General features: G+C 39.0%; 53 protein-coding genes and 1 tRNA gene (2 of these 54 running past the window's edge). 12 read left to right on the forward strand and 42 right to left on the reverse strand.

Annotation, left to right across the window (positions count from 1 at the left end; translation table 11 throughout):
• The 6 genes from yidC to RM539_RS05605 form a co-directional block, all read right to left on the reverse strand.
• On the reverse strand, positions 1 to 1,251 hold the 5' portion of the coding sequence (gene yidC, locus RM539_RS05580) for a membrane protein insertase YidC (protein WP_311502443.1). 609 nt of this gene lie to the left of the window's left edge; only the first 1,251 of its 1,860 coding nucleotides appear in the window; it begins with the start codon at positions 1,249 to 1,251; its stop codon lies off the left edge, out of view.
• 42 nt (positions 1,252 to 1,293) lie between these two features.
• The gene (gene pyrG / locus RM539_RS05585; protein WP_311502444.1) at positions 1,294 to 2,934 is read right to left on the reverse strand and encodes a CTP synthase; all 1,641 of its coding nucleotides are present in this window, start codon (positions 2,932 to 2,934) and stop codon (positions 1,294 to 1,296) included.
• Positions 2,935 to 3,059: 125 nt separating this feature from the next.
• On the reverse strand, positions 3,060 to 3,293 hold the full coding sequence (locus RM539_RS05590) for a DUF3820 family protein (protein WP_311502445.1): 234 nt from the start codon (positions 3,291 to 3,293) through the stop codon (positions 3,060 to 3,062).
• A 13-nt stretch (positions 3,294 to 3,306) separates the two neighbouring features.
• Entirely contained in the window at positions 3,307 to 3,684 is a 378-nt protein-coding gene (locus RM539_RS05595) for a response regulator (protein ID WP_311502446.1), read from the reverse strand.
• Positions 3,681 to 4,550 (reverse strand): phytochrome family protein, encoded by an 870-nt coding sequence (locus tag RM539_RS05600; protein WP_311502447.1) that lies wholly within the window; start codon positions 4,548 to 4,550, stop codon positions 3,681 to 3,683. Before RM539_RS05600 ends, RM539_RS05595 begins: the two co-directional genes overlap by 4 nt.
• A gap of 16 nt (positions 4,551 to 4,566) precedes the next feature.
• Positions 4,567 to 5,154: a carboxymuconolactone decarboxylase family protein gene (locus RM539_RS05605; RefSeq protein ID WP_311502448.1), complete on the reverse strand. Its 588-nt coding sequence runs from the start codon at positions 5,152 to 5,154 to the stop codon at positions 4,567 to 4,569.
• Positions 5,155 to 5,424: 270 nt separating this feature from the next.
• On the opposite strand from RM539_RS05605, the gene RM539_RS05610 reads away from it, so the two are divergent.
• Positions 5,425 to 6,954, forward strand: coding sequence for a GH3 family acyl-acid amido synthetase (locus RM539_RS05610; RefSeq protein ID WP_311502449.1), 1,530 nt, complete (start codon positions 5,425 to 5,427; stop codon positions 6,952 to 6,954).
• Here the strand turns inward: RM539_RS05610 and RM539_RS05615 are convergent.
• From RM539_RS05615 to RM539_RS05675, 13 genes are all read right to left on the reverse strand, one after another.
• Positions 6,951 to 7,526: a hypothetical protein gene (locus RM539_RS05615; protein WP_311502450.1), complete on the reverse strand. Its 576-nt coding sequence runs from the start codon at positions 7,524 to 7,526 to the stop codon at positions 6,951 to 6,953. The genes RM539_RS05610 and RM539_RS05615 overlap by 4 nt on opposite strands.
• A gap of 269 nt (positions 7,527 to 7,795) precedes the next feature.
• Positions 7,796 to 8,248, reverse strand: a complete 453-nt coding sequence (locus RM539_RS05620; protein ID WP_311502451.1) for a DUF4168 domain-containing protein — start codon at positions 8,246 to 8,248, stop codon at positions 7,796 to 7,798.
• 209 nt (positions 8,249 to 8,457) lie between these two features.
• Positions 8,458 to 8,817 carry a cupin domain-containing protein gene (locus RM539_RS05625; protein ID WP_311502452.1) on the reverse strand — a complete coding sequence of 120 codons (360 nt, stop codon included), beginning with the start codon at positions 8,815 to 8,817 and terminating at the stop codon, positions 8,458 to 8,460.
• 44 nt (positions 8,818 to 8,861) lie between these two features.
• Positions 8,862 to 9,212 (reverse strand): hypothetical protein, encoded by a 351-nt coding sequence (locus RM539_RS05630; RefSeq protein WP_311502453.1) that lies wholly within the window; start codon positions 9,210 to 9,212, stop codon positions 8,862 to 8,864.
• A 363-nt stretch (positions 9,213 to 9,575) separates the two neighbouring features.
• The gene (locus tag RM539_RS05635; RefSeq protein WP_311502454.1) at positions 9,576 to 10,466 is read right to left on the reverse strand and encodes a cation diffusion facilitator family transporter; all 891 of its coding nucleotides are present in this window, start codon (positions 10,464 to 10,466) and stop codon (positions 9,576 to 9,578) included.
• Positions 10,467 to 10,548: 82 nt separating this feature from the next.
• Positions 10,549 to 11,625 carry an AI-2E family transporter gene (locus RM539_RS05640; RefSeq protein ID WP_311502455.1) on the reverse strand — a complete coding sequence of 359 codons (1,077 nt, stop codon included), beginning with the start codon at positions 11,623 to 11,625 and terminating at the stop codon, positions 10,549 to 10,551.
• A 97-nt stretch (positions 11,626 to 11,722) separates the two neighbouring features.
• Positions 11,723 to 12,307 carry a GDP-mannose pyrophosphatase NudK gene (gene nudK / locus RM539_RS05645; protein WP_311502456.1) on the reverse strand — a complete coding sequence of 195 codons (585 nt, stop codon included), beginning with the start codon at positions 12,305 to 12,307 and terminating at the stop codon, positions 11,723 to 11,725.
• Between the two features lie 115 nt (positions 12,308 to 12,422).
• Complete coding sequence (locus tag RM539_RS05650) at positions 12,423 to 12,992, reverse strand: pentapeptide repeat-containing protein (RefSeq protein ID WP_311502457.1); 570 nt, start codon at positions 12,990 to 12,992, stop codon at positions 12,423 to 12,425.
• Positions 12,993 to 13,013: 21 nt separating this feature from the next.
• Entirely contained in the window at positions 13,014 to 13,802 is a 789-nt protein-coding gene (locus tag RM539_RS05655) for an NIPSNAP family protein (protein ID WP_311502458.1), read from the reverse strand.
• Positions 13,803 to 13,859: 57 nt separating this feature from the next.
• Complete coding sequence (locus RM539_RS05660) at positions 13,860 to 14,432, reverse strand: 2'-5' RNA ligase family protein (RefSeq protein ID WP_311502459.1); 573 nt, start codon at positions 14,430 to 14,432, stop codon at positions 13,860 to 13,862.
• Between the two features lie 18 nt (positions 14,433 to 14,450).
• Complete coding sequence (locus tag RM539_RS05665) at positions 14,451 to 15,347, reverse strand: CHAD domain-containing protein (protein WP_311502460.1); 897 nt, start codon at positions 15,345 to 15,347, stop codon at positions 14,451 to 14,453.
• A gap of 185 nt (positions 15,348 to 15,532) precedes the next feature.
• Positions 15,533 to 16,750, reverse strand: coding sequence for a diaminopimelate decarboxylase (gene lysA / locus RM539_RS05670; RefSeq protein ID WP_311502461.1), 1,218 nt, complete (start codon positions 16,748 to 16,750; stop codon positions 15,533 to 15,535).
• 99 nt (positions 16,751 to 16,849) lie between these two features.
• Positions 16,850 to 18,034, reverse strand: a complete 1,185-nt coding sequence (locus RM539_RS05675; protein WP_311502462.1) for an MFS transporter — start codon at positions 18,032 to 18,034, stop codon at positions 16,850 to 16,852.
• Between the two features lie 241 nt (positions 18,035 to 18,275).
• On the opposite strand from RM539_RS05675, the gene sucC reads away from it, so the two are divergent.
• Positions 18,276 to 19,469 carry an ADP-forming succinate--CoA ligase subunit beta gene (sucC, locus tag RM539_RS05680; protein WP_311502463.1) on the forward strand — a complete coding sequence of 398 codons (1,194 nt, stop codon included), beginning with the start codon at positions 18,276 to 18,278 and terminating at the stop codon, positions 19,467 to 19,469.
• Positions 19,470 to 19,546: 77 nt separating this feature from the next.
• Here the strand turns inward: sucC and RM539_RS05685 are convergent, their stop codons facing one another.
• Positions 19,547 to 20,362, reverse strand: coding sequence for an MBL fold metallo-hydrolase (locus RM539_RS05685; protein WP_311502464.1), 816 nt, complete (start codon positions 20,360 to 20,362; stop codon positions 19,547 to 19,549).
• A 135-nt stretch (positions 20,363 to 20,497) separates the two neighbouring features.
• Entirely contained in the window at positions 20,498 to 20,956 is a 459-nt protein-coding gene (locus tag RM539_RS05690) for a GNAT family N-acetyltransferase (protein ID WP_311502465.1), read from the reverse strand.
• A 112-nt stretch (positions 20,957 to 21,068) separates the two neighbouring features.
• Here RM539_RS05690 and treA point away from each other — a divergent pair, with 112 nt between their 5' ends.
• The gene (gene treA, locus RM539_RS05695) at positions 21,069 to 22,679 is read left to right on the forward strand and encodes an alpha,alpha-trehalase TreA (protein WP_311502466.1); all 1,611 of its coding nucleotides are present in this window, start codon (positions 21,069 to 21,071) and stop codon (positions 22,677 to 22,679) included.
• A 49-nt stretch (positions 22,680 to 22,728) separates the two neighbouring features.
• A complete protein-coding gene (locus RM539_RS05700; protein WP_311502467.1) occupies positions 22,729 to 23,097 on the forward strand; it encodes a DUF1622 domain-containing protein in 369 nt (122 codons plus the stop codon).
• A 143-nt stretch (positions 23,098 to 23,240) separates the two neighbouring features.
• Here RM539_RS05700 and RM539_RS05705 read toward each other — a convergent pair whose 3' ends face one another.
• The 3 genes from RM539_RS05705 to RM539_RS05715 form a co-directional block, all read right to left on the reverse strand.
• On the reverse strand, positions 23,241 to 24,248 hold the full coding sequence (locus tag RM539_RS05705; RefSeq protein WP_311502468.1) for a formimidoylglutamase: 1,008 nt from the start codon (positions 24,246 to 24,248) through the stop codon (positions 23,241 to 23,243).
• Positions 24,248 to 25,486 carry an imidazolonepropionase gene (gene hutI / locus RM539_RS05710; protein ID WP_311502469.1) on the reverse strand — a complete coding sequence of 413 codons (1,239 nt, stop codon included), beginning with the start codon at positions 25,484 to 25,486 and terminating at the stop codon, positions 24,248 to 24,250. Before hutI ends, RM539_RS05705 begins: the two co-directional genes overlap by 1 nt.
• Before the next feature lie 148 nt (positions 25,487 to 25,634).
• A complete protein-coding gene (locus RM539_RS05715) occupies positions 25,635 to 26,012 on the reverse strand; it encodes a PH domain-containing protein (protein WP_311502470.1) in 378 nt (125 codons plus the stop codon).
• A 167-nt stretch (positions 26,013 to 26,179) separates the two neighbouring features.
• On the opposite strand from RM539_RS05715, the gene RM539_RS05720 reads away from it, so the two are divergent.
• The 5 genes from RM539_RS05720 to mazG all read left to right on the forward strand — a co-directional run bounded on the left by RM539_RS05720 (position 26,180) and on the right by mazG (position 29,644).
• Entirely contained in the window at positions 26,180 to 27,331 is a 1,152-nt protein-coding gene (locus RM539_RS05720; protein ID WP_311502471.1) for a trans-sulfuration enzyme family protein, read from the forward strand.
• Positions 27,332 to 27,334: 3 nt separating this feature from the next.
• The gene (gene bshB1 / locus RM539_RS05725; protein ID WP_311502472.1) at positions 27,335 to 28,051 is read left to right on the forward strand and encodes a bacillithiol biosynthesis deacetylase BshB1; all 717 of its coding nucleotides are present in this window, start codon (positions 27,335 to 27,337) and stop codon (positions 28,049 to 28,051) included.
• A 61-nt stretch (positions 28,052 to 28,112) separates the two neighbouring features.
• Positions 28,113 to 28,188: transfer RNA gene (locus RM539_RS05730), tRNA-His, on the forward strand.
• A 208-nt stretch (positions 28,189 to 28,396) separates the two neighbouring features.
• The gene (locus RM539_RS05735) at positions 28,397 to 28,795 is read left to right on the forward strand and encodes a lipocalin-like domain-containing protein (protein WP_311502473.1); all 399 of its coding nucleotides are present in this window, start codon (positions 28,397 to 28,399) and stop codon (positions 28,793 to 28,795) included.
• Positions 28,796 to 28,870: 75 nt separating this feature from the next.
• Positions 28,871 to 29,644 (forward strand): nucleoside triphosphate pyrophosphohydrolase, encoded by a 774-nt coding sequence (mazG, locus tag RM539_RS05740; protein ID WP_311502474.1) that lies wholly within the window; start codon positions 28,871 to 28,873, stop codon positions 29,642 to 29,644.
• Positions 29,645 to 29,684: 40 nt separating this feature from the next.
• Here mazG and RM539_RS05745 read toward each other — a convergent pair whose 3' ends face one another.
• The 8 genes from RM539_RS05745 to RM539_RS05780 form a co-directional block, all read right to left on the reverse strand.
• The gene (locus RM539_RS05745) at positions 29,685 to 30,311 is read right to left on the reverse strand and encodes a class I SAM-dependent methyltransferase (RefSeq protein ID WP_311502475.1); all 627 of its coding nucleotides are present in this window, start codon (positions 30,309 to 30,311) and stop codon (positions 29,685 to 29,687) included.
• Between the two features lie 7 nt (positions 30,312 to 30,318).
• On the reverse strand, positions 30,319 to 32,754 hold the full coding sequence (locus RM539_RS05750; RefSeq protein ID WP_311502476.1) for a DUF349 domain-containing protein: 2,436 nt from the start codon (positions 32,752 to 32,754) through the stop codon (positions 30,319 to 30,321).
• Positions 32,755 to 32,864: 110 nt separating this feature from the next.
• Positions 32,865 to 33,596: a shikimate dehydrogenase family protein gene (locus RM539_RS05755; RefSeq protein ID WP_311502477.1), complete on the reverse strand. Its 732-nt coding sequence runs from the start codon at positions 33,594 to 33,596 to the stop codon at positions 32,865 to 32,867.
• On the reverse strand, positions 33,593 to 34,603 hold the full coding sequence (locus RM539_RS05760; RefSeq protein ID WP_311502478.1) for a DUF368 domain-containing protein: 1,011 nt from the start codon (positions 34,601 to 34,603) through the stop codon (positions 33,593 to 33,595). The genes RM539_RS05755 and RM539_RS05760 overlap by 4 nt, the downstream gene beginning before the upstream one ends.
• Positions 34,603 to 35,529 (reverse strand): DUF368 domain-containing protein, encoded by a 927-nt coding sequence (locus RM539_RS05765; protein ID WP_311502479.1) that lies wholly within the window; start codon positions 35,527 to 35,529, stop codon positions 34,603 to 34,605. Before RM539_RS05765 ends, RM539_RS05760 begins: the two co-directional genes overlap by 1 nt.
• Positions 35,530 to 35,911: 382 nt before the next feature.
• Positions 35,912 to 37,309, reverse strand: coding sequence for a tetratricopeptide repeat protein (locus RM539_RS05770; protein WP_311502480.1), 1,398 nt, complete (start codon positions 37,307 to 37,309; stop codon positions 35,912 to 35,914).
• Between the two features lie 103 nt (positions 37,310 to 37,412).
• Positions 37,413 to 38,594 (reverse strand): aspartate aminotransferase family protein, encoded by a 1,182-nt coding sequence (locus RM539_RS05775; protein WP_311502481.1) that lies wholly within the window; start codon positions 38,592 to 38,594, stop codon positions 37,413 to 37,415.
• Between the two features lie 8 nt (positions 38,595 to 38,602).
• Complete coding sequence (locus tag RM539_RS05780; protein ID WP_311502670.1) at positions 38,603 to 40,414, reverse strand: OstA-like protein; 1,812 nt, start codon at positions 40,412 to 40,414, stop codon at positions 38,603 to 38,605.
• Positions 40,415 to 40,720: 306 nt separating this feature from the next.
• Between RM539_RS05780 and RM539_RS05785 the strand changes: the two genes are divergently transcribed.
• Together RM539_RS05785 and RM539_RS05790 are read left to right on the forward strand one after the other, a co-directional pair.
• Positions 40,721 to 41,530 (forward strand): ferritin-like domain-containing protein, encoded by an 810-nt coding sequence (locus tag RM539_RS05785; protein ID WP_311502482.1) that lies wholly within the window; start codon positions 40,721 to 40,723, stop codon positions 41,528 to 41,530.
• A 26-nt stretch (positions 41,531 to 41,556) separates the two neighbouring features.
• Positions 41,557 to 42,456, forward strand: a complete 900-nt coding sequence (locus RM539_RS05790) for a ferritin-like domain-containing protein (RefSeq protein ID WP_311502483.1) — start codon at positions 41,557 to 41,559, stop codon at positions 42,454 to 42,456.
• Positions 42,457 to 42,544: 88 nt separating this feature from the next.
• On the opposite strand, the gene RM539_RS05795 is transcribed toward RM539_RS05790, so the two are convergent.
• From RM539_RS05795 to RM539_RS05830, 8 genes are all read right to left on the reverse strand, one after another.
• Positions 42,545 to 43,816, reverse strand: coding sequence for an adenylosuccinate synthase (locus tag RM539_RS05795; RefSeq protein ID WP_311502484.1), 1,272 nt, complete (start codon positions 43,814 to 43,816; stop codon positions 42,545 to 42,547).
• Between the two features lie 10 nt (positions 43,817 to 43,826).
• Positions 43,827 to 44,282, reverse strand: a complete 456-nt coding sequence (locus tag RM539_RS05800) for a Fur family transcriptional regulator (protein WP_311502485.1) — start codon at positions 44,280 to 44,282, stop codon at positions 43,827 to 43,829.
• Positions 44,283 to 44,312: 30 nt separating this feature from the next.
• Positions 44,313 to 46,523, reverse strand: a complete 2,211-nt coding sequence (locus RM539_RS05805) for a RelA/SpoT family protein (protein ID WP_311502671.1) — start codon at positions 46,521 to 46,523, stop codon at positions 44,313 to 44,315.
• Positions 46,524 to 46,560: 37 nt separating this feature from the next.
• On the reverse strand, positions 46,561 to 47,799 hold the full coding sequence (locus tag RM539_RS05810; protein WP_311502486.1) for a M48 family metallopeptidase: 1,239 nt from the start codon (positions 47,797 to 47,799) through the stop codon (positions 46,561 to 46,563).
• Positions 47,800 to 48,046: 247 nt separating this feature from the next.
• On the reverse strand, positions 48,047 to 48,856 hold the full coding sequence (locus tag RM539_RS05815) for a TrmH family RNA methyltransferase (protein ID WP_311502487.1): 810 nt from the start codon (positions 48,854 to 48,856) through the stop codon (positions 48,047 to 48,049).
• An 82-nt stretch (positions 48,857 to 48,938) separates the two neighbouring features.
• Positions 48,939 to 50,249 carry an amidohydrolase family protein gene (locus RM539_RS05820; RefSeq protein ID WP_311502488.1) on the reverse strand — a complete coding sequence of 437 codons (1,311 nt, stop codon included), beginning with the start codon at positions 50,247 to 50,249 and terminating at the stop codon, positions 48,939 to 48,941.
• Positions 50,250 to 50,259: 10 nt separating this feature from the next.
• Positions 50,260 to 53,235: an amidohydrolase family protein gene (locus tag RM539_RS05825; RefSeq protein ID WP_311502489.1), complete on the reverse strand. Its 2,976-nt coding sequence runs from the start codon at positions 53,233 to 53,235 to the stop codon at positions 50,260 to 50,262.
• A 68-nt stretch (positions 53,236 to 53,303) separates the two neighbouring features.
• Positions 53,304 to 54,383, reverse strand: a complete 1,080-nt coding sequence (locus RM539_RS05830) for a DUF3810 domain-containing protein (RefSeq protein ID WP_311502490.1) — start codon at positions 54,381 to 54,383, stop codon at positions 53,304 to 53,306.
• 88 nt (positions 54,384 to 54,471) lie between these two features.
• Between RM539_RS05830 and RM539_RS05835 the strand changes: the two genes are divergently transcribed.
• Entirely contained in the window at positions 54,472 to 55,932 is a 1,461-nt protein-coding gene (locus RM539_RS05835; RefSeq protein WP_311502491.1) for an aminoacyl-histidine dipeptidase, read from the forward strand.
• 79 nt (positions 55,933 to 56,011) lie between these two features.
• Here the strand turns inward: RM539_RS05835 and RM539_RS05840 are convergent, their stop codons facing one another.
• Both RM539_RS05840 and gldI read right to left on the reverse strand, forming a co-directional pair.
• Positions 56,012 to 57,139, reverse strand: coding sequence for a peptidylprolyl isomerase (locus RM539_RS05840; RefSeq protein ID WP_311502492.1), 1,128 nt, complete (start codon positions 57,137 to 57,139; stop codon positions 56,012 to 56,014).
• Between the two features lie 3 nt (positions 57,140 to 57,142).
• Positions 57,143 to 57,671, reverse strand: partial view of a gliding motility-associated peptidyl-prolyl isomerase GldI gene (gene gldI, locus RM539_RS05845; RefSeq protein WP_311502493.1) — the 3' portion only. It continues 32 nt past the right edge of the window; only the last 529 of its 561 coding nucleotides appear in the window; its start codon lies beyond the right edge, outside the window; its stop codon occupies positions 57,143 to 57,145.

A 57,671-nucleotide genomic window follows, 5' to 3' on the forward strand; every position in this document is an offset into this window, starting at 1 on the left:
CTTCTCATTGATCTCATTTATCTCCGGGCGCAGGATTCTCATTTTGGCCTGGGATAAATAGGATTTATAAGTTACCGGAGATAATACAATTCTTACCACAATGGTCATTACAATAATTGCAATCCCATAGCTTGGCAGGAAGCTGCTTAGAAAGGCAAAAAACGGTATAAAGATATACTTATTAATCCAGCCAAAAATACCCCATCCAAGAGGAACAATTTCATCCAGGTTACGATCGTAATCATCAAGAATCTTATAATCTGTAGGGCCATAATACCAGTCCATATTGTAGGTAAGTTCGCCTCCCTGAAGTTCCAGCGGAACACTGGTTGCAAATGCTTTGGTGTAAACCGTGTCTACCTCTTCATCTTCCACAAGATTTTCTGAACGGAACTGTGCCCGTTCAAATGGCGTATCGGTTAGAAGAATAGAGGAAAAGAAGTGTTGTTTATAGGCTATCCAGGCAATATCTTCTTCCTCGTCCTCATCAAGTTCTCCCTGCCCCAAATCATCATCTTCATCTCCGCCGTAACCATAGTTGAGCGTGGTGTACCTGTTTTCGTAGGAAATACTTTTAGAATGGCGATAGCCTTTTAATTTCCAATCCATGTTGATGGACTGGTTACTGTCAAAAACATCATTAAGGCCCTGTGAGCGTATGCTGAAGCCCATCATATACTCATTAGGTCTCAGCACGTAACGGTACTCCAGAAATTCATTTTCGGAAACCTTCAGTTTCATTGAAAGAACATGGTTCTCCCCACTTTGAGAAAGCTCGGGTTCAAAGTAAAGATTTTCCGTGTTCAGGCTGCGGCCATCAGTGGTTGAGAAATTAAGGTTAAATGATGCATTACCGTCTTTAATAAGATAAACCGGAATGGAATCAAAAGTTTTAAAATTTTTCAACCTGGCTTCAGAAATATATCCACCTTTGTTTTCAACAGTAATCTCCAAAACATCATTGGAAACTGTTGTAGTATTTTCAGAAGCTGACTCAAGTGTAGTGGAATATCCAAAAGCTCCCAACCGTTGTTGTGCCGCAGCAAGAGCAGTAGAATCCCGATCTGCGTAAGAGGCTTCTGCTTCAGGGGTAGGCGTGTTTTCGGCTTCTTCTATTTTAACCTGTTCAGATTCCTGTTGTTCCTGTAGCTGGGCTTTTTCTGTAGAATTGTTGTACAACATCCACAAGAGAATTCCACCAATAAGTAAAAATCCAATGATGGATTGAATATCTATTTTCTTTTCTTCCATTCTAAATTGCTATAGCTTGGCTTTAGTCAAAAAAATGACCAATTATGATTTGTGTGCCAACTTGGCACTTTTAATTTTGGAATGTTCGTGTGCGGCCTTAACGAATGCAACAAATAAAGGATGCGGACTGGCAACTGTACTTTTATATTCAGGATGGTACTGAACACCTACAAACCAGGGGTGCTCCTTAAGTTCAATCACCTCCACAAGGCCTGTTTCAGGATTAACACCCGTTGAAGCCATGCCGGCTTTTTCCAGTTGTTCCCTGTATTTATTATTGTATTCGTACCGGTGACGGTGCCTTTCCTTTATTTCATCCTTTTTATAGGCATCTTTTATAATAGAACCTTCAGCAAGTTTACAATCCCATGCACCCAAACGCATGGTGCCACCCATATGTGTGATGTTTTTTTGCTCTTCCATAATATCAATAACAGGATGTTTGGTATGGGCATCCATTTCGGTAGAACTGGCATTTTTTAGCTGCATTACATTTCTGGCAAATTCTATAACCGCCATTTGCATCCCAAGACAAATCCCCAGGAATGGAAGTTTGTTTTCCCGCGCAAAACGTACCGCATCTATTTTACCTTCAACCCCACGTTCTCCAAATCCGGGTGCAACCAGTATGCCATCCAGGTGTGCTATTTTATGCTGAATGGTGTTCTCATTAATAAATTCTGAATGAATACTTTCCACATTCACGAACACCTCATTCTCTGCACCCGCATGAATAAAAGATTCCAGTATAGATTTATATGAATCCTGAAGTTCTACATATTTACCTATTAACCCTATTCTTACTTCAGCTTTCGGGTTTTTATGCCTTTCCAGAAAATTGTTCCAATGTTTCAAATTAGGAGTGGAGTCATCGGGTAAATTCAGCTTTTTGAGCGTTACTGAATCCAGCCCCTCCTTCAGCATCATATTGGGAACATCATATATAGTATCGGCATCTATGGACTGGATAACAGCTTCCTGCCTTACGTTACAGAAAATTGCCAGTTTTCGACGTATATCATCTGAAAGTTCATGCTCGGTTCGGCATACAAGAATATCGGCTTTTATCCCACTTTCCATCAGGGTTTTAACGCTATGCTGGGTGGGTTTGGTCTTAAGTTCCCCTGCAGCTGAAAGAAACGGAACCAATGTAAGGTGAATTACCAGTGCATTGTCATCTCCTAATTCCCATTTTAACTGCCTCACCGCTTCTATATATGGCAAAGATTCAATATCGCCCACTGTACCGCCAATTTCGGTGATTACAATATCATAATGTCCTTTATTACCCAGAATTTGTATACGTTCCTTTATTTCATTGGTGATATGCGGAACCACCTGTACGGTTTTTCCAAGAAATTCACCCCTGCGTTCCTTTTCAATTACACTCTGGTAAATTCTGCCGGTAGTTACATTATTTGCCTGGGAGGTATTAACATTTAAAAATCGTTCATAATGCCCAAGGTCGAGATCTGTTTCGGCGCCATCTTCGGTCACATAACATTCCCCGTGTTCATAAGGGTTTAATGTTCCCGGATCTACATTAATATAAGGGTCTAGTTTCTGAATAGTGGTTTTGAAGCCACGCGCCTGTAAAAGTTTTGCCAAGGAAGCTGCAATTATCCCCTTTCCTAAAGAAGAAGATACGCCGCCGGTAACAAAAATATACTTGGTTTCGGCCATTTTGGAAGTATTTGTTGCGTTCTTTTTATTCAGGGCGCTAAATTACGAATAAGAAAAGGAAAAGAGGACAAGTTATGTAGGTAATATTTTGGGCTTTTTAAGAAGAAATTCTGCCTTACTAGAGGTTAGCGGGGATAATTTATTCTTAGTTTTTTAAGAATTCCTTCCATTCCGTTCAACTTCAGTTCATAAACCTGTTGCATCTGGTTCCCAAGCTTACCAGCAGGAAAACCTTTTTGTTTATACCACACCAAATAATATTCAGGAATATCAGATAAATAGTAATCTTTATATTTTCCATAGTACATTTTAGCATGTGCCAATTCAAGTAGTTCCTTATGATCGGGTTTTATTTCCACAGCTTCACCAGATTTAAAGTTGTTTTTGTTGTAGATTATTGGCCAGACTTGTAAATTTTTGCTTGTTTAAAGGCTTTACCACGTATTCTATTACCCAGGGATAATTTTCTGCTTTTTCATGATCCAGCTCACTGGTGCTTGAGGTAAGAATTACGGTGCGGTGAAAGATTCCGCGGCTTTTCATTTTTTCCAAAAATTCCCAGCCGCTCATTTCGGGCATATTAAGATCCAGAAAAATAAGAGCATCATCCTGTTCATTTTCTACTATTTCAAATGCTTCCAGCGGATTGGTGAAATCTTTTATGTTTTGAGTATAGCCTTCAATTTCCAGTAATTTCCTGGTAATAAAGTTAGCAATAGGCTGGTCATCTATCAAATAAATTGGATTCATACTTTTTCGGCTTTAAGCTTCACCAGTTCATGGGAAGCCATTTCAATTACTTCTTTTAATACCACATCCATTTCTTCTACAGAGGAATAAAGTTTTGGAAACAATTCTTCGCGACAGGTTTTATCATCAAATACCTCAAGCAGTTGCGTTATTCCCTGGATTCTGGATAATGGTTCTCTCACATTATGGGCGTTTAGGGCTGAAATGTGGAGTAATTTTTCATTCTTTTTAACAATCTCCCTGGTACGTTCTTCAATTATTTCTTTCTGGTTTTCTACAATCTCCCTGATTTTTCCATTTTGATCTTTAATAGTCTGATAAGCCCGGGCGAGGGAGGTGCTTCTCTCAGCCAGCTTGTTCTTTAGGAATATTTCCTGGAATTTAGCTTCCAGACAGTCTGTTACGAGCTTTAATATTTCCACATCTCCATAAGCAAAGGGTGTAAGTTCATCGGCAACAAGGGATACCAAAACTTTGCGTTCATTCTTCTGAAAAGACCAGGCCCATAACTCGGCATTTTGCAACTGCGAAGGCTTTATTTTATGTTTCAATATTTCCTGCGGTATCTCAAAGGTTTTTATGGGAACACCATTTTTCAATAATTCCTGCTCATAGAGCAGAAGGGATTGTTCTTCAATCATGCTATAGGAAACATTATCTCTAAAAATGGAAAGGAATAAAAACTGATCTTCCTGCTGAAACAACATTTTAATAACATGAAAGTTAAGAAGGTACTTTAAATGCAGTTTCAGCCCTTCAATTACTTCAGGTATTGTACCACAACGATTTATACCATTGGCAAATTTTGAATATGCCTCATAGGTAATCCTATAGTGCTGGGCAATATTATTCTTTATAGAAGACATTTATTCCTGATAGAAATTATTCAATAGTTTCCAGGAGCTCGTTGTCAATTTTTATACCCGAAACATCTGCAATGGTATTCAGCATGTTTACAAGGTCTGCCTGCGCCATTAGTTCCTGGATTTCTCTTCTTGAAAATCCGGTATCCTGAAGTTCTTTAAAGTCTTCATTAGAAATATCCTTATGATTAAGTGCCGCTTTGGTTACCACATTTACAGCTATACGATAGCTAACCGGCATAGTTGGCGAATCGATATTTTCAGTAGCTTTAAAACCCTCTTCGTCAGAAATCATTGAACTCATACTATCGGCAAAAATCCCATGGGCGTGGGAGCAATATTCACAACCTCTTTTACGGGAAACATTGTAAATAATAAGTTGTTTAAGAACATTAGGTACTTCACCTTCCATCAAGGTATTTTTAAGTTTGCTCCAGTTGCCTTTAAGCAGTATAGCATTGTCTCCCTGGCATTTAAACCAGTTTAAAACAAATGGAAGTTGGAGGGTTTTTTTGGTGTCGTCGTAGATAGCTTTCACCTCAGGTGAAGCTTCATTATAAGGTACCATTTTAAACCTGCCCGGATGAGCAGCGGGTTCCTGTATCATAGTGGTTAATTTTAATTGATAGATTGGGTTATCCTGAAGGTCTTATCCTTCAACAGCAAAATAATGATAAAAAGTTTAAATATTAAAATTGTGTGAAAATTTTATGGTTTGTTTAATAGAAAACTGGAGAGAGTAGGAGAAATACTTGGCTTAAGATGAATCTAATAATCGAATAGTTAAAAGTTTTATAATTGGATATTATTGTGATGATGCTTTATATGGTTTTAAATATTTTCGGAATTAAATATTAACGTAAATAATAAGAGGTATATGGCCATAATGGGTTCTATAATAAAAAGCCTGATAGATCTCAGGGACAATTTGGTTTCTGAGGCTGATGCTGAAAAAGCACAACGTGAAGAGCTTAAAAAGATGCTGGAAAAGGCTAAAGATACAGCATTTGGTAAGTTCTATAACTTTGCCGGTATTTTGGAAGCTGAAGACATAGAAGCTGCTTTTGCAGAAAAAGTTCCCTATTTCGATTATAACAAATTAAATGAGGAGTGGTGGAGCAGATTGCATGAAGGACAGGAAGACGTTACCTGGCCCGGTAAACCACCATATTTTGCGATAAGTTCCGGTACTACCGGTAAATCCAGTAAGAAGATTCCAGTAACTCAGGATATGGTTGAATCTATTAGAAAAGCCGGAATCAAGCAGGTTAGTGCTCTTAGCAATTTTGACCTGCCGCCTGATTTTTTTGAAAAGGAGATTATGATGTTGGGTAGTTCTACAGATCTGCACCAGGAGGGAGATCATCAGGAGGGAGAAATTAGTGGAATAAGTGCCAGCAATATACCTTTTTGGTTTCGTGGCTATTATAAGCCGGGTCTGGAAATTGCCAGTATCGAAGAGTGGGACGAGCGGGTCCAGAAAATAGCGGAAACTGCTAAAGATTGGGATATTGGCGCCATTAGTGGTATCCCTTCATGGACAGAGCTTATGATTAAAAAGGTTATTGAATACCACGGCCTCAATAATATACATGAAATCTGGCCAAACTTTAGGGTGTATGCATCCGGAGGGGTAGCTTTTGAGCCTTATGAGAAAAGTTTTAATGCCTTATTAGAGCATCCCGTACAGGTGGTTGACACCTACCTTGCTTCAGAAGGTTTTCTTGCGCTTCAGGACAGGCCAGATACGCATTCTATGAAATTAATCCTGGATAATGGTATTTATTTTGAATTTGTTCCTTTCAAACCAGAATATATAAATCAGGATGGATCAATAAAGAATGAAGCTCGGGTTCTTTCCCTTTCTGAAGTTAACGGAGAGGAAGATTATGTCTTGTTAATTAGTACAGTCTCCGGCGCATGGCGTTATCTAATAGGAGACACCATAAAGTTTACTGATGTTGAGAAACATGAAATACGAATTACCGGAAGAACAAAGTTCTTTCTTAATGTAGTAGGATCTCAACTCTCGGTCAATAAAATGAATGATGCGGTAAAGGAACTGGAAGAGAAATTCGACATTAAGATTCCGGAATTCACGCTTGCAGCAGTACGTATAAATGGCGAATTCAATCATTCATGGTACCTGGGGACCGATGCTGATATTGAGGATAGCAAATTAGCAGATGCCCTTGACGAAGCTCTTAAAGATGCTAATAAAAATTATAAAGTAGCACGATCTAAAGCCCTTAAGGGTGTAAAAGTTACCAAAGTACCTCCGGAATTATTTCCGGAATGGAGCGGGGCCAATAAGAAAAAAGGTGGTCAGGTGAAAATGGAAAAGGTAATGGATGAAGAGAAATTTGCGGAATGGGAGAAGTTTGTTAAAAAGCAATTAAGCTCCTAATCCTCATCTTTTAGTTCCTCAACCAGGTCTATAATTTCTTCCTGAGAAAGATAAAGGGTCTTAATACGGTTTTTGTACTTCTCTGAAAGATCGGCGTGGTTGAGGATAAAATCTTTAGTAGCAATAATATATTCCCCCAATCCGTGATTTACTGCATAAGTATCTGCGGCCCTCTCTGCTTCTTTCAAATACCTGCGGGAGGTAATATATCTTAACCCAAACCAGGCCATAGCTAAGGCACTGCGATCCCTGTAATCCATAATATGTCCAAGTTCATGTCCTATCCATCCAATTAGTACATCAGAGGCGACATTGGTGAGATCAAACTCCTTTCCTTCAATACTAAAGCGTTCGCTCATGTTTACAAAATAAGAACGTTTGCCTTTAGCTTTTAAAAAATCGCCCACTTTAGGCTGAGCCTGCATAAAGGATTTTTTAATATTTTTTTTAAACCTAAATTCTATAGGAACATTCTTTAATTCCGGATAGTGCGATAACGCAATATAGGCTTCTCTCCAAATCACATCCGGTACTGTTTTATTATTGAATTCAAGGCTGTCTTTTTGATTCATAGGCTGCGAAAATGCTTGGATGGAAAAGAGAAAGGGTAAAAAATGGAAAAAAAAGTACGTTTTGCGAGTCAGATCCAATTTTTAAATTTAATAGATTAACTGATATTTTCCGGATAAAGTTAAGTATAATGCCGAACCTGAAGAAGGTAGCAGAGTTAAAATCGGTATAAAACCTTACACCTTTATAAACCTTAATATTCAGAGGAAATTCATGAACAAAAAAAGCAACCTTTCGGTTGCTCTTTTCATAATTTATTTCATGGAAATTTTTACTGTTGACCACCGCCACCTAACATTTCCTGTAGCCTTTGCTGCATTTCCTGATCAGTTTGCAAAGCCATTGCCAGCTTTTCATATCTCTCTACTGTAAAACCTTTGTCTGAGATAGCATTTTCCATTTCAGTCTGAAATTCACTTTGCATACCTTCAATAGCTTGTACCGCAGAATCATATTTTTCCTGTTGCTCGGCAGTAGCCTGCATCTCTTTATTAGGGTTCATAGATGCCTGGTACATTTTATTGAACTGCTGAATTTCAAGTCCTTCATTTTCTACTACACCCACCATTTTTTGCTGAGCCTGCTGATTGATCATTCTGATTTCCTGATAAGCCTCTGCAAATTTTGCAAGTTCGTCATCATTAACATCTACTTCAACTTTTTGTTGCGGCATTGGCTGCGTTTGTGCAAAAGCACCAACAGAAAGAAGTAAACTTAAAATCATCAGAAGATTTCTAATTTTCATGGATCTTAACATATCTGTATTTTTATTTTTTACTATTTGCTCAAACATAATAAACTCCTCAGAGGAGGAAAAATTTTTCCCGGAAGGATTGCTTATTTTATTCTGCAATTAACTGATTAGGGTCAAATTGTTAATTATTTTAGCTTACTTTAATTGATTTAGTTGTTTAATAGTGGCAGGAAGAAAAATTAAATAAATTCCTGATCATCCTGCGACAGTTCACTTTTTTGATTACCTGTGTGGAGAGTGGATGCGGGTTCAAATAGCATTACCTGTACTTCCTCCTCTGCAATTGGGCGGTGTTCTGTTCCTCTGGGAACAACAAGAAATTCATTTTCTTTAACTTCCACCGTTTTGTCCCTGAATTCCATTTTAAATTTTCCTTTTACAACATAAAACATTTCATCTTCCTCGTCATGTTTGTGCCAGATGAACTCTCCTTTAAATTTTGCTAATTTTACCTGTTGCCCGTTAAGTTCACCAACTATCCTGGGATGCCAGTGATCCTGAAACCTGGAAAATTTGTCTGCAAGATTAACTTTATTCATGTTTTTGATTTACGATTCTTTAGAATTATTTTTAGCAGGAAAAATTATCTCTCAATTAAAATACTTTGTTGTTCTGCATTGTCATTTTCGAAAGGAATTTCTATTAAGAAATTTTCTACGGGTTCACCACTATTCACTGCCCGGATTTCATAGGTTACATTGGCCTCAAGATCGTTGATAAGCATCTCACCGCCTGCAGCTATACTGCCATTATTTACAAATCCGCGGGTGTCGGATACAGTGTTTAAGAAAATATCAATATCATCTGAAGTTTCATTGTTAATCATTAGGTCATAATATATTTTTTCTTCCTCTATATTATCGTCATTATTGCTACAGCTAAGAATACTGAGCGGTAGTAATATTAGAAGAATAATTTTAATTGGTTTTTTCATAATAAACATTTTTAAGGATTGTTTTTCTTTAGAAGTAAAACTCCAGATTGATTGTAACAGCATAATTTATCGAAGATTCTTAAATATTGCTCTTAATGTGGTTGTAAAATTGTCTAGCCATTTTAAGACAAATGCTGTTAGAAGGTAAAAATAGGGTAGAAGTTATTCTTTTACTTTAAAAAGGTCATTATACTTCTATTGCAATAACCATTAACCTATGGATATCATTAGAATATTCAACAACTGTATTTATAGCAGAATGGCAAAAAGGTCCCGACTGTGTACTGATTAAAGGTATATTTTAATTGTAATTAATAAGTTGATTAGTTTTAAGATTAATTGCATTTAACTAATTGACCTCAATTAAGTTATTTTCCTGAAATCATCATTGGGTTCTACATGAATGAGAACATCAACTATTTCAGGAAAATTCTCCTGTAACTGTTCTTTAAGGTCATGAGCAATACTATGGCCTTTGGTAACACTAATTTCCCCGTTTACGATAAGATGTAAGTCCACATGAAAAAATAATCCTGCTTTCCTTACAAAGCATTTTTCAATATTTATTGCTCCCGGGACTTCGTTAGCAATTTTCCTGATGTCATCAGTAAAATCATCGTACACATGTTCATCCATTATTTCGCCAAGTGCCGGCCTGAAAATAAGATACGCATTATATACAATAAATCCAGAAGCCAGCAAAGCTGCCCAGTCATCGGCCGTTTCGTAGCCTTTGCCCATAAAAATTGCTATTGAAATTCCCAGGAAAGCCATTAGGGAAGTTATGGCATCGCTCCTGTGGTGCCAGGCATCGGCTTTTAAGGAAGTGCTCTTGGTTTCATCTCCTTTCTTCGATACAAAACGGTAAAATAATTCTTTGGTAATAACAATAATCCCAAGTACAATAAGAGTGTATTTCTCGGGGATTTTGTGCGGCGTCTGTATATTTACAATGCTCTCGTAAGCAATAATGGTAGCAGAAATCAATAAAAAACCTACTACTGCAAAAGTAATAAGCGGCTCTGCTTTCCCATGCCCGTAAGGATGATTTTCATCCGCAGGTTTGGTTGAATATCTTATACCCAGTAACACCAATGCCGAAGAAAAAACATCAGTGGTGGATTCTATGGCATCAGCAATAAGGGCATAAGAATTACCGAACACACCGGTTATTCCTTTAATAATGGCCAGTGCTGCATTCCCTATTATGCTAAAATAGGTAGCTTTTATAGCCTCCTGTTTTTTACTGTTCATCCTTTTTCTGCTGAAGTCCTAACCGGGGTGCAAGTTACGTAAATGAAGAAAAAGTGTGGTAAGGCTTAAAGTATTTCTTGATTCATTCTTCTGGAAATTCCTTTTTGCTCAGAAGAATGCCGTATGGTTTTAAAGCTTCAATATGCAACATGATTACACTAAGAATTCCCACAAGGGGTATAGCCAGGATCATACCTATAACTCCCCATACCAGATTGCCAATTACCACGGCAATAATCACAATAAATGGGTGCAGGTTTACGCGATCCCCTACCACGTATGGTTCCAGCACATAACTTTCAAGAAACTGAGCTATAGAGAAGGTTATAATTACCCCTATTAAAACTCCAGTTTCACCTGAGGTAAGGTAACCAAAAGCCATCGCCATGGCTAAACCAATGATGTTCCCCAGGTAAGGGATTAAGCTAAGGATAGATGCTATTATACTCACTAAAATAAAATTGTCTACTCCAGAAATTCCCAATCCTATGGCATAAAGAACAGCCAAAAATGCGATAAGCAGAAGCCGGCCCACTAAATATTTTGGTGCTACTTTAGCTGATTCTGTTATGACAGATTTTACTTTTTGCCGTTTATTATCAGGAAATATGTGCAGGAGAAAATTTTTAAACTTTCGCCTGTAATTCAGCAGAAAAAAAACATAGATAAAGGTTAGTAAAAAATTACCGATTGCCCCGGAAATAGTGGACAATAGGGAAGCAGCCTTTTCCTGCGGTGCCTGTCCCGAACTGCCTGCGGAGCTAGGCAGTCCTGAAGCTTTTTTTGAATCGGAGAGTTGTAAATCTTCTTCATTGAGCGGAGTATTATCAACAGTAAATTGTTTCACCTGCTCAATTTTGGGCTTCATAGTTTCCTTAATTTTTGGCCATTTTTCTACAAAACTTTCTAATTGATACGAGACAAGGCCTAAAAAAACCAGAGATATCAGGAAAAGAAGAATAGCATTAATAAGGGAAGCTCCACTTCTGCTAATCTTGTGCTCCATCCAACCCGACAATGGTAATACCAGTAGTGAAAGAATTATGGCTGTGAAGAAAGGGCCTAAAAATCCCTGGGCCTTGGTTAGGCCTAAAAATAGGAAATAGGTCCCCAGGATTACAAGTGTTATGTAAAGAAGAAGATTTTTAGCTTTTGCCATATTCTCAGTTTTTGATGAAGGTACAAAAGTTGTCCCCCGGTTTACTTTAAGATTTCGTTAAAGGATTTTGCGAAGCTGTTCTAATGACTATTTGTTACTATTTGTTGATGAGATCATTAATTTTCATATACTGGAGTAAAATAATTGTTTTACCATCTTTAATTTCACCATTTGCTATTTTATTATAGGCTTCTTCAAAATCCATTTCCAGTACTTCAATATCCTCCTGTTCCTCTGCCAGGCCACCTCCCTCGCTAACCTTCATTTCTTCGGAATATTCCCCAACAAAAAAATGGATGAGCTCTGTAACCGAACCAGGTGACATATAAGATTCAAAAATTTTTCTGGCTTTGGGAATACGGTAACCGGTTTCCTCCTCGGTTTCTTTTATAATACAGGCTTCAGGGTAATCTTTATCCAAAAGGCCTGCACAGGCTTCAATCATCATCCCTCCGGGATTGTTGTTGAGATAGGTGGGCAGGCGAAACTGTCTTGTAAGAATTACCTTTTTTGTAGTCCTGTTGTATAAGAGGATACAAGCTCCGTCCCCACGGTCATAAGCCTCGCGATTTTGTGTTTGCCATTCTCCACGGCGGGTCTGGTATTCGTAGGTTATTTCGTTTAAAAGAGCCCAACGATTGGAGAGGACTTCGGTTTTCTTAAGTTTTATTTTGCGACTCACTTTTTTTAAAATTTGTTGCTCAGCACACTGCGGAAAGAATATGGGCAACAATGTTAATCATGTTATGTTAGATTTTCTAACGCAAAGCATAAAATTAAGGAGACAAATACTAGCATCAATATACTTTAAGTTTATATTTAGTTAATAATCCCAAAATATTCTCCTGTGAAAATTTTGCATTTGCTAAGCTATTTTGTTCAGGATCTATAGAAAAATGGTGGGCGCTCCTAAAGTCTGCCTTTTCTAAATTGGTATGCCCAAAGCTGGCGTTAGTAAAATCCACTTCAGTAAAATTTGCACCTGAACAATCTGCTCCTGAAAATTCCACCTGTTGCATTTTACAGTTTTTGAAAACAGTTTTCGGGATTTTGAGCTGAAAGAAAGAAGAGAAGCTAAGATCGCAATTTTCAAAGCTGAAGGAAAGCAGAAAATCATCACATTCCTCAAACCGCAATCCCAGCATCTTGCAGCTGGAAAATTTACAATCCCTTAAAGCAGCATTATTTAAATTCGCCGTGCTAAAATCGCATTCCTGAAAAGTACATTCTGAAAAAATGATACCGGCTAACTTAACATCAGAAAAATTACAGGTTTTAAAATGGCAGTTCTCATATTCATTTTTTAAAGGGGAGTTTTTAAAATCCAGTTGTTCAAACTCCTGATCCCAGGCTATGTTTTCTTCCATTTGTGTATAATTGTCTTTCAACTAGTATGCTGAATACTCTGTTGGATATAAAAAAGTAATATCAATATGCGAGACATTATCTGCATATTCCTTTTTTGCACTCAGTTCTTTCCATTCGGGAGCATCAGAAAAATTTTGCCAGTGCTGTTCACGACTATCGCTGTTGGAGAATGTAGTCATATACATTAGATTTGGCATTGCCGGGCCGGAGATCACTTCTCCGTAGAACACCGCATTAAAGCCAAGTTTATCAAATAATTTCACCTCTCCGCCTTTATTGAACATTTCTAATTTATTTCTGAAATACTTTCCGGTAGGGGACTGGTAACTCCTTAATTCGTACACCCGTTCTTTCCGTGGAGATTCAAATGACGGGGTTTGTACAACAGGATGATCTTTAAAAGCTTTCAAAATAATGGACTGGAATCGTAAATAGGGCCTGTTGTTATGGGAAGATTCTAAATATTCACGGCCATTTTGCCTGTAATTCTTATTCTCCGCCAGGTTTTTTTCCAGGTTTACCCATTGCTCCAGGGAGTTAAAAGGAAGAAGAATATAAATTTGTTTCAGGCTGTCATCTTTGCTTTCCTCTCTGGGCTTGAAAACGCCCACTTCATTAATTCCTATTTCCGCTAAGGCAGGTAAATAGGCATTCTTGAAAAAATCCTCCGTTCTTTGCAGCTGTTCTTTGGTTTCAAAACTATATATTTTTAACTGATAAAATTCCTGTCTTTTTTCCTGAGCTTTTACTGAACTGAAAAGGCAGCAAATCAGCATCAGTACACTAAGGCTGAGAGTTGTTTTTTTCAAATTTCCTGAAATTAGATTAATAATTATAGAGACTGTTAAATTACAAAAACAAATAGGTTATTGATACTGTTTAGGATTTGCTAAAATAAATTCTTCCAGGACTTCCCAGTTTTTCCCGTTATGTCTGAAAAGAATGAATTTTTCAGCAGAAAAAGTAGCTTCAAATTTACGCATTTTGAACTGTGCCCAGGCCTTAAAAAAATTCTGTTTTTTGAGGTCTCGCGTGGCAACAGTAATATGAGGATGGAAATTTGAAGTTTTTTCCATCTCGCCCAATATGAAATTTGCTTTCAGCGCCTCCTGGATTTTGTGGTGCATTGAATTTACAGGTTCAGGATTAATTACATTTATAAATATGGTATGGTTGGAAAATTTTCCATAGCCCGATAAGTGAACTTTGGAAATATTTTCTTTTTCAGCAATTTTTTGAAGTATCCTAACAAGTACTTCTTCTTTTTCTTCATTTAGGCGGAAGGGAATTTGAAGAGTGATATGTGCGGGTAGTTTTAATGCTTTTGAAGAGTCGTAATTCCTCTTAATATCAAGTTTAATATTTCTGATTTTTTCTTCAAGTTCATCATTGGGAACAATTGCAATAAAATAAAGTTGACCTGAGTTATTCTGCGGCATGTATCTTGATTTTTAAACTTAATTCCAGTTAATCCTGATATATTGCTTAGTTCTTTTTTTAAAAAATTTAGGTTTTTCTGCGTATACCAGCCCACCCTGTAATTCTGCCTCAATTCTAAGGTGATCACTATATTCTTTAATCAGGGCATGCAGGATTTCAGTTTGCTTTTCATCGTTAAGATGAAGTTCGGTAGCTTTTATTTTTTCATTTAAAATCATTAAATCATGGTCATCCCCAAGCAAATCTGCCAGAATATGCACTTCATCTGCCCAGGTTGTGAAAAATTTTGGCCAAAGATTTTCCAGTAGCTGTATTTGGTGCCACAGGTATTTCGCCCGTTTTCGCCATTCATGAAAATTGTTAGCATTGGGATCGGCGTAAGCCTCCTCCAGGGCATTTCTCCCGCGCTCGTAAGTCCTTTTTATAGAAGGAAGAACTATGGTAAGATCGGCAGATTTTACCGGCCATTCGGTAAAGTTTTCACGGGCAGTTTCAAATTGTTCAACAAGATATTCTGAAAAGAAATTCTTCTCCTTCAGGTTTTCTTCCAGTTCTTCTCTTTCCTTCTCTAACTCCTGAAGAATGCTGTTAAAGAAGTTTACATAGATATGGTTTCCGTAGCGGGCCTTTATCATTTCTATAGTTTCCATATGAGCGGTAAGATCGCGCAGAGGTGCTAATTCATGTCCCACATCACGAAAGAAAATGTTGATCTTTTTGTATTTTTTTTCACCTAACTCATCCCTGAAGAGCCGGGCAAGGGCACGAATTTTTTTGAGACTTTTCCTAATCTCGTGTATGCCTTCATGAATATTTGAATTCTTTAGAGAAGAGATACATAATTCAATCTCTTCTGAAGCAATCCTGTTTACATTGTCTTCCAGGGTTTCCTGCTTTTCCAGTTTGTAACTCATTTTTTCGGATTTTGCCTTTAAGATACCGAATTGCTATTACAGGAATGGTTATGATTATATTAAAAACTTAGCCAATCGGAAAGATCTGAAGAAAGATTTTAATTACGGAAAATTAAGATAGCCGGCCACAAAATTCCTGTAATTTTATATACTTACTTGAATTTGGCGGCCTTGAAAAATTAAATTTAAATGCTTTCCACATGAAGGTCTACAGGCACCTGGTGCTTTACAAGGTCTTCAAAAGTTTCCCTTTTCCTTATAAGATGGGATTCGCCCTGGTACCATAAAACTTCAGCAGGGCGGTACCGGGAATTAAAATTGCTGGCCATAGAAAAACAATAGGCCCCGGCGTTGCTAAAGGCGAGAATATCACCTTCGGTAATTTCAGAAATCCTTCTGTTGCTGGCAAAAGTATCGGTTTCGCAGATATACCCCACCACTGAGTAAAACCGCGGTTTAGCGCCCGGATTCGAAATATTGGTAATTTCCTGATGAGAACCGTAGAACATTGGGCGAATTAAATGATTAAACCCTGTATCTATTCCTGCAAAAACAGTGGAAGTGGTCTGTTTAATCACATTTACCTTTGCCAAAAACTTGCCGGCTTCACTCACCAAATATTTTCCGGGTTCAAAGGCGAGGGTTAATTCGCGGCCGTATTCTTTGCAGAAATTTTCAAACCTGCCGGTAAGCTGTTTTCCAAGGTCTTCAATATCGGTTTCAATATCGTCTTCTTTATAAGGCACTTTAAAACCGCTGCCAAAATCGATGAATTCAAGATCTTTAAAATTCTTTGCGGCATCAAAAAGGATTTCAGAGGCATGCAGAAAAACGCCAATATCAAGAATATCGCTGCCGGTATGCATATGAATTCCGTTTATATTCATGCCCGTATTTTTAACGATACGAAGCAAATGTGGCATCTGGTGTATGGAAATGCCAAATTTGGAATCTATATGTCCTACTGAAATTTTGGAATTTCCGCCAGCCATTACATGAGGGTTAATCCGGATGCAAACGGGCGTACCGGGATGTTTTGTCCCAAATTGTTCCAGAATGGAAAGGTTGTCTATATTTATTTGCGCCCCTAACAGCACTACTTCTTCAATCTCTTCAAGGGAAACCCCGTTGGGAGTGTAAATAATATTTGAAGGATTTACACCTGCCTCTATACCCAGTTTTACTTCCTGGATAGAAACAGTATCGAGCCCGCAGCCAAGGGAATTTAACAGCTTGAGAATTGAAATATTTGAAAGTGCTTTCACCGCGTAATGAATGCGTAGTTTTTTCACATTAAAAGCACTGGTTAATCGTTTGTACTGGGAAATGATCTTTTCAGCATCATATACATATAACGGACTTCCAAATTCTTCGGCTATTTTTAGCAGGTCTTGATTGTTCATCTATTCTGATCTAAATTATTAGGTGGCAAAAATACAGGAGAAATTCAATTCTTTGCAAAGGCAATTTCAAAAATAACGAATTTGTACAAAATGTTATTTTTATGAAGCCGGTTCAGATTGTAACTCAAACTTGCGGGCATTTTGTTTTCTAATCTTTATTACCCCCAGAGCGATAAATATTCCGGCCCCCGCCATTGCTGCCCCAACAAAGTCTGCAGAGGTGAAGCCATATCCATATGCAATGGGCAGGCCTGCAAGATAAGCCCCGGAGGCATTACCCATATTAAACGCACTTTGATTTAGAGAAGAACCCAGCATTTCCGATCCTTTTGCTGAATTGATCACGGCCATTTGAATAGGTGTGGAAAGAGTGAAGGCTACCGTTGCAATTATAAAAGTCATTATAAGCACACCTATTTTATCTGAAGCAAGATAGGTGTTGGCAACTAACACAACAACCATCACCATAAGGGAAATAAGCACCGAATAAATCGGGCTGAATTTTTCTGCCAGTTTTGCTCCTATAAGATTTCCCACAACCATACCTACACCTGCCAGAATCATGGCATAACTCACCACATCTTCAGGATGTCCTGCAACTTCTGTTATTAGCGGCGCGATATAACTATACCAGGCAAAAAAGCCGCCGGTACCAATGGTGGTAAGTAAAATAACCATCCACAGCTCAAGTTTTTTCAGTACTTTAAGGTCTTTTACAATTCCGTTTGTTGAGGACCTGGATAACTCGGGCATCCAGAATTTTATGCTCAATATTGCCAGAACTCCTACTACTCCCACAGCAATAAAGGAGACATTCCAGCTAAAGTTTTGACCCAGATAAGTTCCGAAGGGTACCCCCAAAACATTAGCTACGGTCAAACCTGTAAACATGGTGGCGATGGCCTGGGCAGATTTTCCCGGTTTCGAGAGTTGTCCCGCCACCACAGCACCTATTCCGAAGAAAGCTCCGTGAGGTAGGCCCGAGAGAAAGCGGGAAATTAAAAGTAGCGTATAAGAATTGGCAAATGCCGAAAGCGTATTGAAAACGGTAAACCAAGCCATAAGCAACAGCAACACTTTATGTGCGGGCCATTTAGAACCAATTCCTGTAAGCAAAGGGGCTCCCACCACTACACCCAGGGCATATGCTGAAATAAAATGTCCCGCCTGCGGAATACTAATTTCCAAAGCAGCAGCAATTTCCGGAAGAATTCCCATAATCACGAATTCCGTCATTCCAATTCCAAAACCTCCAATGGCTAATGCGATTAATGCTTTGTTCATTTCTAAAAAATTAAGAGGCAAAAATACTGCAGAATTCACCGTTTGAAGCAGTTATGAGAGAAAATCTACGATAACCTTTTAGCTGAAAAATAGCATGGCAATTTCAGAAAAAACAGAAATAATTTTTATGAAGAATATAAAAACCACAACCGGCGCAGGACTAAATCAAAAAAGATTGGTACAGTAGTATTGTATTTGTTACTTTTGTTTACCATAAATAATACAGAAGAAATACCTGATTATGAACATACATGAATATCAAGGGAAAGAAATACTAAGTAGCTTTGGAGTTCGCATCCAAAGAGGTATTGTGGCCCAGACTGCAGAGGAAGCTGTAAATGCAGCTAAAGAATTAACCGAGCAAACAGGGACCGGCTGGCATGTGATTAAAGCACAGGTGCATGCAGGTGGCCGTGGTAAAGGTGGCGGGGTAAAACTTGCTAAAAACCTAAAGGAGGTTGAAGAGATTGCAGGGAATATTATTGGGATGGACCTTGTTACTCCTCAGACCACTGCTGAAGGTAAAAGAGTACATCAGGTACTTGTTGCTGAAGATGTATATTATCCCGGAGATAACGAGCCGGAAGAATACTATATGTCTGTCCTGCTAAACCGCTCTACCGGGAGAAATATGATTATGTATTCTACTGAAGGAGGAATGGACATTGAAACTGTTGCCGATGAAACTCCGCACCTTATTTTTACAGAAGAAATTGATCCTACGGTGGGCTTATTGCCATTCCAGGCACGCCGCATAGCTTTTAACTTAGGATTAAGCGGTACCGGTTTTAAGGAAATGGTTAAATTTGTAATGTCACTTTACAAGGCATTTGATAAATCTGATTCTTCTCTTTTTGAGATTAATCCCGTGCTAAAAACCAGCGATGATAAAATTATGGCCGTGGATGCCAAGGTTACTCTAGACGATAATGCCCTATTCCGTCATAAAGATTATGCAGAAATGAGGGACATTCGTGAGGAAAACCCAACTGAAGTGGAAGCTAAAAAAGTTGGCCTTAACTACGTAGATCTGGACGGAAATGTTGGATGTATGGTAAATGGTGCCGGGCTTGCCATGGCAACTATGGACCTTATCAAACAGGCCGGGGGAGAACCGGCAAATTTTCTTGATGTTGGGGGAACTGCAGATGCAAAGAGAGTGGAAGAAGCCTTCCGTCTTATTCTGAAAGACGACAAAGTGGAGGCTATTTTGGTGAATATCTTTGGTGGAATTGTTCGTTGTGACCGTGTGGCGCAGGGTATTGTTGATGCCTATAAAAATATGGGAGATGCCATAAATGTTCCAATTATCGTAAGATTGCAGGGAACTAATGCAGATGTTGCTAAAAACCTGATAGATGAAAGCGGACTTGGAGTACACAGTGCTGTTGAATTCCAGGAAGCTGCTGATAAGGTACAGGAAGTATTATCCTAGAAGATTAAAAAATAATAGAATAAAAAAAGCTGTCCGTTTTGGGCAGCTTTTTTGTTTTAAATCTTTTTCAGGAGTTACTAATTTTGTCCTGCCGGTGCCATATCGGGATACCAATCTAGAAGAACCACTTCAATATCTTGATTTTCCTCATTTACCAGTTTCTTAAATTTTTGAACATCAGCCAGGCCGTCCTGTCCTCTGTAGTGATAGGGATAAACTTTTTTAGGTGAGAAAGCAGTTACCCCGTCGGCTGCCTGGTCTACAGGCATGGTGTACGGCAGGTTCATAGAAACAAGTGCCACATCAATATTTTCAAGGTTTCTCATTTCCGGAATATCTTCTGTGTCTCCAGAGATATATAACCTTTTCCCGTTTTTTTCGAGTACATACCCATTTCCGCGGCCTTTTACATGCATGGCATCTTCAGATTGCGGTAAATTGTACATGGGTACAGCAGTAATATTGTAACCCATATGATCTATACTTTCCCCATTGTTCATCACAATCAGCTGTTCGTTCATTTCAGGAGGTAACTGGTCTTTTACGGCCTGCGGAAGGATAATTTTCACGCTGTCCAGTTGAAAAGCTTGCAGTGTTTGGGCATCCATATGGTCGCTATGGATATCGGTTACAAGAACAAAGTCCGGGGTTTCGGCTTCAGAAAAAGCTTCTGCGCCACCAACGGGATCGGTGTAAAAAACATCATCTCCCCAGTGAAAAACTGCGGTGGCATGGGAAATAGGTTCAATATCTACAAAAGCAGTATCAGATTCCTGTTCCATATTTGCAGTTTCGGCCATTTCGGTGTTATCAGCATTTGTTTCTTGCTCTTTTTCGTTTTTGCAGGCTACGAGAAGTAGTGCAAGGCTAAGTAGTGTAAATATCTTTTTCATTCAAATTAGTTTTAGGCCCGGTTATAAATTACCGAAAGCTATTGGTGAATATTAATTGTTATTTGCTAAATAACAGCAAATTAGATTATAAAGTTACATAACCTGAAATTGAAGAAGATTTGCTTTAATAAAGATTTATGAAAGGTTCAGCCTCATTTTTATGTCACCGCGGGAATAAGGATTGTTTTCCTCTATTGGAATTTCTTCAAAACCGTACTTTTTGTATATAAAAATAGCATTTTCAAGTTTTCGGTTGGAATAGATAATAAGACAATCCCAACCCTGGTTTCTAGCAAAACTTAAGGTATGTTCCATAAGTTTTTGACCAATTTTTTTACCTTGATATTCGGGAGTAACTGCCATTTTAGTCAGTTCATAAATATCTTTCTGAAGCCGAAATAATGCCACGGTAGCTACAATTTTGTTTTCGTATTTTACAAAGAAGATATTACCGCCGGGGTTTATAATATATTTTCCCGGATTTCCCAGAACTAGCTCATCATGCGGCTCCACCCAAAAATATTTTTCAAGCCATTCCAGGTTTAAATTTTTAAAATCTTCAGCATATTCAGGAGAATAAGAAATGAATTCCATTTTTTGTGTGATTTAATTGCCGCAAATTTAAAGAATACTTTTTCTGAATATTGCTAATTTCGGGAGAAAGGGAATATTTCATAAATTGAGAGGTATTCTGAATTTAACTTTCATGAAAAAGATTTTTTATTCTGTTTATTTTTTTGGTGTTTTTATCACCTTGCTAACGGCTTGTTCTTCTGTAAATACTGTAGAAAAAGGTTCTGCCACTATTTTACCGCCTGAAGAACTGTATGGAAAATTGTTTTATGATGTTCAGAATAAAGAAATTTTTTCCGACAGTAAAACTTTTGTAGATGCCCTGCCTTTAAAGGATGTGAAGGAAATTCGTGAAGTATATTACAATTTGCAGAATAAAACGCCTGCATCCATTTCTGCTTTTGTAAAAAGAAATTTTAATATCCCCGGCACTGGAACGGTAACTTATAGAACAGACTCTTCCTCCATTAATCAACATATTAGCAAATTATGGAATGTGCTTAAACGGCCTGCAGATGAAGAAATTTCAGGTACACTTATTCCGCTGCCCAATCAATACATTGTTCCTGGCGGGCGTTTTCGCGAAATATATTACTGGGACAGCTACTTTACCATGTTGGGGCTGCAGGAGGACGGAGAGGTGGAAACCATTAGATATATGGTTGATAATTTTGCTTATCTCATCAACACCTATGGATTCATCCCAAATGGGAACCGAACTTATTACCTGGGTAGATCCCAACCACCTTTTTTTGCGATGATGGTTCAGGTATTGGCTGAAGAGGAAGGCGGGGAGGTTTATGTTCAATATCTTGAGGAAATGCTTCAGGAATATGAATTCTGGATGGCCGGGGCATCAGAGCTTTCTGCTTCCAATCCTGAACAAAGGCGGGTGGTGCAATTGGGCGAATATGAAATTTTAAACAGGTATTGCGACGATAAACCACAGCCAAGGCCGGAAAGCTACCGTGAAGATGTGAAAACAGCAAAAGCATCGGTTGCTAAATTCCCAAAACGTACAAAAGAAGAAGTTTACAGGAACCTTCGTGCCGGGGCAGAGTCGGGCTGGGATTTTTCCAGCCGATGGATGGATAAGGATGCGGCAGGTAATTTCAATTTATATACCATTCATACTACCGATATTCTTCCGGTAGACCTTAACTCGCTTCTTTATAATCTGGAGCAAACAATTGCTCACGCTTATGAAGTTGATGGAAAATCTTCGGAAGCAGAAAATTTTAGAAAAAAAGCTGAAGAACGAAAAGAATTAATTTTAAAATATTTCTGGAGTACAGAAGATCAATTTTTTATGGATTACAACTTCCGCAGAAATAAAAACACCAATGTACTTTCCCTTGCCGGCCTTTATCCTCTATTTTTTGAAATAGCCACTGCAAAACAGGCTTCCGCAGTAGCTGAAAAAGTGGAAAATGTGTTCCTTAAGCCAGGTGGCCTGGTTACCACTCCAAACCATACCGGCCAACAATGGGATGCGCCCAACGGCTGGGCGCCCCTGCAATGGATTGGTATTAAAGGATTACGCAACTACAATAAAACCGCACTTGCCAACGAAATTAAAAATCGCTGGCTACAGTTAAACAAAAATGTTTACCGGCACACCTATAAAATGCTGGAAAAATATAATGTTGAGGATCTAACCAAAAAAAGCGGAGGGGGAGAGTATCCCACACAGGATGGATTTGGATGGACCAATGGCGTTTATCAAAAATTGTCGGGTGAATAAATATTGGCAGTTCTGCCATTTAATGTTAATTTGGGCGTAAGCAGGTTTTATGGAAGACATACAATTTTATATAGAATATATTGCACGAATAATTGAAGCAACAGGGATCGTTACTATTGTGATAGGAACCCTAATGGCTTTGGGCAAATTTATTTTTTCACTTCAAAAACACGGACAGCGTTCTTACAGGTTGCTTCGGCAGGAATTAGGAAAAGGAATCCTACTTGGCCTGGAAATACTTGTGGCAGGAGACATTATTGCTACAGTAGTTACAGAACCTACCATGGACAGGGTGCTTGCCCTGGGGGTAATAGTTCTTATAAGAACCTTTTTAAGCTTGTCTATTGAACTGGAAATTGAAGGGAAATTTCCCTGGCAGCGTACAGAATCTGAAAAGCGGTTGGACCAGGATTCCTGAAATAATTACTGAAAATCTATTTTTAGTCTTAAAGTCTTTTAGGAGAAGGATCTCACAGTTTTCTGAAATCTGTGGGGTCTATAATCCTTGAATTTAAATTTCAGCGTGCCCAAACAAAGTCTTTTAGGGCAATATCCAGATAATCATAAGATAATTTCATTCGCCATAAAATCAGTAACGAAATAGCTTAATGCTTTTCCCACCTGGCTTTCATTTTCTGAATTTGGAGCGGCTTCGCAAATGTGTAAATAGCGGCAGTTTTTAGCTTTTGCCATTCTAATGAAACACCTGATTTGCTCAATACTAAAACCGGTAGGTGATTTTGCACTGCTGGGAAAATCTTTTATAGCATCACAATCCACCTCTAACCCAAAATCATTTTCACTTACAAATTGGATTACCAACTCAAATTGTTCTTTTTGTTTCTCCCAATCCGAAAACATCAGGTATTCAAAAAGCTGAAATTTTATGTTTTCTGAAGCCTTCATTTCTTCAAAAATGTACTGCGGTGTATAATTTTGGTGCAGCCCGAAAATTGCATATTTTTCCAGATAATTTTTTGAAATGGCATAACTAAAACCATTGCCGCTATGCCGGTGTTCCAGTTGCCTTAAATCGGTATGAGCGTCAATATTCAGCACATTAAGCGGCTTTTGCAATGCTTCTGACGTGCCTTTTATATTACCGAAGGCATTGTTGTGCCCGCCGCCAGTAATCAGCGGAATTTTTCCTGCGGAAACGATCTCCTGCACCACAGCACTCACTATTTTATCAATTCCCTCCACCAGTTCTCCCAGTTTTACCAGGTAATTGGGATCGTTTTCTGCAAGTTTTGAAGCTTTTTCCAGGTGCTCTTTACAGTCAATTTCTCCTAATAATATAAGATTTTTTGCAGAAGTATATTCATTCACCTGTATGTTGAGCAGTGATTTCAGGCAGGTTTGCCAGGCGACGGAAGTGCCTGCTTTACCATGATTTCCTCTAACGCCTATATCTTCCGGAATACCAAAAAGTACAAATTTAGCTGAATGGCCTTTCAGCTGATTAAAGCTATCAATAAAATTCACATTTTCACCAAACTTGGTTTCACCTTTCCTGGTAGCAATCAATTTTTCTACTGAACGAAAATTGTAAATTTTAAACCCTTTCATTATTGCACTTCTTTTCCGTTAATAAATACTTTTTCAATAGAATTTGTTCCGAAAGCATAAGGCAAGAAAGTATAAGACGGAATTTCTTTAGTAAGGATGAAGTTTGCCTTTTTTCCTTTGGTAATGCTGCCGTGGGTTTTACCGATTTCCATGGCATATGCGGCATTAATTGTTGCAGCATTTATCGCCTCTTCAGGTGTCATTTTCATTTTTATACAAGCCAGCGACAGCACCAGGTTCATATTTCCACTGGGTGTGCTTCCGGGATTAAAATCTGTAGCCAGGGCTAAGGGCAATCCGGCATCAATTATTTTTCTTGCCGGGGTATAAGGAATACTTAAAAACAGGGAGCAGGAGGGAAGGGCCACCGGCATTGTGGAAGCTCCCTGCAAGGCTTCAATATCTTCATCTTCCAGAACTTCAAGATGGTCTACGCTAAGTGCGTTATGTTCCACACCGGCTTTTATGCCGCCAATGGCATTGAACTGGTTAACGTGAATTTTCGGTTTCAGGCCATACTTCTTTGCTGCGGAAAGCAAATTGTTGGTATCTTCCACGCTAAAGTACCCCTTTTCACAAAAGACGTCTATGTATTCCGCCAGGTTTTGTTCGGCTACATTAGGAAGGATTTCATTAATTACGAGGCCCAGATAAGCAGCGGGATTTTCTTTATATTCCTTCGGAATTGCATGAGCGCCCAAAAAAGTTGCTTTTATGGGAATTTCATAATTCTCCTGAAGTTTCCTGATCACCCTTAACATTTTCATTTCCCCTTCTTCAGTAAGTCCGTAACCCGATTTAATTTCCACCGCGCCGGTTCCAAGTTTAATAACTTCTTTCAGGCGTTTAGCCGATTGTTGATAAACTTCATCTTCGGGAGTTTCCTGTAGCGTTTTAGCAGAATTTAAAATTCCGCCTCCACGGTTGGCAATTTCCTCATAAGAAAGTCCGTTTATGCGATCGGCAAATTCCTGTTCCCGGTTTCCCGCATAAACAATATGGGTATGGGAGTCACACCAGCATGGCAAAATAATTTTTCCGGAGGCGTCAACAATTTTATCTGCATCAATATTTGGCAAATTTGGCATCTCTCCAAAATCTGCGATTCTATCGTCTTCAACTAAAAACCAGGCATTCTTAATTGTTGGTAGCTTTTTCATCTCAGAGCCTGAGATTTTTTCAACGTGGTGTTCCCTTACCTGAAGCAGTTCTTTAATATTGGTAAAAAGTAATTTCATGTGGTGATCTTTTCGGCTAAAACAGCTTTTTGCAAAGATAAAATTTCACTCTGGAAATGTGCGGCAGGTGTATTTTTTTAAAATAAAATTCATTAATGCACAAATATTTATGAATGATCTGTGCATTAGTAAATAAAATGAAATTTGGTTATAAAGTAAATTCAGCTAAAAGCTTTTGTACTTCATAGATGTCCACTTTTTTATTGAATTTTTTCGAAATAGAAGGAATAGATTCTCCTGATATCCAGATTTTCAATTCGGCATCCAGGTCAAAACTACCGGCGGTTTCTATGCTAAACCTTGTAATACTTTTGTAAAGCACAGAAAAATATTCAATTTTTCGGCCGGTAAGTCCCTGTACATCTATAATTATCAGCCTTTTATTTGTAAAAATAAAGGTGTCGCGAATAATTTTAAATCCGGCTTCAATATTTTCAGAAGGAATTAGGAGTTTTCCGTATTCTTCCTGTAGCCTTTCCTTATTAATTGCTCCCGCATTTCCTAAAAGTGAAGAAAGTATGCTCATAGATTAGAAGTTGAATGTTTCAGACTAAATGTAAGAAAAAGAGCAGGAAAATTTATTTTTCGTTAATAAAATTTGAAACTATACCTTTCTGTACAGGCAAACCGGCCGGTTTAGGATAATTCTTTATAAATTAGAAAAAAATTAAAATCACGATTTAAATCTATTTAATGGCTGAAAAATATAAAGGTATAAATACTATTTGTACGCATACAGGAGAGCTTGAGGACGAGCAATTTAAAGGAGCGGTTTCCCCGCTTTACATGTCTACCTCTTATGCTTTTGAGGATGTTGAGGTTAAGCGTTATCCACGTTATTTTAATACCCCCAATCAGGTGGCGCTGGCACAAAAAATGGCTGCTATGGAGCACGGTGAAGCAGCTTTAATTTTTGGAAGCGGAATGGCTGCAATAAGCACTGCACTTCTTGCATTTTTACATAAAGGGGATCATGTGGTGTTTCAGAATACGTTATATGGCGGTACGAGTAATCTTGTGGTAGAGGAATTTGATAAATTCGGAATAGAATACACTTTTACAGAGGATTATACGCCTGCTTCTTTTGAAAAGCAGATAAAAGATAATACTAAGGTGATTTATATTGAGACGCCTTCCAACCCTTTACTTACCGTTACCGATATTAAAGCAATTGCTGAAATTGCCAAAAAACACGGGCTGGTAAGTATGATAGACAATACTTTTGCCTCGCCTGTAAATCAAAATCCTATAGATTTTGGAATTGATGTGGTACTGCATTCCGCAACAAAATACATGGGTGGTCATAGCGATATCCTTGCGGGAACGGCGATAGCTTCGGAAGAGCATATCGACAGGATTTTTCAGCTGGCAAAGAATTTCGGCGGAAGTCTAAGTGACTATACCGTATGGCTTCTGGAGCGAAGCCTTAAAACCATGGGACTTCGGGTAAAGGCGCAAAATGAAAATGCTATGGTTTTAGCTGAATTTTTGCATCAGCATGAAGATGTGGGGAAAGTTTATTATCCCGGCCTGGAATCACATCCCGATCATAATGTTGCCGCCGCGCAGATGAAAGGTTTTGGCGGAATGTTATCTTTTGAATTGAAAGAAGGGCTTGACGCCGATTTATTTCAGAAGAAACTGAAGCTGATAAAATCTTCCATGAGTTTGGCAGGAGTTGAGTCGACAATTCTTTCTCCTTCAAAAACCTCTCACGGATTATTAACGCCTGAAGAAAGGAAAAAGCAGGGAATAAAGGACGGCTTACTAAGATTTTCAGTTGGAATTGAAGAAAAGGAAGATCTTATTGCTGATATTGAACAGGCACTGGCCCAAATTAAATAAACAATGAAGTTAGATATTTTAGCGGTAGGTTCTCACCCCGACGATGTGGAACTGAGTTGTGCGGGAACTATAGCAAAGGAAGTAGACAGAGGGAAAAAAGTAGGTATTCTGGACCTCACACGTGGTGAACTGGGAACCCGGGGCACAGCAGAAACACGGGACACAGAAGCCGCAGAAGCCGCAAAAATTCTGGGGGTTAAAATGAGACATAACCTGGAGTTCAGTGATGGTTTTTTTATGAATAATACTTCCCACCAGCTTGAGATTATTAAAATTCTGAGAAGGTACAGGCCTGAAATTGTACTTTGCAATGCGATTGAAGATCGGCATATAGATCATGGTAAAGGGGCAAAGCTGGTAAGCGACGCCTGTTTTTTAAGCGGTTTACGCAAAATAGAGACCATTCATGACAGGAATAAACAGGAAGCATGGCGTCCAAAACATGTGTTTCATTATATTCAGTGGAAAAATATAGAGCCGGATTTTGTAGTTGATATTTCTGGTTATATCGATAAAAAGGTAGAGGCGGTGAAGGCATATAAAACGCAGTTTTTTGATGTGGATAGCAAAGAACCTCAAACCCCAATTTCCAGCAGTAACTTTTTGGATAGTATTACTTACAGGGCTCGTGATTTGGGTAGAATAATTAACACCGATCATGGTGAAGGCTTTACTGCAGAACGTTATGTGGCAGTAGACTCAGTTTTTGACCTTATTTAAAATGGAATTTTTTCTTTGCGGGAATATAGAAATAACTTACATTTGCAACCGCAATTAAAATGGTGGTTGTAGCTCAGCTGGTTAGAGCGCCTGATTGTGGTTCAGGAGGTCGCCGGTTCGAACCCGGTCTTCCACCCTTTAGAAGCTCCCTGTGAAATCAGGGAGCTTTTTTTTGTACTATTCTTTAGCTAATTCTGCCTGTTTGTTTTCTTAATTTCCTGGATTATCGTTAGGAGACTTCAAGACCATTTCAGGATCAAAATTATAGCATATTTCAACCAAATAAAATTGATGTTAGTCACGCAACCTTTACGGTTAATAAGTATCTAATTAAAAACAGAAATTATGAAAACATTTTTACATTTAAGCAATATCGCCGTTTTTCTTCTTATTTTTGGTTGTAATTCAGAAGACGAAGAAATTACCGTTCTGGATGTAAGCATTCAAAACCTTACCGGAACCTGGAAACTTACCGAAGTATACGTTAGTCCGGGTGGAGAAACTGAATGGAGGCCGGTGGCAAACGGTCATACTTATACTTTTTCTGGTAATGGTACATTCAGTTCTACCGGTCTTGATAGTTGTAAGGAAGGAGAATATTCTTTAAATGATGATACTCTTAATTTAAATTGCGGTGAGGAATCTTTGGTTCAAAAGATAGACAGTATTTCTTCAGGAGTTTTAATTTTGAAAAATCCGCGTTGCATCGAAGCCTGTCTTTATAAGTACAAGAAGGTGGATTAACGTAGACTTTATTTCCCGCTTATCTTTCCTAATCTCCCCTGCAAAATCTTATTTTTACGCAAAATAAGAGACAGCATGAATTCAAGAGAAGAGCAGCTTCAGGCTTTTGACCGACTTTTAACCATTATGGATGAATTAAGGGAGAAATGCCCCTGGGACCAAAAGCAAACTATGGAATCCCTTCGTCATCTTACCATTGAAGAAACTTATGAACTTGGTGATGCCATTCTGGATAAAGATATGGAAGAGGTGAAAAAAGAACTTGGCGATGTTTTGCTTCATCTGGTTTTTTATGCCAAAATTGGCAGTGAAACCAGCGACTTTGATATTGCTGACGTTACTAATTCCATTTGCGAAAAATTGATTTCCCGGCACCCTCATATTTACGGAGATGTAGAAGTAGCAGATGAAGAAGAAGTGAAAAAGAATTGGGAAAACCTAAAGCTGAAGGAAGGTAAAAAAAGTGTTCTTGAAGGTGTGCCCCGTTCATTGCCGGCAATGGTAAAAGCCAATCGTATTCAGGATAAAGTTGCAGGAGTGGGTTTTGACTGGGAAGAACCACAGCAGGTTTTCGAAAAGCTTCAGGAAGAACTTGGAGAGTTGCAGCATGAGGTAAACACAGATAATAAAGATGAAATAGAAGCCGAATTTGGGGATGTTTTATTTTCCATGATTAACTATGCCCGCTTTTTAAAAGTCAACCCTGAAAATGCCCTTGAAAGAACGAACAAGAAATTCATAAAACGTTTTCAGTATCTGGAAGAAAAAGCCAGAGAAAGGAATAAGACTTTAAGGGATATGACTTTAGCTGAAATGGACGTGTTCTGGAATGAAGCAAAAAAGCTTTAGACTTAGGAGTAGTAAAAATAACAACGAACCACGCAGAGGCCTACTTTTTAAAAACAATCAGCTCCCTGGAAATAGTTACTGAAGAAAAGTTTATGTTTTCTTTTATCCATTTCAGGCTTTTTTCGGTATAAAAAATTACGTGAGTATTGTCATTTTTGTAATACCAGTTTTCAAAATCTATAGTATTAAAATATAGGGAAGTTTTGCAGTACAATTTCCCACCGGGATTTAACATGGCCGCCAGTTCCCTGAATTCTGCTGCCGGATAATGAAAATGCTCCATAACTTCAGAGCAAATAATAAAATCATACTTCAGCTTCAGCAGGTTTTTATCATCCTTAAAGAAGTAATCATAAAGGGCAATTTTATAGCCTTTGCTTTGCAGTTGATTGGCAATTACCGGCCCTGTTCCGCAGCCATAATCCAGGCCGTAGGCTTCTTTGGTAAAATCTTTTAAAATAGCTTCTGTGACCGGAGCGGTAAACTCCACATAAGAAGGATCTGTAACATTGTTGTTATGCCTGAGATAACGGTTTTTTTCATCTTCTGAAGGCAAATAACAGTCGGGTAGGAGTAATACAGCTTTGCAGTTTTTACAGCGGGCATATTCCAGGTCCTTCCATTTAAGGAATGGTTTGGTTCTACCGTTGCATAAACTGCAAAGCATTTGCAAATTAATTATAAAGGTTCCTTACCTCTTTAAGTTTCTTTTTCCAAACATCCAGTTGTGCCTTATGATCATTAATATTTTTATGAACATCCTGCACCAGCGGATTGCTTTCGTCCACGTTGGAGAAAAATTGTAAATTGTTCTCTAACTGGCGGATTTCAGCTTTTGTTTCTTCAATTTTTTTGGTAAGGAAATAATGCTCATTTCTCAATTGCTTATCATCATCGGCATCATTCAGGCTTTGCAGCTTGTTTTCATATTTCATCATCTCTGCCCTGGAGCGGTTTACGTCTAATTTTCCGAATAACTGATCCAGGCTTTTATTGAACTTTCCTTCTATAAAACGTTTGTTATGCGGAACTTTACCAATATTCTTCCAAGTGGCAATCTGTTCTTTTATTTTGGCAAGATCTTCTTCTTTATTGCCACTTAATTCCAGGGCTTTCAGTTTATCCAGGATTTTCTTTTTCTGTTCAAAAGCTTCAGATTCTTCTTTGTTTTCTTCGCTTCTGTTGGCGTGCAGCCGATCAAAATAATGATTACAGGCAGCTTTAAATTGTTTCCAGACTTTATCACTGTCTTTTCTGGGTACGTGGCCAATCTTCTTCCAGTCTGCCTGGATTTTCTTCATTAGCGGAGTAACAGTTTTAAAATCATCACTGTCTTTGTTGTCTTCCGCAATTTTAATCAGGTCTTTCTTTTTCTCAAGATTATCGTATTGATCCTTCTTTAGTTCTTTGTAAAAGGAATTCTTTTTGCGGTTAAATTTTCTAACCGGTTGTTTAAACTCAGTCCAGGTTTCTTCATTTTTAGATCTGGGTACTTTGCCAGCTTTGAAAAACTGTTCTCTTAAAGCCTCAATTTCTTTAATTTTTTGCTGCCATTTATTATGACTGCTAAAATCCTGTTCTGCTATTTCCCTGATTTTTGAAATAATTTCCTGCTTCGCTTCCCAGTTTTTATCATATTGCTGGTCTAATTGCTGGAAATATTCCTGGCGCTTATCATGTATTTTTTTTGTGGCTTCACTAAAGCGGTTCCAGATATCTTCCCGATATTCCCTGGCAACGGGTCCCAGTTCTTCCTTCCACATTTTATGAAGCATTTGCAGCTCACGGAACGCACGGTTTATGTCATTTTCTTCTGCAAGTTCTTCTGCACGGTCTATAACCTTTAATTTCTGCTCAAGGTTATGTTTGAAATCCAGGTCGCGAAATTCCCTGTTGAGGTGCAGAAAATCATAAAAATTTTCTACATGATGATGATAAGTATTCCAAACGGTGTTGTATTTATCCCGTGGTATGGCACCGGCCTGTCTCCATCGCTCCTGTAATTCTTTAAAATGCTTATAAGTTGTGTTGATATTTTCTTCAATATCTATTAAGCCCTTCAACTCTTCAATAATCTCCAGCCGCTTGTTAAGGTTTTGATTAAGGTCCTGTTTTAACTGCTTATAATAGCGGTTTCGTTTTTCCTTATAATCAAAATAAAGATCGTTAAAGCGTTTGCTTAGCGGTGTGGAATAGTGAAAATCAATAATATTTCCGCCGTCAGCCAGAAAATCTTCTTTTTTCTCTTCCAGCTCCTCATCAAATTTAGCATTAAACTCTGTGCGGATTTCTATAACGTGGTCTTTTATAGTCTGCACTTTTTCTTTTTTCAGTAAAGATTCCAGCTCCTTTGTAAGCTGTTCCTTGCTCATGGAGTGATAATCTTTTTTCTCAATAGCATGGCGCTCGCCTGCACTTTCATCTTCACTGTCTTCTGCAACAGCTTCATCTACATCTTCCTGATGATTTCTTCCGGAAGACTTTCTGTTTTCGTCCAGTATCGCCCCGCCTAAATGATCTATGTCATCGTTATCTTCTTCCTGTTCACGGGAACGATTGTTGGAAGATATATCTTCCTGTTTTTTATTTTCCTGAACGAAGGCTCCGGCAGTGTCATTTTCAGAAAGTTGATTTGTGTTTTCCTCCTTAGAAGAATTATCTAATTTAGCAGAATCTGAAGTTTCCTCTGTGGAAGGTTTCTTCTTTACATCTTGATAATGAATGCCTTCAGAGAATTTGTCTTCATTGCCCTGTCTTCGGTTTTGCTGTTTTTCATTCTCCTTAACTACTGCAGAAGCAGTATCATTTTCAGGTATCTCTTTTTCTTCTGATTCTGAAACTTTTGCTGCAGCCGCCTTTTTTTCTTCTTCTGAAGCAGGATCAGATTCAATGGAATCAGGATTTGCCGGGTCTACAGTCTCTTCCAGATGTTCAGCTTTTTTATCTGAATTTCTTTCATCCCCGGAAGATTTTTCATCAGCACGTCCCGAAGTTTCCTTCGCTTTACTTTGATTCGCTTCTTTTTCTGTGGAATTTGAGTTATTTTCAGGTGTATTAGTATCGTTACCTGAAAATTCCTTTTTTTCCTTATCCTTTTCTTCTTGAGACATATCTTCCAATGTTAGCGTTCATCACATTTAATATGCCTGAAAGATAACAACTCCCCTAAAATTGAACAAGAGATTAGGTTTTTTTGTAAGGATATGTTAAAGAATTACGATCAGGAATTCCAGATTTGCCAGGCTTTTTCGGCCTGCAGCTGAAGCATTTTTAATCCATTCATAGTATTTGCTCCGTTTTTTGCGGCAAGTTCCAGGAATTTAGTAGTGGAAGGGTTGTAGATAAGGTCGTATGCAAGGTGATTTTCAGTGAACAGGTGGTAAGGAAGATCGGGACTATTTTCAATATTGGGAAAAGTGCCCACGGGAGTAGTGTTAACTACAATTTTAAATTTTTCAAATATCTCTTCGGAAAGATCGCTGTAGCCCAATTGATTCTTTTCAGGAGAGCGGGAAACATATTTATATATAATTCCTGATTTTTTTAATGCGAATGCCACCGCTTTCGAGGCACCACCCGTTCCAAGAATCAGAGCATGGGAATGGCCATTTTTTAGCAGAGGTTTTAAAGATTCACTAAAACCATAAAAATCTGTATTGAAGCCTTTTAAAATTCCGTCTTTTTCAATTTTAATAGTATTAACAGCTCCTATTTTTTCAGCATTTTCATCCAGTACATCCAGGTAGCTTATCACTTCCTGCTTGTAGGGAATAGTGACATTCATGCCATTTAAATCTTTGCTTTGCTGAATTATATCGGGGAAATCTCTTATTTCAGGTATATCAAAATTGCGATATTCGGCATCTATGTTTTCCTTCTGGAACTTTTCAGAAAAATAAGCTTTTGAAAATGAATAATCAATATTTCTCCCCAGGAGTCCGTATAATTTCATGCTTTAGAATTCTTTTTTTCATACCATGCTAACGCAAGCACAATAGCTATTCCTACTAAAATAAATAAAATTGCGATCCATGTTTCAGGATTGCCAAAATCTGGAAAATAACGATCGTAATTATCAATAATTTGATCACCACCGCTATCTAACAGAACCTTGCCTTCCGGATCTTGCTTAAAAATTTTTTCTTTCCACGGCCAAACCACACCTAGGGAACCGGTAATAAAGCCAATTATCATGGCAAAGGTGTCTTTTTTATAGTATTTTAAAACATAACCCAGAAGGTGGGAGAGAGAGACCAGGCCTGCAAGTGATCCCAGCGTAAATATCGCCAGTACCTTTAAGAGCCTGATGCGTTCATCGGTAAAAGAAAAATCCAGGCTTATCACATCTGCAATGGTATTGTACAGGGTGTTCACCGAATCTACCAGAAGCAGGACATAATTTCCCATTAAAATGAGAATAAATGATCCGGAAAGCCCCGGGAGCGTCATTCCCGAAACACTTATAATTCCGCAGAAAAAAACGAACCAAAGGTTATCGTTTTGCTTAGCCGGTTCCAGAAAACTTATGGCTGCACCCAGTGTAATGCCAAGGAAAACAAATATCAGACTTCTTTTGCTCCACTCTTCAAAATCTTTGCTGATGTAATAAACGGAGCCGATAATCATTCCGAAAAAGGCAGACCAAACATACAATTCGTAATGAACAATCAGGTAATCCAGGAGTTTTGAAACACTAAAATAGCTAATGAGCATCCCCAGAATGAGCAGTCCCAGAAACTTCCCGTTTATATATTGAAAGAGGCTTTTAAATCTGCCGCTAATAAGTAGTTTGAAAGCTTTTAAATTTATTTTTTGCAGGGAATAAATAAATTCTTCATAAAACCCGGCAACAAAAGCAACCACGCCTCCGGAAACCCCGGGAACCTTATTTGCAGCTCCCATGGCAAGGCCCTTGAGCACCAGAAAAAATTTATCAGTGAAGGTCCTTGTTTGCTGCATTATTCGCTCAAAGGTTTTTGAGTGGCAAAATGCTCCAAAGCTATAATTAAAATAAAGCCGGTCATCATAAGTATAACTGCAAAGAGAGTTTGCGGGTCTCCGGGAAAATTCCACGGCAGCACCGATGTTTCCCTTACCACCATTTCTTTATCTCCAAAGACTGCAGTTTCCAGTACTTTCTTCCAGGGCCAGATTTTATTAAGTGAACCGGCAATAAAACCAGTAAGAACAGCAAGGGTGATGGTGCTGTAATTATTAAAAAGCCACTTTAAAAGTTTAGAAAACGATAGCAGCCCAAAAACTGCACCTATAGCCACAATCGCCAGGGTTTTAAGATCAAAATCATGGGCGGCTTCAGTAATGGTTTTATATGCTCCTAAAAGCAGTAAAATAAAAGCTCCTGAAATGCCCGGCAGGATCATGGCGCAAACTGCTATGGCACCGGCAAAAAACAGGAAGAGTGAACTGGTATTTCCCGCCATTGGAGGCAGGGAGACAATATAAAAAGCAACTGCAGCCCCTGTTAATAATGCCAGAATCACTTTGAAATTCCATGTGGGGATTTGTTTGCCCACAAACCAGATACTTGAAAGTACCAGTCCAAAAAAGAATGACCAGATAAGAACCGGGTGTTCTTCCAGTAGGTAATTGGTAAGTTGCATAAGGGTAAAAACACTTATAAGAATGCCAGAAAGAAGTGCAACCAGAAAAGAACCGTTTAACTGCTTCCACATTATTGAAAAACCATCGTTCCTCCAGGTTTTCAACAGCGAAATATTTACTCCCCCAATAGTGGTGATTAACTCTTCATAAATTCCGGAAATAAAAGCTATAGTGCCTCCCGAAACTCCGGGAACCACATCTGCTGCCCCCATGGCAACACCTTTTAAGGTTATAGTGAAATAATCTCTGAAGCTTCGCTGCATGCCCTGTAGTTAGATTTTAGCCAAAGGTATAAAAAAGTTCAAGGCTTAAAGTTTAAAGTTTATAGTTAAATAAGGCAGTAATTCCACCTAGACACTGTGTAGGGTTGTAGTATCACAGGTGGAAAATTTGGAATTTTAAACCTGGTTTGATGTTAGAGAGATAAAGGGCAAGTCTATTATTTCATATTTGGCGGGGATAAGGTTAAAGAACAAATTGCTCATCTGGAGGTAATAGAATTTAAATAAAGTGGTTAAACCAATTTGCAGCAAAAACGGGATAATATTACGTCCCATTCAGGTAAAAGAAGTTTATGCAATAATATTATTAACAACAATATCCGCACAATAAAAACCTATTGAAAAGATCCTGATTCCGGATCCTTCAGGAGGTTTTTATATAGGCATTTATAAGGTCTTTAACGCTTTTCCTTCTGAATATTTTTGGAAAAAGCTCTTCAATTATGATATAATATTCAGCGTCTACGCGCAAGGCTTTTTTAAGGTGATAATAAGCTTTATCTGCTTCATTTAAACAGAAATAAAGACCGGAAAGCCGATAATCAATTTCTGCTGTTTCAGGATAAAATTCCGTAGCCTGCAACAGGTTTTGTACCGCAATTTCATATTCGCCAAGGTCGATAAGTATATCGCACCTTCTAATCCAGGTTTCCAGTTCATAATTGCCTAATTCCAGGCTTTTCTTATAACCCTGTTCTGCCTCTTCATAAAAACTAAGCCGACTGTTGATTTTGGCATATCGCTTCCAGTAAAGCACATTTTCTTCATCAATACTAATAGCTTTATTAATGTAGTACAGCGCTTTTTTAAAATTAAGTTTTCTAATATAGAAATCGGTTATAGCAATCCACCCTTTATCCAGCAAAGGATCTTCGTGTACGGTTTTGCGGTAATTTTTAAGGGCGAGTTCATCGGCTCCCAGTTTTTCGTAACACTTCCCTATGCGTAAATATGCAAATGATGTGGGATCATCCAGCTTAAGAGTAATCTTATAATTTTCGATAGCCTCATTAAACTTTCCCAGTTTTTCAAGAACTTTCCCTTTTTCTAGATAAGCACCTACAAAATAATCATCGCTGATGATGGCAAAATCAAATGCTGCCAGGGCTTTTTCATATTCTTTAAGATCAAAATATTGTTTTCCCACCTGGTGCCATGCCACTTCACAATACGGATTTTTATTCAGGTACATGTTAAGATAAGCTATAGCCTCTTCTTTTTGTTCAAGAAAATCAAAACAATACATAATATTGTACAAAGCCGAATAGTCTTCTTCATCGGCCTCCAGACATTTCATAAAGCTATACTTGGCATTATCAAAATCTTCAAGAAATAAATATTCCATCCCAATCAGGGAATGTATATCGGCCTCATCAAGTGTTATTTCCAATGCTTTTTCCAAAACATCAATAGCATCCTGGTGCTCGTCCCTTTTTGAAAGAATTTGTGCTTTTTGAATATAAATCTCTTCATTAGAAGCTTCCAGTTCCTGTAATTCATTTAACAGGCCATCGGCCATATCAAGTTTATCTTCAAAAACAAGAATTTCAACTTTAAACAATTTAAGGTTTATGGAAGTAGGGTGTTGTGCCAATCCCAGCTTCACGGCTTTTTTTGCTAATGCAATTTTGCCATTCTCCAAATAATGATGAATTATATTCTCGAACTCATTAGAGTCAAAGAAAAGCACATCATTTGTTTTAAGCATTGATTCGAAGCGGGTAAGCGAGAAATTGTTTTCTTCGTTATGGCTTAATTGCATAAACAAGTTATTACGGGATTTCTACAGTATTAAAATTATAAATCATTATAAGCTCTTCACGCGCAGTTTGATATTGTTGTTAACAAACTAATTAACAGTAAAGCTAATGATTTAATCCGTTTAGAACGTCAATAATAATGCCACATCCTTTTTTTATTTCTTCTTTAGAAATGGTAAGGGGAGGGGTGATACGAATGGCTTTTTTTTCAAACAAAAGCCAGAAAAGTATAAGCCCTTTATCCTTACACTGCAGGATCACCTTATTGGCAATTTCTTCCGATTCTAGAATGCATGCAAGCATAAGCCCCATTCCGCGAACCTCTGTAATTAAGGGGTGGACCAATAGCTCCCTGAACAATTTTTCCTTCTGAAGGGCTTCAGACATAAGGTTGGTTTGGGTAATTTCTCTTAAAGTGGCTAATGCAGCAGCAGCAATTACCGGGTTTCCGCCAAAAGTGGTTATATGACCCATTTTTGGATTATCACTTAGCAAATTCATTAGTTTTTCTGAAGCTGAAAAGGCCCCCACAGGCATTCCTCCGCCCATGCCTTTGCCCAATGCCACAATGTCTGGTTCCACCTCAAAATTTTCAAACCCGAAAAGTTTGCCTGTCCTCCCAAATCCGGGCTGAATTTCATCCAATATCAGCAAGGCGCCAACTTCTGAACAACGCTGCTTTACCTTTTTCAAAAAGTTATTCTGCGGAAGAATAAAACCTGCGCCACCCTGGATTGTTTCCAGAATTACTGCCGCGGTTTTTTCGGTTATTTTTTCTAAGTCTCCCTCTATGTTAAATTTCAGGAAAGAAATATCACCTATTAAAGGACGAAACGGTGCCATACGCTCTTCCATACTCATGAGGCTGAGGGAACCCATGGTATTACCGTGATAGGCGTTTCTGGCAGCGATAATTTCAGATCTTCCCGTGGCTCTCCTGGCAAGTTTTAATGAACCTTCAATTGCTTCGGTACCGGAATTGGTGAGATAAGTTTTACTCAATTTTCCCGGTAAATAAGTGGCCAGTAAAGTGCTTAATTCCACTGCCGGTTCCTGGGCATATTCTCCATACACCATAACGTGCAGGTACTTTTGTGCCTGTTCCTTAATAGCTTTAACCACAGCAGGGTGACAATGGCCAAGGGAACAGGATGATACGCCTGCCACAAAGTCAAGATGTTTTCGCCCGTCTGTAGTATAAATGTAAGAGCCTTTTGCTTTAAAGACTTCCAGGGCAAGCGGGTGCGGCGTGGTTTGTGCCTGGTATTTTAGAAAATTATTTTTCAATTTTCGTCTTATTTTTCCTGATTTTTCTGCGGAAGGTTGCCTGCAGGTTCATTGCCCGGCAAAGAATCTGTCGCTGGCGGTATAGTGTCTGTAATATTTTGCTGATTTGGTAGCGGTGACATTTCAGGAATAACAGCTTCAGTGGAATCCTGGGATTTTTCATTCTGAAGGTCCTCCGGGCCTAACCTGGAATTTTCATTCAGGAGTAAGTCATCTTCTTCGCGTTCATCAAAAAATTCCTCTTGTTCTTCAGGAAGGGGAATTCCTTCAATTTTAACTAATTCCGGGGCAGGTTTTCCGGCAAACAAATCTTCTTTTGTAATTAGCCTTTCTTCTCCCCGCCAGTTAAACCCTGTTAGTTCCCGTTGATTAATCGGGTATTCTTCTTCAGGAGTAAGCGCACCTTCCGGATTGTCAAAATAATAAATATCTTCAATTTGCCTGTTATTAAGTAAGATCCTGATAGAACTGGAAACCGCTCTGTTAATACCTAAAAGCTCCTGGTCTTCATTCCGCATGTAATTCAGTGTTTCCGTATTCTTATTGATGTCAACCTGGTAAATTTCATTATCACGGAAAAGGCCGGCCAGCTCCATACCTTTTACCTGATTATATCCTTTTATGGTGTCTTTCTGTATAAGAAAAGCATTATTAAAGACAAAGAGGGAATCCAGTTGTTCCGTTTCGGGGTTACTTTTAAGATGAATAGTATCACCTGTCATTTGACTTTCGCCAGACCACAATACAGGACTCCTAAGTTTGGAGACCGAAGTAACCGGGCCTGAATTTAAATTTATTAATTTTGTGAGACCCGTTTTCTGGTCCACATATATAGAATCACTTTTTCCGCTCATACTGGTTTTAAAGAGCCGAACATCGTAAAATCCACGGATCACCCTTTTTTCAGGCTCTCCGGTAATCATTAAGGTGTCACTGTGAATAAATACCGAATCCTGGTCCTGAAGAGTGGCTGCCAAAGGCCTTTTGGTAATAATCACCGAGTCCCGGTCCCGAAAAACTTCAGCATAATGCCCCGTTACCACACTGCTGTTTATGGTATCGGTGACTTTTATGTTATTGGTGGCAGAGGCAAAATTCCGACTTCTGTCAAAATACAGACTATCTCCCTCCACAATCCGGTTTTCATAATCTATTCTTGAATTTTTAACAAAGTAGCCTTCATCTGCACGCGTATCGTAAAATCCGCGTTCACAGTAAACAGTACTTGTTTCACTTTGAATAACCGTGGGCCCGTAGAAATAGGCGTGCCCAGTTTCGGAATACATATCCATCTGGCTGGAAGTAATTTCATATTCCGGATTTGTAATAACAACTTTGGAAACAAAAGTATATTTATCATCAGTCATATAATATCTTCCAATACGGCTGGTAAGGACATAAGCAGTATCTATTACTTTTCCGCCACTGCGGTAATAAGCCTGTTGTTTTACCCGGTCAAAAAATAAGGTATCTGTTTTTAGGGTGGTTTGCGGCCTTTTCATTACCACATCGCCACTGGCAAAGGCAAATTGCGTGGTGCCATTATACTCGGCATACTTACTGGCCATGCTGACGGTATCTCCCTGGGTCATTCTAACATTACCAAATGCCTTAAAGAAGTTTGCTTCATTGTAAAAAACGGCATTGTCACACCATACTTCAATCCCCTGGTGGGTAAAGTGTACCTGGTCTTCCACTTTACTCAGGATGATAGCGCCAGGGTATCGTTCTTCATTTTTTACCTGCCTGTCACTGGTGTAATCTATTTTTTTTGCTTCCTGGGCATTGATAAAACCAGAGCTTAAAATAAACAGGAGCATTAGAAATGAAAATAAATTCTTCAATAGAAAATTTTTGGAGTAAAAATAGGAAAAATCAGGTTAAAAGAGTAAGCATCTATAACCTCTTTACTCCAAATTTGTGATCAAGAAGTAGACCATTAATCAAAGTATGTTCTGCAACTGGCGCCAGTAATTTGTTAATGAAACCTGAATAAAACCAAAAGATTTCTAAAAATTGGCATTATTTAGTATTTGTTAGGTTCCTTTAAGAAAACATTAACTGCTGTTTAAAATCCTGCAGCAGATTCCCTTCGTATGTTTAAGCGTGAACTAAAAATTTTAATTATGAAGAAACCAGTTGTAAAGGTCGATTTTGTAGATGAATCGCCTAAAAATGGAAAATTTAAATCCCGGAGAAGATTTATCAAATTGGGTGGTCTTGCTTTTGCAGGCTCCAGTTTTTTAATGTACTCCTGTAGTGAAGACGATGATTTTAATCCGGCAGGGGAAGGACCTGATCCGGAGCCAGAACCAGAGGAGCCGGAAGAACCAGAGGAGCCAGAAGAGCCCGCAGCTTTCGACCTTGGAAGTGGTGATGTAGGAATCCTTAATTATGCTTTCGCTCTGGAACAACTTGAAGCTGCTTTTTATGGAGCGGTGAGAGGAGGTTCTTATTATAGTGGAGCTCCAGATAATGAAAAAGCTGTTATTGATGCTTTATATAATCATGAGGTTATTCACCGTGAATTTTTTAGAACAGCAATTACAGCTGCCGTAGGTGATGGAAATGAAGATATGGTATTGCCAGATCTTGAATTCAACTTAGATTCTGTGGATCTTAGTAGTCGTCAGGAAGTACTGGAAACTGCACTTCTTCTTGAAAATACAGGTGTAGGAGCATATAATGGTGCCGGAGACAGACTTGAAACTACAGATTATTTAGTTATTGCTGGTAAAATTGTTTCTGTTGAAGCAAGACATGCCGCGGCAGTTTATGAATTGCTAAATCCAGATAGTGGTATTGCAGCTGAAGAAACCATTGATGAAAATGGCCTTGATGATGCAAACGATCCTTCAACTGTGATTGAAGCTGCAGGAGGATTTATTACTACAGAATTCACTGCCACACAGTTGCCAGAACCAATGACGTCGTAACCACTAATCCCTAAAAAGAAAAAATTATGAGTATTATAAAGATGTTGGATGGATTTTCATCCGAAAATTTAATGAAAAAGAAGAGCTCGAGGCGTGAAATGTTCAATACCCTGGGTTCTTTTGGAAAAAAAGCAGCAGCGGCAGCTGTTCCTTTTGGATTGGCAACTAACAAAGCAAAAGCGGCAGCTTTCTTCCAGGAAGGAACAAGCCCGGTGGAGGCTTTGCAATTCGCACTTCTTCTAGAGCGATTGGAAAACCAATTTTACCTAATGGCTCTTGAATCTGGAGTACTTGATGGTAGACCTGCAAGAGCTGAACAGGTATTTATGGATATATCTGCCCATGAATCTGCACATGTTGATTTTCTTGTAGCGAATTTAACTGATGCGGGAGTAGATGTAAGTGCGGAGCCTACATTCGATTTTACTGCCGGAGGTACTTTTGATCCATTTAATACTAATGGAAATGCTGATGCTTCTTACGCACAATTACTTGCATTAGCACAGGCATTTGAAGATACAGGAGTAAGGGCCTATAAAGGTCAGGCACCAAATTTAATGAATACCCCTTATTTGGAACCAGCTCTTCAAATTCACTCTGTAGAAGCAAGGCATGCTTCTGCTATTAGAAGAATAAGAGGAACTCAAGGTTGGATTACAGGCAATGGCGATAATGCTATGGCTCCTAATGTACAGGCTGCAATGGATGCCTACGAAATGGTTTATGCAGGAGAAGGAGTGACAACTCAAGGAGGTGTTGATCTTACCACATTGGACTATAGCGGACCCAGTGGAAATGATGCTATAGTTGGAGATATGACTGAAGCTATTACCCAGGCTTTTGACGAACCATTAGGAATGGAAGATGTTAATATGATAGCAAGTCTGTTTATTGCTGCTGATGACAGCGAAGACAGTGATAACTAATTGAAGTTCACAAAATTGAAATAGTGAAAAGGCTGCTTCGAGAGAAGCAGCCTTTTTTAATATCATTTAATCAGCAGTAGTAAAAAAACTAAAGCTTAATAGTTTGCTTTCTGTCTGGTCCTACAGAAACAACAGATATAGGTACCTGTAATTCTTTTTCAAGAAATTTTACATAACCATTAAATTCTTCAGGTAATTCTGAAGCTTCCGTCATTTTTGTTAAATCTGCAGACCAGCCTTTTATTTCAGTGTAAACAGGAGTCACATTTTCAGCTTCAATATTATAAGGCAAATGTTTTATTTCTTCACCCCGGTAATTATAGGCAGTACAAACTTTTAAAGTATCAAATCCGCTTAAAACATCACCTTTCATCATAATAAGTTGGGTAATCCCGTTTACCTGTACGGCATATTTTAAAGCCACAAGGTCCAGCCATCCACATCTTCTTGCTCTACCGGTAGTAGCACCAAACTCATTACCTACACGGCCCATGGTTTCACCATCTTCATCAAAAAGTTCGGTAGGAAAGGGGCCGCTACCCACGCGGGTGGTATAGGCTTTAAAAATACCGAAAGCCTCACCAATTTGCCGTGGTGCTACTCCCAAACCGGTACAGGCACCGGCTGCGGTGGTATTAGATGAGGTTACAAAGGGATAAGTTCCAAAATCTATATCCAGCAAAGAACCCTGTGCGCCCTCAGCAAGGACAGTTTTTCCTTCTGCCTGTGCTTTTTGCAGATAATCTTCACTGTCTATAAATGTTAGTTGTTTCAGGACTTTCACCGAATCAAAAAATTCTTTTTCCAGTTCAGCAAGATCGTATTGAACATCTACATTGTAGAATTCAATCATTTTTTCATGCTTATTGGCCAGGGAACGGTATTTCTCTTCCCAGTTATCCAGTTCCAGGTCTCCAACCCTAATTCCGTTTCTACCGGTTTTGTCCATATAAGTAGGGCCAATACCTTTAAGTGTGGAGCCTATTTTAGCCTTTCCTTTGGAAGCTTCGGAAGCTGCATCCAAAAGCCTGTGAGTTGGCAGGATAACATGTGCTTTTCTGGAGATAAGCAGATTAGTTTTGTAATCAATATTATGCCTGTCCAGATTTTTAAGTTCTTTATGGAAAATTACAGGATCTATAACCACCCCGTTACCTACAAGATTAATGGTGTCCGAATGAAAAATTCCGGAGGGAATAGTGTGTAAAACATGCTTTTGACCATCAAACTCCAATGTGTGACCTGCATTTGGCCCACCCTGGAATCTTGCTATAATATTATATTTGGAAGTGAATACATCAACAATTTTTCCTTTTCCTTCGTCGCCCCACTGGAGCCCGAGAAGTAAATCTACCGCCATGAAATTTGGGTTAATTAGTTCCTTTTTTGTTCCCGTAAAAATATAAAGAATGTTTGGTAATTTCTATATCAAAAACCTCTTCTATGGTTTTTTTGATGGATTGGATGCGGGGGTCGCAAAATTCTATCACTTCTCCCGTGTCGGTAAGGATAACATGATCATGCTGCCGGTCAAAATAAGATTTTTCGTACTGAGACTGATTTTGGCCGAACTGATGCTTTCTTACAAGACCGCAACCCAGTAGTAATTCTATAGTATTGTAGAGGGTGGCCCGGCTTACACGGTATTTTTTATTCTTCATTTTGATATATAAAGATTCAATATCAAAATGGTCATCATTGTTATAGATTTCCTGAAGTATAGCAAAACGTTCAGGTGTTTTTCTATGTCCTTTGTCCTCCAGGTACTTGGTAAATACATTCTTTACGACCGCCTGATCGTTCTTATTTACAACTTTTTTACTCATAATTCTTCCTCCAAAAGCAAATGTATGGGATTATTCACGGGTAACCTTATCTATGCCGTTAATTTTTTTAAGGCGGTTAATGATTGTATTAAGAATAGAATTATTTTTTACCACAAGTGTAATTCTACCATTAAAAACGCCATCTGAACTATCAAAATTAATATTTTTCATGTTCACGTTCATGTTACTGGAAATCTCTTTAGAGATCTCGCTTACTAATCCCAGGTTATCAATTCCGGATAACCTGATTACCGCTTTAAAATCTTGCTGGGAACTGTCTATCCATTTCGCGGGAATTATACGATAGGCATAATTACTTTGTAGCTGGATAGCATTAGGACAATCTTTTTTATGCACTTTAATCCCGTCACTAACAGTTACAAAACCAAAGACATTATCCCCGGGAATGGGATTGCAGCAACTGGCCAGCTTGTAATCCAGGGTTTCATCCTGATCTTTTCCGAAAACCAGCTGATCGTATTTTGCAGTAATCTCATCTTTATTAAGGTCTTCGGCAATTACAGGTTTTTTAATTTTCCTTTTGATGTAACTTACCAGGGCATTGCTGCGGGAAGAAGCGAATTCCTTAATTTTTTGATTGTCTATTTTGCCAATTCCCACACGATAGAAAAGATCCAGGCTGGTCTTTAAATGAAAATAAACCACCAGCTCATTAATCGTCTTTTCATTAAAAGCGATCTTCTGGGATTTTAGCTTTCGGTTTAATATTGCTTTTCCTTCTTCAGCAATTTCCTTTTTCTCTTCTTTTAGAGAAGATTTTATTTTTGCCCTTGCCCGGGCAGTATTGGCATAATCCAGCCAGTTAATATTTGGCTGGGCATTATCAGAAGTAATAATTTCTACCTGGTCTCCACTTTTTAATTCATGACTTAACGGCACCAGCTTATTGTTTACACGTGCTCCGCGGGTATGTGTTCCAACTTCAGTGTGGATACTGAATGCAAAATCCAGAGGAGTAGCACCTTTGGGTAAGGATTTTAAATCCCCCTGCGGAGTAAAAACAAATATTTCCTTGGCATAAAGGTTCAGCTTAAACTGCTCTACAAAATCCACAGCGTTTACATCGGGATTTTCCAGCGCTTCCTGTAAACGATTCAGCCACTCTTCAATTCCCTGTTCTTCCTGCACATTGCCCTGTTTATATTTATAATGGGCGGCATAGCCTTTTTCGGCAATTTCATTCATACGCTCACTCCTAATCTGCACTTCTACCCAGCGGCCTTTAGGTCCCATTACGGTAATATGAAGCGCTTCATAGCCGGTAGATTTTGGAGAAGAAATCCAATCCCTTAACCTGGTGGGGTTAGGCCGGAAATGGTCGGTAACAATAGAATAAATTTTCCAGGCGAAGAATTTTTCTTCATAAGCTTCGCTTTTGTAAATAATCCTGATCGCAAATTTATCATACACCTCATCAAAACTCACATTTTGATTTTGCATCTTGCGGTGGATGGAAAAGATGGACTTTGGCCGGCCTTTTATTTCATATTTGAAATCTTCTTTTTGAAGGGAATCTTCTATAACCCCGGAGAATTGTTTAATATAAATGTCCTGTTCCTCCTTACTCTCTTTGATTTTGGTGAGAATGTCCTGGTAAACTTCAGGTTCGGTATATTTAAGGCCAAGGTCTTCCAGCTCGGTTTTAATGTTATAAAGCCCAATCCTGTGGGCCATGGGGGCATAAATGTATAGCGTTTCCGAAGCAATTTTTACCTGCTTATCGGGGCGCATGGCATCCATGGTTTGCATATTGTGCAGGCGGTCTGCAATCTTTATAATTATTACCCTTATGTCATCATTCAGGGTAAGGAGCATTTTTCTGAAGTTTTCAGCCTGCAGGGAAACATCCTTATCTTTTTTAAGGCTGGAAATTTTTGTAAGGCCCTCTACAATTTTAGCCACTGTTTCCCCAAACATTTTTTTGATGTCTTCAAACGTATAAGATGTATCTTCAACCACATCATGTAAAAGTGCGGCGGCAATAGAAGTGGCATCCAGCCCGATTTCTGAAGCAACTATTTTGGCTACGGCAATAGGATGAAAAATATAAGCCTCACCGGATTTTCGACGCTGATCCTTATGCGCGTCCACGGCAATATCAAAAGCAGACCGGATAAGCTTTTTGTCCTCATCAGTCAGGGTTTGGTAACTTATTCTCAGGAGTTCCTTGTACTGCCTTGCAATATCTTTATTTTCTTTCTTTATGGCCGCTTCTGTCATCATGTTTTAAAAATACAATTAAGATTGTAAAGAACAACTAGGCAAATCCTCTTAAATTCCTGTACCGCTGCAATAATGTTGGGTGGGAATAATGTACTTTTACATAAGCTTTATGCGGGGTTAGATTGCTCAGGCTGTTTTTTGAAAGTTTTTTAAGGCTCGAAACCAGGAAATTCCCGTTGTAGGTGTTGCGTGCAAAATCATCGGCCTGATATTCAAATTTCCTGGAAAGATAGTTCATAATAAAGCCGGTTAATTCTGAAATGGGGCTGTATAAAATTCCGAAGGCTATAAGACCAATATGAAAACTGGCAATTTCCACTCCCAATGCAGCTGAAAGTTCCGGGCTTCCCACAAATAGTGAAAGCAGCCAGAGGGTGAAGCCTGTGGTTAAAATTGACGCCGCCATGTTTACAATAATATGTTTTTTCTTATAATGCCCAACTTCATGAGCCAGGACGGCCACAATTTCTTCTTCTTCAAGATCGTTAACCAATGTATCATAAAGGGTAATGCGCTTTTCACTTCCAAAACCGGAAAAATAAGCGTTGGCTTTAGTGCTTCTTTTGGAACCATCTATTACAAAGATATTGTCCAGCTTAAAACCAACGCTCTGTGCATATTCTTCAATTTTGGTGCGAAGGGAACCTTCGGGCAACGGGGTTTGTTTGTTGAAAAGCGGGACGATTAGTTTCGCATAAAACATATTCATAAAGATGGCGAATACCGCCACCAGGATCCAGGCATACCACCAGAAATTATCTCCGGCAATCTGGTAAAACCAAACGATAAGCGCCAGAATTCCGCCGCCAACAACTGCCGTCATCAACCAGCCCTTAATTTTATCAAGAAAAAAGGTCTTTTTGGTAGTTTTGTTGAAGCCGTATTTATCTTCAATTACAAAAGTACTGTACCAGGAAAACGGAATCATAAGAATATCGCTGCCAAACATGATGATTCCGAAGAAAATAAGGGCTATAAGAATAGAATTATCGGCGATTGTCCTGGCGATTTGATCTACGAAGGCAAAACCGTCAAAAATGATAAACGCAAGCGTAAGCAAAACCGAAAATGTAGAGGTGATCAATCCAAATTTATAGCGCTCTTTTTTATAGCGCTGGGATTTTTCATATTCTTCAGGGTTATAAACATCGTTCAGTTCCCGCGGAACGGGATCATCAAAGTGCCGGGCATTTAAGGTGTCCAGAACTTTATCGAAAATAAAATCGATAATGATAATTACTATTATGATATAGTATATAGTTAATGGATTCAATTGCGCTTAGGTTTATGTTGAAAATTATAATTCTACTTATTTATGTGCGGATCAAGATTATAGACCGCTTCGCTGCAAGAAACAAGAATAATTACTTGATCGTAACTAACAGATGATATTTTCAAATTTTTAGTCATCTCTTCAGAAAGAATGTAAAACGGAAACACAGCAAAAGTGATTTTTGAAAAAAAGCAACAGCTTCAAATCGTGGATCCATATAACTTTTCTAACCTCTAATATCTCGTTTCTAAATTCTAAAATTTCTCTGCCTTTTTGCTTCAAAAATAAGGATTCCCGCGGCTACTGAAACATTCATGGAATCTATTTCCCCGCTCATGGGAATTATTATATTCTGAGTTGAATTTTTTAGCCATTCTTCACTTAAGCCCGTCGCTTCTGTGCCTACCACGATTGCTGTACTTTCAGTAAAATTTATTTCTGAATAAGTTTTAGAAGACTGCAAAGCGGCAGCATAAATATTGATGTTTTGTCGTTGAAGAAACGAAATAATTTCAGCAGTGCTGCCGGTGGCAACATTATTCGTGAAAACGCAGCCAACACTGGACCTTATAATGTTTGGGTTGAATAAATCTGTTTTGGGATTGGCTATTAAAACAGCATCTACTTTTGCAGCGTCTGCAGTTCTTAACAAGGCACCAATATTACCGGGCTTTTCCGGGGCTTCAGCCACCAAAATCAATGGTTTTTCTGAAGAAAATTTTAAATCGTCCAAAGGAGTGTTTTTGGATTTGAAAACAGCAATAATTCCTTCAGTGCTGCTGCGGTAGGCTATTTTTTTATAAACTTCAGAAGAAATCTCAACTATATCTGGCTGAAAACCGGCATTTTCAGTTAAAGATGAAATTTCTTCCGCAGGAAATAATTCGGCGCAAAAATAAAGTTCCTGTATTGAAAAACCTCCTTTAATGGCCAAGCCAGTTTCCCTGATTCCTTCAACTACAAAAACACCTTCTTTTTTCCTGTTCCGGGATTTTTCCTGTAATTGAAGCAGGCGCTTAATGGCAACATTTTGAGGACTGGAAATTTGCTTGTGCATGGCGTAAAAATAAGCAGATAATCCTTTAAAAAAAGAAAGCCTCCAAAAATTTCGAAGGCCACTCTTAAATTAACTAATTAAGTCATTTGCTTTGCCTTTCATATTTGTTCATATACCGTTTCCACAACTCTGTTTGGTGAGTTTCCAGGCTTACTTCCCGTCCCTGAATAAAGACATGGCTCAAAATATTGGTTCTCATATCCAGCGCATCACCTTCAGATATAAACAATGTGGCGTCTTTTCCTTTTTCTAAAGTGCCTGCCATATCATCAATACCAAGAATTTTGGCATTGTTTATAGTTATTAATTTCAATGCTTCTTCCTTTTCCAAACCAAATGCGGCTACGGTACCGGCATAAAATGGCAGATTTCGGGTGCTCATTCTTTCCATACTCCCGCTGGTTTCCAGGCCAACAAGGAGGCCTTTATCCACAAGTAATTTTGCCAGTTTGTATGGCATATCATAATCATTATCTTCCTCTTCAGGGGTTCTATGTGGGCGGTTTACCAATACCGGAATTTTATTTTCTTTCAGCTTATCTGCAACGGCAAGTGCCTGATCACCGCCTACTACTACCAGTTCGTTCAGGTTATGGTCTTTTTTAAACTGAATTACATCTGTAATTTCTTTCTCGCCATCCACATGAATAAATACTTTTTTCTTTCCGTTAAAAACATTCTCCATGGCAGCATAGGGCAGGTTTTCAATATTCCTGTCGCCGTTAAGGTATGCTTTGGCGGCCGCGAAAAAATCAGAAAGTTCAAGAACCTCATTTTTATATTCTTTGTTTTCTTTCATTCCGCGTGCTTCGCCTTCCCACCAGCGGCCTCTTCTAAAACTGTCCGGCCAATTAATGTGCAAACCATCATTTTCCTTCATAACGGCATCTTCCCAGTTCCAGGCATCAAACTGCACAATAGAAGAAGTCCCGGAAATCCTGCCGCCACGAGGGGTAATCTGCCCAATAAGAACACCGTTTGGGCGCATGCTTTCCACCACTTTGCTTTCGGTATTATAGGCAATTAAACTTCTAATATTAGGCAGCATACTGCCAATTTCATCCTCATCATCGGTAGCTTTTACAGCATCAATTTCAACCAGTCCAAGGGTGGAATTTGGAGCGATAAAGCCTGGATAAACATGTTTTCCTTTGGCGTCAATAATCCTTCCCGGGTACTGCATTTTTGTGCTTGTGGCGTCCATTACCTGGGTAAATTTACCATCCCTGAAGATAATAAGGCTGTTCTCTATCACTTCACCGTTGCCAATATGGGCAGTGGCGCCCACGATAGTCACCGGTTCAGTTTGAGCCGCCGCCGGGGTTTGCTGTGCACTCATATTTCCGCAGAAGGAAATAAGAGCAAATATGAATGTTATATTTAAAAATTTCATTTTCAATTATTTAATGGATTTCTTCCAGCGTATTACAATGAATATGCGTTTCTTCTTTTTTAGTAACCGGCTGCGTTATCACTCCTTCATTTTTGGCTTCCAGCATTTGACCGATAAGTTCATTTCTTTGCTGCTCTATCTGCTTCCTCATTTGTTTATCACGCTCAATGTCAAAATACACCACGCCTTCAATCATGGTTTTTTCAGGTTTGGCATAAATGGAAAGCGGGTGGTTGTTCCAAAGTACTAAATCGGCATCTTTTCCGGCTTTAATACTTCCCACGCGGTCATCAATATGAAGCAGTTTTGCAGGATTCAATGTCACGAATTTCCAGGCTTCCTCTTCAGAAAGACCTCCGTATTTTACACTTTTCGCCGCTTCCTGATTTAACCTGCGGCTCATTTCGGCATCGTCACTGTTAATGGCCACGGTAATGCCCTGGCTGTGCATTATGGCTGCGTTGTAGGGAATGGCATCGTTTACTTCGTATTTGTAAGCCCACCAGTCAGAGAAGGTAGAGCCGCCAACGCCGTGCTCCTTCATCTTGTCGGCTACTTTATAACCTTCAAGAATATGGGTAAAGGTATTGATGTTAAAACCGAAGTTTTCGGCCACTTTCATCAGCATATTAATTTCACTCTGAATATAAGAGTGGGAGGTGACAAAACGTTCGCCATTAAGAATTTCAACCAAAGTTTCCATTTCAATATCTTTCCTGAAATCATCCCCGCCATTGGCTTTAGCTTCTTCATAAGCTTTAGCACGGCTAAAATAATCTGTAAAAACCTGTTCCACGCCCATCCTGGTTTGCGGAAAACGAACATTGCTGCCCCAGTTGGATTGCTTTACATTTTCCCCAAGGGCGAATTTTATAAATTTCGGAGAATTATTATAGATCATATCTTCAGCATCTTCTCCCCACTTTAATTTAACAATTGCAGAGCGCCCACCAATTGGGTTAGCTGAACCATGAAGTATTTGCATAGAAGTTACGCCACCGGCAAGGTCGTAATAAATCCCAATATCGGTAGGGTCTACCACATCTTCCATACTTACTTCGGCAGAAGAATTCTGGCCGGATTCGTTGATAGCCGAGGAGGCAAGGTGGGAGTGTTCATCTACAATCCCTGCAGTTAGATGTTTTCCCGTAGCATCTATTACTTTCGCGCGGCCGACATTAAGGTCTTTGCCAATTTTGGCAATTTTCCCGTCCTTCACCAGTACATCGGTATTTTGTAGAGTGCCTTCAGCTTCGCCCGTCCAAACTGTTGCGTTTCTAAAAAGCACGTCCTGTCGTTTGGGCAATTCTGAAAACCCGTAAGCTTTATTCGGAAAAGAGACCGGCAAAACCTCCGGATGATTTTTATCTTCTTTTTTGTCTTCTTCGGAATTTTTTTCTGCGGAAGATTTTTCGGCTGTAAAAGAAGTTTCCTTACCATCAGGAAGAATAGCTTTACCGGAAATTGTATTTGTTTCCGAAGGAATATTTGCCACCAGCCTGATAAATTCTGTTTTGGTAGTATCGGGTGATGATAGCAGCAAATTCATCCAGTTATCTTCAAAGCTGAGTTTTGAACCTATTTTGGTGTCACCTAGTTTTACTTCTGCTTTTGGCTCTGTCGGTTCTCCTGTAATATTTAGGGTATAGGAGTTACCATTTAGTTTCAGATCATATTTTCCGGTGATAGGGGTGGTACCCATATCTTCAATTATAGCCCTTTTTCCCTGCACCCAGTTTTCATAAAGACTGCTTTCTTTATCAAAATAATCTCCCGAGGTAATGATGAAATTTGCCCAGGCACCTTCTTTAATTTCACCTAATTTTCCTTCTTGCCCAATTACTTTTGCCGGAACGGTGGTTAACGCGGCAAGGGCATCTTCTTTCTTCAGGCCGTATTCTATAGCCTTCAAAAGGTTTTTATGAAAATCTTTTTCAGCATCAAGCCCGTGTGTGGTTAGTGTGAAAGGTACTTTTTTCTCCGCCAGCATTTTAAGGTTTGCCGGCGCCTGGTTCCAGTGCTTCATATCTTCAAGGCTTACGTGTTCTGCCATAAAAGGATTTTCAACATCGTAAGCATCAGGGAAATTAAGCGGAACAATATAAGTGGCGCCGCTGCTTTTCACTTTATCAAGGCGCTCAAATTCATTTCCGCTGCCAAGGATTACGTACTGGATCCCGAATTCATCCCCAATTTTATCCGCCCGGAACTCATCAAGCAGGTTATCGGTAGCGAAAATCTGCACCAGGTTTTTATTGTTGTTAAGGGCTTCCAGTGCCAAATCTGTATTATCGGCATTTCCACCGGCGTACCAGTCGGCATCTAAATAAACCTGTCTTAAAAGCGCCATGGCACCCATAATGGAAGTGGGATAGGACTGGCGGGATTGGACGCTCTTTTCAAAAGACAAATATTGTGCGGAGTACTCCTTAATAATACGGTCACCTTCAGTACCTTCAGGATTTAAGGTAGCTAAAGTTCCTGTTCCGCGGATAATTCCATCAGGAACATGTGTGTTTACCACTCCAAAACCTGCTTTATGAAGTTTAGACGCTTCTTCCTGATTATATTTGAATTCTGCAACGGCATCGGTTTCTGCACGAATATGGTCGTTCCAGTAATAACCTTCGCGGCCGGCATCATATTGCGGCTGGTCGCTGCTACTTTCGGCCCTTTCTGGCTTTGGGATTCCGAAGTCGCTGTAAAGATCAATAAATGAAGGGTAAACTTCTTTGCCTTTAAGATCTATCAACACACTATTTGCGGGCACCGAAATATTTTTACCAACGGCAGTTATTTTTCCATTCTGAATGGCAAACATGCCGTTTTGAATAACTGAAGCAGGGTTTACGTGGATTTTTGCATTTTTGAATACAGTATAATTTGTATTCCGGGATTTGACCCCGTCGTTCTTTGGGAAGTATTCCTGAGCCTGCAGTTGTGTTGCTGCAAGGAAAAGGAAACACGCCAATAGTTTTAATTTCATAAAAGCCGTGGTTTGTTTAAAATTGAATTTAAGAAGCGTTCAATTTAGCAAAATTTTAATAAATGCTGCTACAGCTGAAACCGGCTTTCGGGATCTTCAAAATAATTCACCAGCAGTGCCACAACATAACTATAACTTTTCATCCCTTCTGCCTGGTTATTGGCGATGAGATAGCGGTTATAGATTACCTGGAACATCGGCTCAAAAGGATTTTGATGGTCTATCCAGAATTCCTGTACTTCCCTGTAATTGGCAAGAATTCCGGGATGTATGGTTTCCATAATCTTTTCGGCTTTGTCTTTGTCCCTGCGGTACAATTCATTCAGGCAATAGCTAAGGGCAAAAGTAAAGCCGGAATACTTAAAGTAAGGATCGGGATGGTTCATCGTGGCAAGACAGGCGATAAAATTGGCTTCATTTTCTTTGGCAAACCCCAGCTGATGCCCAATTTCATGACTTGCCGTAGTCGGGATTTTATACGGAACAATAATAGTGTTTACCTGGGCTTCATTGGTTAGCGGATTAAGATAACCATTAAAGCCCATATAGGAAAGCGGAATACTATACAGGGAACGTTTCAGGCTCTCCCCTTCATAGATAAGTTCGGGAAACTCATTGCTGATGTTCGTATAGCCTTCAATAGTAATGTTGAAAAGTTCATTTTTATCATATGGCATATCAATTTTCACCGAATCATTTTCAGCAAGTTCAGAATGAATTGAATTTGATCTGGAAATAAGGCTTTCGGTAAGCTTTATTAACTCCTCGGTAGAATATTCATTTTCTATGCCCAGCGACTGGTGCAAAGGCAGCCGGTAATAATTGTATCCCCAGAAAATATTGAAACAGGCGTAAATAATAGATAATGTGGCTAACGCCTCTAAAAGCCATTTCTTCGGATTTTTAAAGCGTTGCCTGATTCTAATTATCAACCATCTTATCAATAAAATTATCAGAAAGGCATAGAGAAAATCGCCTAGCGAAAATGGTAAAATTCCGAGGCTCATTCTCATAATCCGGGAAATTTCAGGATAGAGGATTTTGCTGTACCAGGTTTCTACGAACCGGGGGTAATTTGCTATAATTTTTATAAATATGATCTGCAGTGGCAGAAGTAACGCCAGGATAATTAAGGATTTTCTCTTCACAAGCCTAAAATACAATTAAATATTCGCTTCAAATTTTCGAACTTAGTCAATTACCAATACATTTGTGAATATACCAAAATATAAGACAATGAATGAAGAAATAAGAGCGCTGGAGCCTAAAGAATTATGGAATAATTTCGCCGATTTAAATGAAGTTCCCAGAGCCTCGAAAAAAGAGGAACGGGTTATTGAATTTATGAAAAATTTCGGCAATAAACTTGATCTTGAAACTTTGGTAGATGATACCGGAAATGTGGTGATAAGGAAACCAGCCACTGCCGGAATGGAGGACAGGAAGCCTGTAGTGATGCAGTCTCACCTCGATATGGTACATCAGAAAAATAACGACACAAAATTTGATTTTGAGACCCGGGGAATAGAAATGTACGTAGATGAAGACTGGGTGCGGGCAAAAGGTACCACTTTGGGTGCCGATAATGGGCTTGGAGTGGCCACGATCATGGCCATTCTTGAAAGTAAGGAAATTGAACACCCCGCTTTAGAGGCGCTTTTTACAGTAGATGAAGAAACGGGAATGACCGGAGCCAAAGGACTGGATCCTAACATTCTAAAGGGTGATATTTTGCTTAATCTTGATACTGAAGAAGATGATGAAATAGGAATAGGATGTGCCGGGGGAGTGGATATTACTGCCATTCGCGAATATGAAGAAGAGCATACTCCCGAGAATTCCATTGGCTATCTCATTAAAGTAACAGGATTAAAAGGCGGGCATTCTGGAATGGATATTATCAAAGGCCTTGGGAATGCCAATAAATTGCTCACCCGTGTTTTATACGATTCTTACAGGGACTACGGCCTTAGACTTTCCAGGTTTAACGGGGGCGGATTACGCAATGCTATTCCGCGGGAAAGTGAAGCACTGGCGGTAGTTGACAAAGCAGATATGGAAACTTTCCTTACTGAAAATATGATCCATATAGATGAGATAAAAGCTGAATATAAGAATATTGAGCCTAATCTTGATATTAGTATTTCTGAAGCCGATGTACCGGAAAACGTTATGAAGGTGGAAGACCAGCAGGATTTCTTAAAGGCAGTTTCCGCTGCGCATAACGGCGTTTACAGAATGAGTCCAGATATTGATGGCCTTGTGGAAACTTCTAATAATATTGCCAATATTGTAGCCAATGACGGAAGAATAGAAATTAACTGTCTTACCCGTTCTTCAGTTGAATCTTCCCGGGAAGATTTGGCCAATAATCTTGAGGCAGCTTTTGAGCTTGCCGGCTTTAAAGTTAAATTTTCCGGGGAATATCCCGGCTGGAAACCAAATCGTGATTCTGCTATTCTGAAGGTTGTAGATGAAATCTACCAAAAGTTGAATAATGAAAAGGCTGATGTTGCTGCCTGCCATGCGGGGCTGGAATGTGGAATTATTGGTAGCCATTATCCTGAAATGGATATGATTTCCTTTGGGCCCACCATAAGGGGTGCACATTCTCCCGATGAAAGAGCGAGTATTTCTTCAGCAAAAAAATACTGGAAGTTTGTTCAGGAAATCCTTAAGAATATTCCGAAGAAATAATTCACCGGAGATTTTAATTCAGAATTAAAAAAGAAAAAGCCCGCAGTCGCGGGCTTTCTTAGTTTGATATACTTCAGGCTTATTGTTGTTGCTCCTGAATATCAGTTAGTTTTATACGAAATACAAGATCGGTATTTGGAGGAATCGGGCCTCTGCCGCGTTCTCCGTAAGCCAAATGACTTGGAATAAATACCACTGCTTCGTCTCCAACCTGCATTTCTTCCAGCGCCTGATTAAATCCGGGGATCATAGGAGCATCAGGACCATAGGGAATATACATTGGGGCATATCCGTTTTGGGCAGCACGCTGCTCATTAAAAACTCCTGTTTCCCTGGCAACTTCTTCTACATTGGTATCAAAAATGCCACCATCAGCGTAATAACCTTCATATAAGACACCAACTTTCTGACCGTTTTCAGGTTTTGGGCCTTCTCCTTTTTCTTCAAAGAACATTTTTATTCCGCTGTCAAGGGAATCAGCTTTTTGCTCAATTTCCTGCAGTTGTTGTGCAGTTTCTGCTTTGGCTTCCTCCATTCTTCTACTAGCTTCCTCTTCTTCAGCTTTAATATTCGCCAGTTCAGTCTCAAAAGTTTCCGGTGCATCAAAATTTTTGGCTCCGCTTCCTTTTCTAACAATATTAACGGTATTAATAGTAATATCTTCAACAGGCTTGTCCCGCTGGCCGGTTTCAACTTTTCCAATAGCATCTACCACGTCAAGGCCTTTTACCACTTTTCCAAAGACTGTATGCCGGTCATTAAGGTTAGGAGTAGGGGCAAGAGTGATAAAAAACTGGCTTCCGTTGGTGCCGGGACCTGCATTGGCCATAGAAAGAATTCCTTTGGTATCATGGCGAAGGCTGTCATTAAACTCATCCGGAAAACGGTAGCCGGGACCGCCGGAACCTGTTCCTGTTGGATCACCACCCTGGATCACAAAACCATCTATCACACGATGGAAAATAATCCCATCATAAAAAGGTTTTCCCTGGTAAGTACTGTCTACCATCGGATTGGAACCTTCAGCCAAAGAGACAAAACTTGCCACTGTTACAGGCGTTTGCTCATAATAAAGTTCAGCTACAATAGGTCCTTTAGACGTTTTAAATTCTGCGTAAAGCCCGTCTTCAAGATCGGGATATTCTTCGTTACAGGCGATAAAGGAAAGTGCTATCGCGAATAAAAATAAGATACTCGTTTTTTTCATTTTCTAATTATTGGATTCATTATTGGTTTCAGTATTTATAGAATGCAAAGTAACTTTTGCAGTAATGGGCACATTGGTGCCAATTTTAGCTTTATCTCCATAATAGCCAAAGGCTTTATATGAAGGAAAAAGAAAAGTAACTGTTTCACCTTCCTTCATCAGTTTAAGTCCTTCTCTGAGTCCGCTGAAAAGTTTTTCCTGGTCTACGGCATATTCTTTTGTAGGTTTTTCTCCTTCAGCATAAATAGGCTGGCCGTCCAGAGTGGAAATATTGTAATCAAAAACAACAATATCACCAAATTCAGGCATTTCGGTATTAATGGAATCGGTGTTTTTTTGATTGTAAAAATACCAGAAGCCGCTGTTGGAAGCAATGTAATTACGAGTACTGTCCTGTTCTATGATTTCCTGAATATAAGCCTCTTCCTGTGAAAGCAGCTGTTTATTTCTTTGTACCGATTGATCTATATAAGAACCTGAATTCTGGGTAACAGGGTAACGTGCTTCCGGGGGCTTACAGGAAACCACTGCT

The sequence above is a fragment of the Autumnicola musiva genome (assembly GCF_031846585.1).
GTDB lineage: Bacteria > Bacteroidota > Bacteroidia > Flavobacteriales > Flavobacteriaceae > Autumnicola > Autumnicola musiva.

Bases quoted from the DNA above. Each gene is read 5' to 3' on its own strand.
- pyrG (WP_311502444.1), bottom strand. From the start codon at position 2,934: ATGGCCGAAACCAAGTATATTTTTGTTACCGGCGGCGTATCTTCTTCT.
- RM539_RS05595 (WP_311502446.1), bottom strand. From the start codon at position 3,684: ATGAATCCAATTTATTTGATAGATGACCAGCCTATTGCTAACTTTATT.
- RM539_RS05600 (WP_311502447.1), bottom strand. From the start codon at position 4,550: ATGTCTTCTATAAAGAATAATATTGCCCAGCACTATAGGATTACCTAT.
- RM539_RS05605 (WP_311502448.1), bottom strand. From the start codon at position 5,154: ATGATACAGGAACCCGCTGCTCATCCGGGCAGGTTTAAAATGGTACCT.
- RM539_RS05610 (WP_311502449.1), top strand. From the start codon at position 5,425: ATGGCCATAATGGGTTCTATAATAAAAAGCCTGATAGATCTCAGGGAC.
- RM539_RS05615 (WP_311502450.1), bottom strand. From the start codon at position 7,526: ATGAATCAAAAAGACAGCCTTGAATTCAATAATAAAACAGTACCGGAT.
- RM539_RS05620 (WP_311502451.1), bottom strand. From the start codon at position 8,248: ATGATTTTAAGTTTACTTCTTTCTGTTGGTGCTTTTGCACAAACGCAG.
- RM539_RS05625 (WP_311502452.1), bottom strand. From the start codon at position 8,817: ATGAATAAAGTTAATCTTGCAGACAAATTTTCCAGGTTTCAGGATCAC.
- RM539_RS05630 (WP_311502453.1), bottom strand. From the start codon at position 9,212: ATGAAAAAACCAATTAAAATTATTCTTCTAATATTACTACCGCTCAGT.
- RM539_RS05635 (WP_311502454.1), bottom strand. From the start codon at position 10,466: ATGAACAGTAAAAAACAGGAGGCTATAAAAGCTACCTATTTTAGCATA.
- RM539_RS05640 (WP_311502455.1), bottom strand. From the start codon at position 11,625: ATGGCAAAAGCTAAAAATCTTCTTCTTTACATAACACTTGTAATCCTG.
- RM539_RS05650 (WP_311502457.1), bottom strand. From the start codon at position 12,992: ATGGAAGAAAACATAGCCTGGGATCAGGAGTTTGAACAACTGGATTTT.
- RM539_RS05660 (WP_311502459.1), bottom strand. From the start codon at position 14,432: ATGCCGCAGAATAACTCAGGTCAACTTTATTTTATTGCAATTGTTCCC.
- RM539_RS05665 (WP_311502460.1), bottom strand. From the start codon at position 15,347: ATGAGTTACAAACTGGAAAAGCAGGAAACCCTGGAAGACAATGTAAAC.
- lysA (WP_311502461.1), bottom strand. From the start codon at position 16,750: ATGAACAATCAAGACCTGCTAAAAATAGCCGAAGAATTTGGAAGTCCG.
- RM539_RS05675 (WP_311502462.1), bottom strand. From the start codon at position 18,034: ATGAACAAAGCATTAATCGCATTAGCCATTGGAGGTTTTGGAATTGGA.
- sucC (WP_311502463.1), top strand. From the start codon at position 18,276: ATGAACATACATGAATATCAAGGGAAAGAAATACTAAGTAGCTTTGGA.
- RM539_RS05685 (WP_311502464.1), bottom strand. From the start codon at position 20,362: ATGAAAAAGATATTTACACTACTTAGCCTTGCACTACTTCTCGTAGCC.
- RM539_RS05690 (WP_311502465.1), bottom strand. From the start codon at position 20,956: ATGGAATTCATTTCTTATTCTCCTGAATATGCTGAAGATTTTAAAAAT.
- treA (WP_311502466.1), top strand. From the start codon at position 21,069: ATGAAAAAGATTTTTTATTCTGTTTATTTTTTTGGTGTTTTTATCACC.
- RM539_RS05700 (WP_311502467.1), top strand. From the start codon at position 22,729: ATGGAAGACATACAATTTTATATAGAATATATTGCACGAATAATTGAA.
- RM539_RS05705 (WP_311502468.1), bottom strand. From the start codon at position 24,248: ATGAAAGGGTTTAAAATTTACAATTTTCGTTCAGTAGAAAAATTGATT.
- hutI (WP_311502469.1), bottom strand. From the start codon at position 25,486: ATGAAATTACTTTTTACCAATATTAAAGAACTGCTTCAGGTAAGGGAA.
- RM539_RS05715 (WP_311502470.1), bottom strand. From the start codon at position 26,012: ATGAGCATACTTTCTTCACTTTTAGGAAATGCGGGAGCAATTAATAAG.
- RM539_RS05720 (WP_311502471.1), top strand. From the start codon at position 26,180: ATGGCTGAAAAATATAAAGGTATAAATACTATTTGTACGCATACAGGA.
- bshB1 (WP_311502472.1), top strand. From the start codon at position 27,335: ATGAAGTTAGATATTTTAGCGGTAGGTTCTCACCCCGACGATGTGGAA.
- RM539_RS05735 (WP_311502473.1), top strand. From the start codon at position 28,397: ATGAAAACATTTTTACATTTAAGCAATATCGCCGTTTTTCTTCTTATT.
- mazG (WP_311502474.1), top strand. From the start codon at position 28,871: ATGAATTCAAGAGAAGAGCAGCTTCAGGCTTTTGACCGACTTTTAACC.
- RM539_RS05745 (WP_311502475.1), bottom strand. From the start codon at position 30,311: ATGCTTTGCAGTTTATGCAACGGTAGAACCAAACCATTCCTTAAATGG.
- RM539_RS05750 (WP_311502476.1), bottom strand. From the start codon at position 32,754: ATGTCTCAAGAAGAAAAGGATAAGGAAAAAAAGGAATTTTCAGGTAAC.
- RM539_RS05755 (WP_311502477.1), bottom strand. From the start codon at position 33,596: ATGAAATTATACGGACTCCTGGGGAGAAATATTGATTATTCATTTTCA.
- RM539_RS05760 (WP_311502478.1), bottom strand. From the start codon at position 34,603: ATGCAGCAAACAAGGACCTTCACTGATAAATTTTTTCTGGTGCTCAAG.
- RM539_RS05765 (WP_311502479.1), bottom strand. From the start codon at position 35,529: ATGCAGCGAAGCTTCAGAGATTATTTCACTATAACCTTAAAAGGTGTT.
- RM539_RS05770 (WP_311502480.1), bottom strand. From the start codon at position 37,309: ATGCAATTAAGCCATAACGAAGAAAACAATTTCTCGCTTACCCGCTTC.
- RM539_RS05780 (WP_311502670.1), bottom strand. From the start codon at position 40,414: ATGCTCCTGTTTATTTTAAGCTCTGGTTTTATCAATGCCCAGGAAGCA.
- RM539_RS05785 (WP_311502482.1), top strand. From the start codon at position 40,721: ATGAAGAAACCAGTTGTAAAGGTCGATTTTGTAGATGAATCGCCTAAA.
- RM539_RS05790 (WP_311502483.1), top strand. From the start codon at position 41,557: ATGAGTATTATAAAGATGTTGGATGGATTTTCATCCGAAAATTTAATG.
- RM539_RS05795 (WP_311502484.1), bottom strand. From the start codon at position 43,816: ATGGCGGTAGATTTACTTCTCGGGCTCCAGTGGGGCGACGAAGGAAAA.
- RM539_RS05800 (WP_311502485.1), bottom strand. From the start codon at position 44,282: ATGAGTAAAAAAGTTGTAAATAAGAACGATCAGGCGGTCGTAAAGAAT.
- RM539_RS05805 (WP_311502671.1), bottom strand. From the start codon at position 46,523: ATGACAGAAGCGGCCATAAAGAAAGAAAATAAAGATATTGCAAGGCAG.
- RM539_RS05815 (WP_311502487.1), bottom strand. From the start codon at position 48,856: ATGCACAAGCAAATTTCCAGTCCTCAAAATGTTGCCATTAAGCGCCTG.
- RM539_RS05820 (WP_311502488.1), bottom strand. From the start codon at position 50,249: ATGAAATTTTTAAATATAACATTCATATTTGCTCTTATTTCCTTCTGC.
- RM539_RS05825 (WP_311502489.1), bottom strand. From the start codon at position 53,235: ATGAAATTAAAACTATTGGCGTGTTTCCTTTTCCTTGCAGCAACACAA.
- RM539_RS05835 (WP_311502491.1), top strand. From the start codon at position 54,472: ATGAATGAAGAAATAAGAGCGCTGGAGCCTAAAGAATTATGGAATAAT.
- RM539_RS05840 (WP_311502492.1), bottom strand. From the start codon at position 57,139: ATGAAAAAAACGAGTATCTTATTTTTATTCGCGATAGCACTTTCCTTT.